This is a genomic window from Microbacterium flavum, assembly GCF_018717645.1.
Lineage (GTDB): Bacteria > Actinomycetota > Actinomycetes > Actinomycetales > Microbacteriaceae > Microbacterium > Microbacterium flavum.
The window spans coordinates 1-56,306 of sequence record NZ_JAFLHG010000015.1; the positions used below are offsets into that span (position 1 = coordinate 1).

Annotated in this window: 50 protein-coding genes, 4 tRNA genes and 1 pseudogene (1 of these 55 running past the window's edge); 19 read left to right on the forward strand and 36 right to left on the reverse strand. The window is 70.0% G+C overall.

What is annotated here, in order from left to right; genetic code table 11:
* The 7 genes and pseudogenes from J0P97_RS13935 to J0P97_RS13965 form a co-directional block, all read right to left on the reverse strand.
* Nucleotides 1-278: pseudogene (locus J0P97_RS13935) on the reverse strand (endolytic transglycosylase MltG); the annotation flags it as partial.
* Nucleotides 278-751, reverse strand: coding sequence for a Holliday junction resolvase RuvX (gene ruvX, locus J0P97_RS13940; protein ID WP_215488401.1), 474 nt, complete (start codon nucleotides 749-751; stop codon nucleotides 278-280). The pseudogene J0P97_RS13935 and the gene ruvX, both read right to left, overlap by 1 nt.
* A complete protein-coding gene (gene alaS / locus J0P97_RS13945; protein ID WP_215488402.1) occupies nucleotides 748-3,411 on the reverse strand; it encodes an alanine--tRNA ligase in 2,664 nt (887 codons plus the stop codon). The genes ruvX and alaS overlap by 4 nt, the downstream gene beginning before the upstream one ends.
* Nucleotides 3,412-3,473: 62 nt before the next feature.
* On the reverse strand, nucleotides 3,474-3,791 hold the full coding sequence (locus J0P97_RS13950; RefSeq protein ID WP_215488403.1) for an ATPase: 318 nt from the start codon (nucleotides 3,789-3,791) through the stop codon (nucleotides 3,474-3,476).
* Between the two features lie 95 nt (nucleotides 3,792-3,886).
* Nucleotides 3,887-4,516 carry a 30S ribosomal protein S4 gene (rpsD, locus tag J0P97_RS13955; RefSeq protein WP_215488404.1) on the reverse strand — a complete coding sequence of 210 codons (630 nt, stop codon included), beginning with the start codon at nucleotides 4,514-4,516 and terminating at the stop codon, nucleotides 3,887-3,889.
* Between the two features lie 157 nt (nucleotides 4,517-4,673).
* Nucleotides 4,674-5,561 carry a tetratricopeptide repeat protein gene (locus J0P97_RS13960; RefSeq protein ID WP_215488405.1) on the reverse strand — a complete coding sequence of 296 codons (888 nt, stop codon included), beginning with the start codon at nucleotides 5,559-5,561 and terminating at the stop codon, nucleotides 4,674-4,676.
* A 6-nt stretch (nucleotides 5,562-5,567) separates the two neighbouring features.
* Nucleotides 5,568-6,878, reverse strand: a complete 1,311-nt coding sequence (locus J0P97_RS13965; protein WP_215488406.1) for a replication-associated recombination protein A — start codon at nucleotides 6,876-6,878, stop codon at nucleotides 5,568-5,570.
* A 115-nt stretch (nucleotides 6,879-6,993) separates the two neighbouring features.
* Here J0P97_RS13965 and J0P97_RS13970 point away from each other — a divergent pair, with 115 nt between their 5' ends.
* The 3 genes from J0P97_RS13970 (at nucleotide 6,994) to J0P97_RS13980 (ending at nucleotide 9,701) form a co-directional block, all read left to right on the forward strand.
* Entirely contained in the window at nucleotides 6,994-7,326 is a 333-nt protein-coding gene (locus J0P97_RS13970; protein WP_246540570.1) for a superantigen-like protein SSL4, read from the forward strand.
* Between the two features lie 105 nt (nucleotides 7,327-7,431).
* Nucleotides 7,432-8,994, forward strand: coding sequence for a DUF349 domain-containing protein (locus J0P97_RS13975; protein ID WP_372449722.1), 1,563 nt, complete (start codon nucleotides 7,432-7,434; stop codon nucleotides 8,992-8,994).
* Nucleotides 8,995-9,119: 125 nt separating this feature from the next.
* Entirely contained in the window at nucleotides 9,120-9,701 is a 582-nt protein-coding gene (locus J0P97_RS13980) for a type IV toxin-antitoxin system AbiEi family antitoxin (RefSeq protein ID WP_215488408.1), read from the forward strand.
* Here the strand turns inward: J0P97_RS13980 and J0P97_RS13985 are convergent.
* The 11 genes from J0P97_RS13985 to pdxS form a co-directional block, all read right to left on the reverse strand.
* Nucleotides 9,680-11,956 carry a RelA/SpoT family protein gene (locus tag J0P97_RS13985; protein WP_215488409.1) on the reverse strand — a complete coding sequence of 759 codons (2,277 nt, stop codon included), beginning with the start codon at nucleotides 11,954-11,956 and terminating at the stop codon, nucleotides 9,680-9,682. The genes J0P97_RS13980 and J0P97_RS13985 overlap by 22 nt on opposite strands.
* A 57-nt stretch (nucleotides 11,957-12,013) precedes the next feature.
* Nucleotides 12,014-13,015, reverse strand: coding sequence for a protein translocase subunit SecF (secF, locus tag J0P97_RS13990; RefSeq protein WP_215488410.1), 1,002 nt, complete (start codon nucleotides 13,013-13,015; stop codon nucleotides 12,014-12,016).
* The gene (gene secD / locus J0P97_RS13995) at nucleotides 13,015-14,745 is read right to left on the reverse strand and encodes a protein translocase subunit SecD (protein WP_215488411.1); all 1,731 of its coding nucleotides are present in this window, start codon (nucleotides 14,743-14,745) and stop codon (nucleotides 13,015-13,017) included. The genes secF and secD overlap by 1 nt, the downstream gene beginning before the upstream one ends.
* Nucleotides 14,746-14,792: 47 nt before the next feature.
* Complete coding sequence (locus J0P97_RS14000; protein ID WP_215488412.1) at nucleotides 14,793-15,251, reverse strand: preprotein translocase subunit YajC; 459 nt, start codon at nucleotides 15,249-15,251, stop codon at nucleotides 14,793-14,795.
* 82 nt (nucleotides 15,252-15,333) lie between these two features.
* A complete protein-coding gene (ruvB, locus tag J0P97_RS14005) occupies nucleotides 15,334-16,467 on the reverse strand; it encodes a Holliday junction branch migration DNA helicase RuvB (protein WP_215488413.1) in 1,134 nt (377 codons plus the stop codon).
* The gene (ruvA, locus tag J0P97_RS14010) at nucleotides 16,460-17,086 is read right to left on the reverse strand and encodes a Holliday junction branch migration protein RuvA (RefSeq protein ID WP_215488414.1); all 627 of its coding nucleotides are present in this window, start codon (nucleotides 17,084-17,086) and stop codon (nucleotides 16,460-16,462) included. The genes ruvB and ruvA overlap by 8 nt, the downstream gene beginning before the upstream one ends.
* 67 nt (nucleotides 17,087-17,153) lie before the next feature.
* Nucleotides 17,154-17,744, reverse strand: coding sequence for a crossover junction endodeoxyribonuclease RuvC (gene ruvC / locus J0P97_RS14015; protein WP_215488415.1), 591 nt, complete (start codon nucleotides 17,742-17,744; stop codon nucleotides 17,154-17,156).
* 80 nt (nucleotides 17,745-17,824) lie between these two features.
* Nucleotides 17,825-18,583, reverse strand: a complete 759-nt coding sequence (locus tag J0P97_RS14020; protein WP_215488416.1) for a YebC/PmpR family DNA-binding transcriptional regulator — start codon at nucleotides 18,581-18,583, stop codon at nucleotides 17,825-17,827.
* Between the two features lie 10 nt (nucleotides 18,584-18,593).
* Nucleotides 18,594-19,136, reverse strand: a complete 543-nt coding sequence (locus J0P97_RS14025) for a DUF1697 domain-containing protein (RefSeq protein WP_215488417.1) — start codon at nucleotides 19,134-19,136, stop codon at nucleotides 18,594-18,596.
* Complete coding sequence (gene pdxT / locus J0P97_RS14030; RefSeq protein ID WP_372449723.1) at nucleotides 19,133-19,747, reverse strand: pyridoxal 5'-phosphate synthase glutaminase subunit PdxT; 615 nt, start codon at nucleotides 19,745-19,747, stop codon at nucleotides 19,133-19,135. The genes J0P97_RS14025 and pdxT overlap by 4 nt, the downstream gene beginning before the upstream one ends.
* A complete protein-coding gene (gene pdxS, locus J0P97_RS14035; protein WP_215488418.1) occupies nucleotides 19,744-20,634 on the reverse strand; it encodes a pyridoxal 5'-phosphate synthase lyase subunit PdxS in 891 nt (296 codons plus the stop codon). Before pdxS ends, pdxT begins: the two co-directional genes overlap by 4 nt.
* Nucleotides 20,635-20,772: 138 nt before the next feature.
* On the opposite strand from pdxS, the gene J0P97_RS14040 reads away from it, so the two are divergent.
* Nucleotides 20,773-22,101 (forward strand): GntR family transcriptional regulator, encoded by a 1,329-nt coding sequence (locus J0P97_RS14040; RefSeq protein ID WP_215488419.1) that lies wholly within the window; start codon nucleotides 20,773-20,775, stop codon nucleotides 22,099-22,101.
* Nucleotides 22,098-22,949, forward strand: coding sequence for a pyridoxal kinase PdxY (pdxY, locus tag J0P97_RS14045; RefSeq protein ID WP_215488420.1), 852 nt, complete (start codon nucleotides 22,098-22,100; stop codon nucleotides 22,947-22,949). Before J0P97_RS14040 ends, pdxY begins: the two co-directional genes overlap by 4 nt.
* 143 nt (nucleotides 22,950-23,092) lie before the next feature.
* Here pdxY and J0P97_RS14050 read toward each other — a convergent pair whose 3' ends face one another.
* Both J0P97_RS14050 and thrS read right to left on the reverse strand, forming a co-directional pair.
* A complete protein-coding gene (locus J0P97_RS14050; RefSeq protein ID WP_282837826.1) occupies nucleotides 23,093-23,728 on the reverse strand; it encodes an HIT family protein in 636 nt (211 codons plus the stop codon).
* Nucleotides 23,725-25,743 (reverse strand): threonine--tRNA ligase, encoded by a 2,019-nt coding sequence (gene thrS, locus J0P97_RS14055; RefSeq protein WP_215488421.1) that lies wholly within the window; start codon nucleotides 25,741-25,743, stop codon nucleotides 23,725-23,727. The genes J0P97_RS14050 and thrS overlap by 4 nt, the downstream gene beginning before the upstream one ends.
* Nucleotides 25,744-25,912: 169 nt before the next feature.
* On the opposite strand from thrS, the gene J0P97_RS14060 reads away from it, so the two are divergent.
* Nucleotides 25,913-27,073 carry an ArsB/NhaD family transporter gene (locus J0P97_RS14060; protein ID WP_215488456.1) on the forward strand — a complete coding sequence of 387 codons (1,161 nt, stop codon included), beginning with the start codon at nucleotides 25,913-25,915 and terminating at the stop codon, nucleotides 27,071-27,073.
* 29 nt (nucleotides 27,074-27,102) lie between these two features.
* Here J0P97_RS14060 and J0P97_RS14065 read toward each other — a convergent pair whose 3' ends face one another.
* From J0P97_RS14065 to J0P97_RS14080, 4 genes are all read right to left on the reverse strand, one after another.
* Nucleotides 27,103-27,642 (reverse strand): glycine cleavage system transcriptional repressor, encoded by a 540-nt coding sequence (locus tag J0P97_RS14065; RefSeq protein WP_215488422.1) that lies wholly within the window; start codon nucleotides 27,640-27,642, stop codon nucleotides 27,103-27,105.
* Nucleotides 27,643-27,794: 152 nt separating this feature from the next.
* Nucleotides 27,795-27,869, reverse strand: a tRNA-Val gene (locus J0P97_RS14070).
* Between the two features lie 27 nt (nucleotides 27,870-27,896).
* Nucleotides 27,897-27,967: transfer RNA gene (locus J0P97_RS14075), tRNA-Cys, on the reverse strand.
* 67 nt (nucleotides 27,968-28,034) lie between these two features.
* Nucleotides 28,035-28,107 (reverse strand) — tRNA-Gly (locus tag J0P97_RS14080).
* A gap of 151 nt (nucleotides 28,108-28,258) precedes the next feature.
* Between J0P97_RS14080 and J0P97_RS14085 the strand changes: the two genes are divergently transcribed.
* Together J0P97_RS14085 and J0P97_RS14090 are read left to right on the forward strand one after the other, a co-directional pair.
* Nucleotides 28,259-28,331 (forward strand) — tRNA-Val (locus J0P97_RS14085).
* Nucleotides 28,332-28,411: 80 nt separating this feature from the next.
* A complete protein-coding gene (locus tag J0P97_RS14090; protein WP_215488423.1) occupies nucleotides 28,412-28,759 on the forward strand; it encodes a YnfA family protein in 348 nt (115 codons plus the stop codon).
* 22 nt (nucleotides 28,760-28,781) lie between these two features.
* On the opposite strand, the gene J0P97_RS14095 is transcribed toward J0P97_RS14090, so the two are convergent.
* The 4 genes from J0P97_RS14095 to J0P97_RS14110 all read right to left on the reverse strand — a co-directional run bounded on the left by J0P97_RS14095 (nucleotide 28,782) and on the right by J0P97_RS14110 (nucleotide 33,144).
* Nucleotides 28,782-29,354: a type II toxin-antitoxin system PemK/MazF family toxin gene (locus J0P97_RS14095; RefSeq protein ID WP_215488424.1), complete on the reverse strand. Its 573-nt coding sequence runs from the start codon at nucleotides 29,352-29,354 to the stop codon at nucleotides 28,782-28,784.
* Between the two features lie 101 nt (nucleotides 29,355-29,455).
* Entirely contained in the window at nucleotides 29,456-30,682 is a 1,227-nt protein-coding gene (locus J0P97_RS14100) for an ammonium transporter (protein WP_215488425.1), read from the reverse strand.
* Between the two features lie 207 nt (nucleotides 30,683-30,889).
* Nucleotides 30,890-31,852: a cell division protein ZapE gene (gene zapE / locus J0P97_RS14105; protein ID WP_215488457.1), complete on the reverse strand. Its 963-nt coding sequence runs from the start codon at nucleotides 31,850-31,852 to the stop codon at nucleotides 30,890-30,892.
* A gap of 50 nt (nucleotides 31,853-31,902) precedes the next feature.
* Nucleotides 31,903-33,144 carry an alpha/beta hydrolase family protein gene (locus tag J0P97_RS14110; protein ID WP_215488426.1) on the reverse strand — a complete coding sequence of 414 codons (1,242 nt, stop codon included), beginning with the start codon at nucleotides 33,142-33,144 and terminating at the stop codon, nucleotides 31,903-31,905.
* 91 nt (nucleotides 33,145-33,235) lie between these two features.
* Here J0P97_RS14110 and J0P97_RS14115 point away from each other — a divergent pair, with 91 nt between their 5' ends.
* From J0P97_RS14115 to J0P97_RS14140, 6 genes are all read left to right on the forward strand, one after another.
* A complete protein-coding gene (locus J0P97_RS14115; RefSeq protein WP_215488458.1) occupies nucleotides 33,236-33,760 on the forward strand; it encodes a DUF3000 domain-containing protein in 525 nt (174 codons plus the stop codon).
* The gene (locus J0P97_RS14120) at nucleotides 33,753-34,949 is read left to right on the forward strand and encodes a ribonuclease D (RefSeq protein WP_215488427.1); all 1,197 of its coding nucleotides are present in this window, start codon (nucleotides 33,753-33,755) and stop codon (nucleotides 34,947-34,949) included. Before J0P97_RS14115 ends, J0P97_RS14120 begins: the two co-directional genes overlap by 8 nt.
* A 74-nt stretch (nucleotides 34,950-35,023) precedes the next feature.
* Complete coding sequence (locus J0P97_RS14125; RefSeq protein ID WP_215488428.1) at nucleotides 35,024-36,226, forward strand: thiolase family protein; 1,203 nt, start codon at nucleotides 35,024-35,026, stop codon at nucleotides 36,224-36,226.
* 5 nt (nucleotides 36,227-36,231) lie between these two features.
* Nucleotides 36,232-38,373, forward strand: a complete 2,142-nt coding sequence (locus tag J0P97_RS14130; protein WP_215488429.1) for a 3-hydroxyacyl-CoA dehydrogenase NAD-binding domain-containing protein — start codon at nucleotides 36,232-36,234, stop codon at nucleotides 38,371-38,373.
* 468 nt (nucleotides 38,374-38,841) lie between these two features.
* Entirely contained in the window at nucleotides 38,842-39,558 is a 717-nt protein-coding gene (locus J0P97_RS14135; RefSeq protein ID WP_282837454.1) for an SPFH domain-containing protein, read from the forward strand.
* A gap of 296 nt (nucleotides 39,559-39,854) precedes the next feature.
* Nucleotides 39,855-40,115 (forward strand): hypothetical protein, encoded by a 261-nt coding sequence (locus J0P97_RS14140; protein ID WP_215488430.1) that lies wholly within the window; start codon nucleotides 39,855-39,857, stop codon nucleotides 40,113-40,115.
* A gap of 12 nt (nucleotides 40,116-40,127) precedes the next feature.
* Here the strand turns inward: J0P97_RS14140 and pepN are convergent, their stop codons facing one another.
* A complete protein-coding gene (pepN, locus tag J0P97_RS14145) occupies nucleotides 40,128-42,659 on the reverse strand; it encodes an aminopeptidase N (RefSeq protein WP_215488431.1) in 2,532 nt (843 codons plus the stop codon).
* Nucleotides 42,660-42,700: 41 nt separating this feature from the next.
* Between pepN and J0P97_RS14150 the strand changes: the two genes are divergently transcribed.
* Complete coding sequence (locus J0P97_RS14150) at nucleotides 42,701-43,384, forward strand: TetR/AcrR family transcriptional regulator (protein WP_215488432.1); 684 nt, start codon at nucleotides 42,701-42,703, stop codon at nucleotides 43,382-43,384.
* 23 nt (nucleotides 43,385-43,407) lie between these two features.
* Nucleotides 43,408-43,893: a hypothetical protein gene (locus J0P97_RS14155; RefSeq protein WP_215488433.1), complete on the forward strand. Its 486-nt coding sequence runs from the start codon at nucleotides 43,408-43,410 to the stop codon at nucleotides 43,891-43,893.
* A 39-nt stretch (nucleotides 43,894-43,932) separates the two neighbouring features.
* Here J0P97_RS14155 and dxs read toward each other — a convergent pair whose 3' ends face one another.
* The 5 genes from dxs to dut all read right to left on the reverse strand — a co-directional run bounded on the left by dxs (nucleotide 43,933) and on the right by dut (nucleotide 50,939).
* Nucleotides 43,933-45,906 carry a 1-deoxy-D-xylulose-5-phosphate synthase gene (dxs, locus tag J0P97_RS14160; protein WP_215488434.1) on the reverse strand — a complete coding sequence of 658 codons (1,974 nt, stop codon included), beginning with the start codon at nucleotides 45,904-45,906 and terminating at the stop codon, nucleotides 43,933-43,935.
* A 249-nt stretch (nucleotides 45,907-46,155) separates the two neighbouring features.
* Nucleotides 46,156-48,993 carry an aconitate hydratase gene (locus J0P97_RS14165; protein ID WP_215488435.1) on the reverse strand — a complete coding sequence of 946 codons (2,838 nt, stop codon included), beginning with the start codon at nucleotides 48,991-48,993 and terminating at the stop codon, nucleotides 46,156-46,158.
* Nucleotides 48,994-49,147: 154 nt separating this feature from the next.
* Nucleotides 49,148-49,909, reverse strand: a complete 762-nt coding sequence (locus tag J0P97_RS14170; protein ID WP_215488436.1) for a DUF3159 domain-containing protein — start codon at nucleotides 49,907-49,909, stop codon at nucleotides 49,148-49,150.
* Nucleotides 49,906-50,493, reverse strand: a complete 588-nt coding sequence (locus tag J0P97_RS14175) for a DUF3710 domain-containing protein (RefSeq protein ID WP_215488437.1) — start codon at nucleotides 50,491-50,493, stop codon at nucleotides 49,906-49,908. Before J0P97_RS14175 ends, J0P97_RS14170 begins: the two co-directional genes overlap by 4 nt.
* On the reverse strand, nucleotides 50,490-50,939 hold the full coding sequence (dut, locus tag J0P97_RS14180; RefSeq protein WP_215488438.1) for a dUTP diphosphatase: 450 nt from the start codon (nucleotides 50,937-50,939) through the stop codon (nucleotides 50,490-50,492). The genes J0P97_RS14175 and dut overlap by 4 nt, the downstream gene beginning before the upstream one ends.
* 12 nt (nucleotides 50,940-50,951) lie before the next feature.
* Between dut and J0P97_RS14185 the strand changes: the two genes are divergently transcribed.
* Complete coding sequence (locus J0P97_RS14185; protein WP_215488439.1) at nucleotides 50,952-51,458, forward strand: DUF3093 domain-containing protein; 507 nt, start codon at nucleotides 50,952-50,954, stop codon at nucleotides 51,456-51,458.
* Between the two features lie 7 nt (nucleotides 51,459-51,465).
* Here the strand turns inward: J0P97_RS14185 and J0P97_RS14190 are convergent, their stop codons facing one another.
* Nucleotides 51,466-51,759, reverse strand: coding sequence for a DUF4193 domain-containing protein (locus J0P97_RS14190; protein WP_215488440.1), 294 nt, complete (start codon nucleotides 51,757-51,759; stop codon nucleotides 51,466-51,468).
* Between the two features lie 238 nt (nucleotides 51,760-51,997).
* On the opposite strand from J0P97_RS14190, the gene sepH reads away from it, so the two are divergent.
* On the forward strand, nucleotides 51,998-53,023 hold the full coding sequence (gene sepH, locus J0P97_RS14195; protein ID WP_215488441.1) for a septation protein SepH: 1,026 nt from the start codon (nucleotides 51,998-52,000) through the stop codon (nucleotides 53,021-53,023).
* A gap of 35 nt (nucleotides 53,024-53,058) precedes the next feature.
* Here sepH and J0P97_RS14200 read toward each other — a convergent pair whose 3' ends face one another.
* Complete coding sequence (locus J0P97_RS14200; protein ID WP_215488442.1) at nucleotides 53,059-54,192, reverse strand: alkaline phosphatase family protein; 1,134 nt, start codon at nucleotides 54,190-54,192, stop codon at nucleotides 53,059-53,061.
* Nucleotides 54,193-54,288: 96 nt separating this feature from the next.
* Between J0P97_RS14200 and J0P97_RS14205 the strand changes: the two genes are divergently transcribed.
* Nucleotides 54,289-56,306: the 5' portion of a DNA gyrase/topoisomerase IV subunit A gene (locus tag J0P97_RS14205; RefSeq protein ID WP_215488443.1), read on the forward strand. It continues 427 nt past the right edge of the window; 2,018 of the gene's 2,445 nt are visible here — the first part of the coding sequence; its start codon is at nucleotides 54,289-54,291; its stop codon lies beyond the right edge, outside the window.

Genomic DNA, 56,306 nt, shown 5'->3' on the forward strand with positions numbered 1-56,306 from the left:
GCTGCGACCGGTGCGGGAACGGGCTCCGGCGCGGCCTCTGCCTGCGCAGCGGCGCGCGCCGCGCGGCGGCTCGGCGGGGCTGCGTCCTGTGCCGGCGCGGACGGAACGGCGCCCGCTGCATCCGACGCCGCGGGCGTGGCCTGCTCCTCGGAGGGCGAGACGCTCGTGGCCGAACCGCTCGTCGTCGAGCGGGTCTCGCGAGCCGCACGGGACGCGGCGGTCGGGAGGTTTCGGAAGAGGTCCGCGAACGGGTCGTCGTTCGACGGGGTTTCGGGCATCAGGGGTTCTCCAGCGATCCGGGAAGCAGAGCTCCGGTCGGGGTGCCGGTGCTCTTCTCGACGTCGATGGCCTGCTGGAGCAGCACGACCGCGGCGACTTGGTCGACAATCCTACGAGAAGATTTCTGGGATCGCCCGGCTTCCCGCAATGCGGCATGGGCGGAGACCGTGCTGAGGCGCTCGTCGACGAGGCGGACCGGAAGGGCGGTGACCTCTGCCAGACCGGCCGCGAACGCGCGCGCGTCCGCCGTGGAGGCCGTCTCGCCACCGGACAGGCTCACGGGGAGACCGACGAGCACCTCGAACGCGTCGTGCTCGCGCGCGAGCGCGGCGATCCGGGTCAGGGACGCGTCGTCGCGGGGCACGGTCTCGACGGGAACGGCGAGGAGCCCGTCACGGTCGCACCGCGCGACACCGACGCGGGCCTTGCCCACATCGACGCCGAGTCGCACGCCACGGCGGAAACCGCTCACGCGACCGCCGACTCCAGCGCGCTCCGGACGGCGCCGAGCGCCGCCGGCAGCGCCGCGGCGTCCGTCCCGCCGCCCTGGGCGACGTCGTCGCGACCGCCTCCTCCGCCGCCGAGGGCGGCGGCGGCAGCCTTCGCGAGGGCGCCTGCCTTCGCACCGGCGGCGCGGGCGACCTCATCCGTCGCGACGATGACCACCGGCCGCCCGGACACCTCGGCGCCGAGAGCGACCACCGCGCCGGCTCCGACGCGCTCGCGTACCTGCAGAGCGAGCGAGCGGACGTCATCACCGGATGCCGCCGTCCCGATCGACTCGGCGACCACGCGGAACGCGCCCGAGGCGACAGCGGAGCCGGCCAGGGCGGGGATGCGCCCCTCGAGGGCCTTGGCCTCGAACTGCGCGATGCGCTTCTCGGCGGAGCGCAAGCTGGCGGAGAGCTCGGCGATCTTCGCCGCGAGCTGGTCCTTCGGCGTCTTCAGCGAGCTGGTGAGCTGAGAGACGATGGCGCGCTCGGCTGCGAGCTCACGGAACGCATCGAGGCCGACGAGCGCCTCGACGCGGCGGTTCGACGCGCCGACCGAAGACTCGCCCACGAGGTTGATGAGGCCCACCTCGGCGCTGGAGCCGACATGCGTCCCGCCGCAGAGCTCGCGCGACCACGGCCCGCCGATGTCGACCATCCGCACGGTCTCGCCGTACTTCTCGCCGAACAGCGCCATGGCGCCGGCCGCCTTCGCGTCGTCGAGCGACATCACCCGCGTCGTCACCTCGAGGTTGTCGCGCACGGCGTTGTTGGCGATCTCCTCGATCTCGGTCTTCGTGGCATCCGACAGCGCCTGGTTCCACGCGAAGTCGAACCGCAGGTATCCGGCGCGGTTCAGCGAGCCCGCCTGCGTGGCCGAACGACCGAGCGTGTCGCGGAGCGCGGCGTGCACGAGGTGGGTGGCGGAGTGGGCCTGCTGCGCGGAGCGACGGTTCTGCGCATCCACGACGCTCGTGGCCGGCTGGTCGACGCCCACCTCCCCGCTGGTCACCTCGACGGTGTGGCTGACGAGGCCCGGCACGGGGCGCTGCACATCGAGCACCTCCAGCTCGTATCCCGGGCCCACGATGATGCCCTTGTCGGCCACCTGCCCACCGCTCTCGGCGTACAGCGCCGTCTCGGCGAGGATGATCTCGACGATCTGACCGGCTCCGGCGCGCGGGACCGCGACACCGTCCGCGAGGATGCCGAGGACCGTGGACTCCGTCTCCAGGTCCGTGTAGCCGGTGAAGACGGTCTCACCCTTGGCGCGCAGGTCGCGGTACACGCTCGTGTCGGCGAGCTGGCGCTTGCGGGAGCGGGCGTCGGCCTTCGCGCGAGCGCGCTGCTCGTGCATGAGCGTGTCGAACGCGTCGCGGTCGACCGTCAGGCCCGCCTCCTCGACGATCTCCATCGTGAGATCGATCGGGAAGCCGTAGGTGTCGTGCAGGAGGAACGCCTCGGCGCCGCCGATCCGCTCGCCGCCCGCGGCCTTGGTCGCCGCGATCGACGCGTCGAGGTTCTCGGAGCCCGCCGCGAGCGTGCGCAGGAACGTCGCCTCCTCGGCGAGGGCGTACTGCGCGAGTCGCTCGTAGTCCTCGCCGACGATCGGATACGCGTCCTTCATCGCGTCGCGCGACGCGGCGAACAGCGCGGCGAACGTAGGACCGTCGACGCCGAGCAGGCGCATCGCGCGGATGACGCGACGCATGAGGCGGCGCAGGATGTAGCCGCGGCCCTCGTTGGAGGGGGTGACTCCATCGCTCAGAAGCATGAGCGAGGAGCGCACGTGGTCGGCGACGACGCGGAACCGGACGTCGTCCTCGTGATCCGCCCCGTAGGTCTTGCCGCTGAGGGCGACCGCGACATCGAGCACCGGACGAACCTGGTCGGTCTCGTACATGTTGTCGACGCCCTGCTTGATGAACGCGATCCGCTCGAGCCCCATGCCGGTGTCGATGTTCTTGTTCGGCAGCTCGCCGACGATGTCGAAGTCGTACTTCGAGGTGACGTTCGTGATCTCATACTGCATGAACACGAGGTTCCAGATCTCGACGTAACGGTCGTCGTCCGTCGCCGGTCCCCCGTCGATGCCGTAGGCGGGCCCGCGGTCGAAGAAGATCTCCGAGCAGGGACCGGCGGGGCCCGGGAGGCCGGTCGACCAGTAGTTCGTGTCCTTGCCGAGGCGCTGGATGCGCTCCTCGGGCAGGTCGGTGAGGCGCAGCCAGAGGTCGTGGGCCTCGTCGTCCTCCTCGTAGACGGTGACCCACAGGTCCTTCGCGTCGAAGCCGAGCCCACCGTCGGCCTCGGGGCTCGTCAGCAGATCCCACGCGTAGCGGATCGCGCCCTCTTTGAAGTAGTCGCCGAAGGACCAGTTGCCGAGCATCTGGAAGAAGGTGCCGTGGCGCGGCGTCTTGCCGACCTCTTCGATGTCGTTCGTGCGGATGCACTTCTGGTTGTCCGCGGCCCGCTTGTAGGGCGCAGGGACGTCGCCGGAGAGGTACGGGATGAAGGGGACCATGCCCGCGACGGTGAACAACAGGGCGGGGTCGTCGGTCACGAGCGAGGCGGACGGCACGATCGTGTGCCCGTTCTTCTCGAAGTAGTCCAGGTAGCGCTGGGCGATCTCTGCAGTCTTCATGCGTGGGTGTCCTCGGGCAGGAGCATGCGCCGCCCGGGACGGGCGGGAGCGTGCCGGATGGGTCAGTCGGCGATCTTCGCAGCGGTGTTCTTCACCGCGTCGACGGCATCGGATGCCGTGTCCTTCGCAGTGTCGACGGCGGCGGCTGCGGCATCCTTGGCCGCACCCAGGGCGCCTGCGGCGGCGTCCTTCACGTCCGCGGCGATGCCGTCGATCTTCGCCTCCTGCGCGCGGTAGGCGTCCCCGATGCGATCGGTGAACTCGCCGATGCGCGCGTCGACCTCGGCGAGCACCTCGTGCCCGCGGGGATCCTTGTTGACCAGGTGGGCGGCGACGAATCCACCGGCGAGACCCAGGACGAACCAGACGACGTTCTTCATGCGCTCCATGTTAGGCGCAAACGACGAAGGGCGCCGGGGATGACCCGGCGCCCTTCGTCCACCGCTGAGCGATGCCCCGCGGTGTGTACGCGGTATCAGCGAGCGGCGTAGTACTCGACGACGAGCTGCACATCACACGTGACGGGCACCTCTGCGCGCTTCGGGCGACGCGCGAGCTTCGCCTGGAGCTTGTCGAGCTCGACCTCGAGGTAGCCCGGAACCGGGGGCAGAACCTCGGCGTGACCACCGGCGGCCGCGACCTGGAAGGGCTCGAGGCCCTCGCTCTTGGCCTTGACGTGGATGGTCTGACCCGGCTTCACGCGGAAGGACGGGCGGTCGACGAGCTGGCCGTCGACGAGGATGTGACGGTGCACGACGAGCTGGCGCGCCTGCGCCGTGGTGCGGGCGAAGCCGGAGCGCACGACGAGCGCGTCGAGGCGCATCTCGAGCAGCTCGACGAGGTTCTCACCGGTCAGGCCGTCCTTGCGACGGGCCTCGTTGAAGGTGTTGCGCATCTGCTTCTCGCGGATGCCGTACTGCTCGCGCAGACGCTGCTTCTCGCGGAGGCGGACCGCGAAGTCGCTGTCCTGCTTGCGCTTGGTGCGGCCGTGCTCGCCGGGAGCGTAGGGACGCTTCTCGAGGTAGCGGGCGGCCTTGGGGGTGAGGGCGATGCCGAGTGCGCGCGAGAGGCGCACCTTCCGGCGGTCCTGGGACTTCGTTGCCACGAAGATCTCCTTCTGGTGACGCGGTCGTGTCTGTCACGACTCGCGGACGTATCTCCCACTCCACGCCCTGCTCGGACTGCACGCCGGGGCACGCCGAGAGGTCTTGATCAGAGGAAGGGGATGCCCGAAAACTCCTGTTTCGAGCCGGTCCAGCCTATCAGACGGCCAGTTCCAGGCATCCCACCGGGTAGAACGGTGCCGGGAGTGCGTCGAGCGGGTACCAGCCGACGGTCGTGTCAGAGTCCAGCACCGGCAGGCGCGCGTCGTGGGGCAGGTCCTCTAGAGCGGCGCAGCGGATGCCGTAGGCGTAGACGATCTCGTGCCCGCGCCGCCCCTGCGCGTCGAAGATGTTCTCGGTGACGCCCAGCAGATCCGCCTCGTCGAGAGTGACGCCGAGCTCCTCAGCGAATTCACGACGGATCGCCGCGTCGGCATGCTCACCGAACTCGACCCCGCCGCCGGGCGCCCGCAGGAAGCGGTGCGCGCCATCCGCACTGACGTATTCCTCCGCAAGCACCCAGCCGTCATGGACGAGAAGCCCCACGGCGATCACGCGAATGCGATGGGAGTTCTCGAGCTCGCCCGCGTACGCGCCGATCGCACGTTGGTACCGCGGCAGGTGAGGTGCGAGTGTCTGCAGGGCGGTGCGCAGCGCGGCGGCGGGTTTCGCGTCGCTGAAGAGCGCGAGCGCGAGGAAGGCGCGCGCCGATTCGGCGAGCGGATCCGTGCCCGGCACGCCCTGCAGCAGGGCGATGGCTCCCGAGGCATCCCCGACATTGCGCAGCGTGCTGGCGAGCTGAATCGTCGCCTGCGTGCGGAGTGAGTCGTCGAGCCCGTTCGCGAGCGCGTCGCGGTAGAGCGGGATCGCGTCGTGCTCTTCCCCGAGCGAGTCGTGCAACGACCCGCGTTCGTAGGAGGCACGCGCGTCGTCGCAGCCGCGCTCGCTGAGGATCGCCTCGAGATCGGCGTGCATCTGCGCGGGTTCGCGATCGTTCCACTGGTCCCAGTAGTCGTTCATGCGCGCATCGAAGTCGTCAGAGGTCACTGCCCGTCACTCCCCCAGGATCTTTCGGATCTTCTCCACCCGCGCCGCGATGTCGCGCTCGAGGCCCCGGCCGGTCGGCTCGTAGTATCGCCGACCGCGCAGCTCGTCGGGGAGGTATTGCTGCGTCGCCACGCCGACCTCGAGGTCGTGCGGGTAGACGTAACCCTTCCCATGGCCGAGGCGCTTCGCCCCGGGATAGTGCGCATCGCGTAAGTGGGTGGGCACCCGCCCGAAACCGCCGGCACGGACGTCGGAGATGGCCTTGTCGATCGCGAGGTAGGCGGCATTCGATTTCGCCGTCGACGCGAGGTAGGCGGTCGCCTCGGCGAGGGGGATCCGCCCTTCGGGCATCCCGATGAAGGCGACCGCGTCGGCGGCGGCGACCGCGATGACGAGCGCCTGCGGGTCGGCGAGGCCGATGTCCTCGGATGCGGAGATGACGAGCCGCCGCGCGATGAAACGGGGGTCCTCGCCCGCCTCGATCATGCGCGCGAGGTAGTGGATCGAGGCATCCACGTCCGACCCGCGGATCGACTTGATGAACGCGCTGATGACGTCGTAGTGCTCATCGCCCTGCCGGTCGTAGCGCAGGAGCGCCCGGTCGACCGCCTGCTCGACGTGTTCGGGAGTGACCGTGCCCGCTTCCCCGGCGACAGCGGCGGCAGCCTCGAGAGAGGTGAGCGCGCGCCGGGCATCTCCCGAGGCGAGCTGCACGAGCGCCGTGCGAGCCTCGGGTGAGAGCTCGACACTCCCGTCGAGCCCGCGCGGATCGCTCACGGCGCGGTCGATGAGGGCGCCGAGGTCCTCGTCGGTCAGCGGCTTCAGCGTCAGCAGCAGTGAGCGCGAGAGCAGCGGCGAGATCACCGAGAACGACGGGTTCTCCGTCGTCGCGGCGATGAGGATCACCCACCCGTTCTCGACGCCCGGCAGCAGGGCATCCTGCTGGGCCTTCGTGAAGCGGTGGATCTCGTCGAGGAAGAGGATCGTCGACGCGCCGTACAGATCGCGCTGGTTCAGCGCGTCCTGCATCACCTCCCGCACGTCCTTCACCCCCGCCGTCACGGCGGACAGCTCGACGAATCGACGGCCCGACGTCCGAGCGATCGCCTGCGCGAGGGTCGTCTTGCCCGTGCCGGGCGGACCCCACAGGATCACCGAGACGGCGCCGGGTGCGCTCTGGCCCGCATCGGCGAGGGCGACGAGCGGCGATCCCGGCCGCAGGAGGTGGCCCTGACCCGCCACCTCGTCCAGCGATGTGGGTCGCATCCGCACCGCCAGAGGGGTCTGACCCTGGAAGAGCGCGGATGCCGTGGACATCCGTCCAGGCTAGTCGCCGGTCCCGACACGACGGCCGTCCGCGCGCCGGGGCCGATCGCCTCACCGCGTTAGGATGCCTGAGGCCCGGCCCACCGGGAAGGCAAGGGAGGTCCCCGTGGCGACGGGTGCAGGAAAGAAGCAATCGCGCGAGGAGAAGGAGCGTGCGCGCGTCTACCAGGCGCGCCAGGAGTTCCACGACGGCCTGATCGCGCGGCGTCGACGCGACAACGTCATCGCGGGCGTCGCGGGCGGGCTCCTCATCCTCGCCATCGTGGGCGCGCAGGTCGCCTACGTCACCGTTGGGCCCGGCACCCCCGTGCCCTCCCCCACTGCGACATCCACCCCCACGCCGGAGGAGACCCTGCCGGGAGCTCCCCAGCCGACGGAGGCGCCTGCTCCGCAGGAGAGCGCCCCTGCCGCGACACCCGAGCCGACGACCGCTCCCTGATCCCGCCCACCCGGAGCCTGCCCACCTGTCCGCGGCGCGCGTGCCGTATAGGCTGTGAGCCGACCGAAACCCCCATGCGGCGTGCGCCGCGACGAGGTGCTACCCGTGACTGACGCCATCGAATCCTCGAACGACGAGACCCCCGAGGTCCCGACCGCCGAGGTCCCGACCGCCGAGACAGAGACCGCTGCGACGGAAGCCGAGGCCATCACGCCTCCTGCCGAGCCCCACGCGATCGACGAGACCGCCGCCACCGAGCCCGACGCCGCGGAGCCTGCCGACTCCGCCGCGGAGGCGACCCCCGCAGAAGGGGTCGCCGACGACGACGCGACGGACGCGACGCCGGCACCGGCTCCCGCGGCGCCTGTCCCCACCCCGTCGCGCATCCCGATGCCCCGCCCGCCGGCGGCGCGTCCGGCCACCGCGCCCGTGGCGGCCGCCCCCGCGGAATCGTTCGGCCGCGTCGAGGACGACGGCACCGTATCCGTCCGTGAGGGCGCCGAGTGGCGCGTCGTCGGCCAGTATCCCGATGGCACCCCCGCCGAGGCGCTGGCCTACTTCGAGCGCAAGTTCGCCGACCTCGCCGGCGAGGTCACCCTCCTCGAGACGCGTCACCGCAGCGGCGGCGCGTCGGCATCCGACCTCCGGTCCACCTCGGCGGCCGTGCGCGAGCGCGTCGTCGGCGCCGCCGCCGTCGGCGACCTCGCCGCCCTCGTCGCCCGCCTCGACGCGCTGGACGGCACGCTCAGCGAGGCATCCGCCGAGGAGGCGCAGGCACATCGCGAGGCGCTGGATGCCGCTGTCGCCGAGCGCACCGGACTGGTCGAGCGAATCGAGGCGATCGCGGCGCGCGACCCGAAGTCGATCCAGTGGAAGCAGACCTCGCAGGAGGTCACCGACCTGTTCGAGCAGTGGCAGAGCCACCAGTCCACCGGCCCTCGTCTGCCCAAGAACACCGGCCAGCAGCTCTGGAAGCGCTTCCGCGACGCACGTGCGACGCTCGACAAGCACCGCCGCGAGTTCTACGCGGGGCTCGACGAGCAGCACAAGTCCGCTCGCGACGCGAAGAGCCGGCTCGTCGAGCGGGCCGAGGCGCTCGTCGCCCGCGGCGAGGACGCGATCGGCGACTACCGAGCGCTGCTGGACCAGTGGAAGACCTCCGGGCGTGCGGGCAAGAAGGCCGACGACGCGCTGTGGGCTCGCTTCAAGGCCGCCGGCGACGCGCTCTACAGCGCACGGTCGGACCGCGAGCACGCCGATGCCGAGGCGTCGAAGGAGAAGATCGATGCCAAGCGCGCCCTCCTCACCGAGGCGGCCGCCGTGCCCAAGGAGAAGGACAACGGCAAGGCGCGTTCCCTGCTCACCGGCATCCAGCGTCGCTGGGACGAGATCGGGCGGATCTTCCCCCGCGAGGCCGAGCGCGCACTCGACGACGACCTGCGCAAGATCGAGCAGGGGCTGAAGTCGCGGGAGGACGCCGACTGGAAGTCGAACAACCCGGAGACCAAGGCGCGTCAGAACGACATGACGAGCCAGCTGCGGGATGCGATCGCGGGCCTGGAATCCGACTTGGAGAAGGCGAAGGCCTCGAAGGACAAGGCCGCCATCGCGAAGGCCACCGACGCCCTCGAGGCGCGGAAGGCGTGGCTCTCCGCCCTGGGCGGCTGAGCGCGCAGGCGTCCCCGCCGGCGGGGCGACGGATCGCGCCGTTCCCAAGGGCGCCTCGGGCCCGATCGTCCACAGATCGACCGAGGTGGCCTCTGGGCACCCACGGGTGATGTCACGATGCGGTCATGTCGTGGCCGTTCCTGTACTTCGCCGGCGATCGTCTGTCGATCGCCGAACTCTGCTCAGCGCGACTGGACGGCGACCTCGTCGAGATCGGCGATGCGTTCATGCCGACCGACGCGGTAGAGACGCGCGAGCTGCGGGCGGCCTCGTTTCGAGGCAGCGCCGCCATCGGCCTCGCGATCACGCGCGAGAGCGCCGCGTGGGTCCACGGGGCGCTTCCGCAGCCACCGCCCCGGCATTCCCTCCAACGCCGGTCGGGCGCGCGCGGGAGGCCGCTGGTCGACCTTCGGGTGCGCTACCGGGACCAGCCGATCGCATCGTGCGATCTCCTCGAGATCAGCGGGGTGTGGGTGACCACACCCGCGCGAACGCTCGCGGACCTCGTGCGCGCCCGGTACGAAGGCGAAGATGTCGCCGCGGCGGTGGACGCACTCCTCGCGTGGCGGCCGGCACTGGCGGCCGAGGCCCGCGACATCCTGTCCGCGCGCAGCGGCCTGCATTTCAAGCGCCCCGCGATGAGGGACCTGCGCAGGCTCATCGCCCCCGATCCCTCAGAAGGGGCTCAGGAGGAGGTGACGCGATAGACGTCGTAGACCGCATCGATCCTGCGCACGGCGTTCAGCACACGATCGAGGTGCACGATGTCACCCATCTCGAACACGTAACGGCTCAGCGCGAGGCGGTCATTCGTCGTCTGCACGGATGCCGAGAGGATATTGACGTGGTGCTCGCTGAGCACGCGTGTGATGTCGCTCAGAAGACCCGAACGGTCGAGCGCCTCGACCTGGATGTGCACGAGGAAGACGCTCTTCGTCGTCGGCGCCCACGAGACCTCGATCATCCTCTCCGGGTCGTCGAGGAGCGACTTCACATTGGTGCAGTCGGCGCGGTGCACGGACACTCCGCTCCCCCGCGTGACGAATCCGACGATGTCGTCTCCGGGGACCGGTGTGCAGCATTTCGCGAGCTTCACGAGGATGTCCGGCGCCCCACGCACGAGCACGCCTGAGTCGCCGCCGCGCGGCGCGCGGGAGCGCCCCACGTGCGGGATCTCGATCGGGCCGGTGGAGGTGTCCTCCTCGGAGCTGACGAGGGCGGTCACCTTCTCGATCACCGACTGGGTCGAGATGTGCCCCTCGCCGACCGCGGCGTAGAGCGCCGTCACATCCTCGTACCGGAGCTGGTGGGCGACGTCGGTGAACGAGTCCTGGTTCATGAGGCGCTGCAACGGCAGGTTCTGCCGGCGCATCGCACGGGCGATGGCATCCTTGCCCTGCTCGACGGCCTCCTCGCGGCGTTCCTTGGTGAACCATCCGCGGATCTTGCTGCGCGCACGGGTCGACTTGACGAACGTCAGCCAATCCTGGCTGGGGCCGGCGTCGGGGTTCTTCGAGGTGAAGACCTCGACGACGTCGCCCGAGTTGAGCGCGCTCTCCAGGGGCACGAGCCGCCCGTTGACCTTGGCGCCCATCGTGCGATGGCCGACCTCGGTGTGCACGGCATAGGCGAAGTCGACGGGGGTCGCGCCCGAGGGCAGTCCGATCACCCGCCCCTTCGGGGTGAAGACGTAGACCTCCTTCGCGCCGATCTCGAAGCGCAGGGAATCGAGGAACTCCCCCGGGTCGGCGGTCTCGGCCTGCCAGTCGGAGATGTGGGCGAGCCACGCCATGTCCGCGTCGACCGACTTGGCGTCGGGAGCACGCCCCGCCATCCGCTCCTTGTACTTCCAGTGCGCCGCGACGCCGTACTCGGCCTGCTGGTGCATCTCGTTGGTGCGGATCTGGATCTCGACCGTCCGTCCACCCGGGCCGATGACCGTGGTGTGCAGCGACTGGTAGAGATTGAACTTCGGCGTGGCGATGTAGTCCTTGAACCGGCCGGGGATGGGCGTCCAGCGCGCGTGGATCGAACCGAGCACGGCGTAGCAGTCGCGTACCGTCCCGACGAGGACGCGGATGCCGATGAGGTCGTAGATGTCGTCGAACTCCCGACCGCGGACGACCATCTTCTGGTACACGGAGTACAGCTGCTTCGGCCGGCCCATCACGCGTCCGCGGATGCGCAGGTCGCGCAGATCCGACTCGACCGCATCGATGACGGTGTGCACGTACTCCTCGCGCTGCGGGGTGCGCTGCTTGACGAGGCTCTCGATCTCCGCGTAGAGCTTCGGGTGCATCACCGCGAACGACAGGTCTTCCAGTTCGCTCTTGACCGCCTGGATGCCGAGGCGGTTCGCGAGAGGAGCGTAGATCTCGAGCGTCTCGGTGGCCTTCTTCGCCGCCTTCTCGGGCGGGACGAACCCCCACGTGCGGGCATTGTGGAGGCGGTCGGCGAGCTTGATGAGCAGCACCCGGATGTCCTTCGACATCGCGACGATCATCTTCCGGACCGTCTCGGCCTGCGCGGCATCGCCGTACTTGACCTTGTCGAGCTTCGTGACACCGTCGACGAGCATCGCGACTTCGTCGCCGAACTCCGCCGTCAGCTGGTCGAGGCTGTACTCGGTGTCCTCCACCGTGTCGTGCAGAAGAGCCGCGGCGATCGCGCGCGGTCCGAGCCCGAGGTCTGCCAGGATCTGGGCGACGGCGAGGGGGTGGGTGATGTACGGCTCACCGCTCTGCCGCTTCTGCGACGCGTGTGCGGCGGCAGCCACCTGGTAGGCGCGATCGATGATCGTGACGTCGCCCTTGGGATGGTGCGTGCGCACCGTCCGGATGAGCTGCTCGACCCCGTTGCGCGACGGCGCTCGCGAGAAGATGCGGGGAACGAGCCGCCGCAGAGAAGAACTCTGCGGCGGCGGGGCCGCTCCAGCGGCGGACGCGGGCGTCGTCTCCGTCACTCGCTCACCTCCGCCTGGAACAATCCCCTCATCCTATGCCCGGGAAAGAGGGGCTCGTCACGCCTCCACGGACGCGCGCTCGCGCGCCGCGAGGACCCGCGCATCGCGGGCCTTGATCTCCGTCTCGTTCTCGCGCAGCAGCGAGAACAGCGGCGCCGCGACGAAGAGAGTGGAGTAGGCGGCGACGATCGTCCCCACGAAGATCGACAGCGAGATGTCGGTCAGCGTCTGCGCGCCGAGCCAGAGAGCGCCGATGAAGAGGATCGCTCCGGTCGGGATCGCCGCGACGACCGTCGTGTTGATCGAGCGGATCAGCGTCTGGTTGACCGCGAGGTTCACGGACTCGCCGAACGTGCGGCCCGACCCCTCACCGTCCTCTCGCGTGTTCTCGCGCACCTTGTCGAACACGACGGTGGTGTCATACAGCGAATAGGAGAGGATCGTCAGGAAGCCGATGACCGCGGCGGGCGAGATCTCGAAGCCGAACAGCGCGTAGACACCGACGGTGATGACGAGCACGTCGACAAGACCGATGATCGCGGCGACGGACATCTTCCACGTACGGAAGTAGACCGCGAGGATGATGAACGTCAGCGCCAGGAAGATCGCGAGACCCCAGAGCGACTGACGCGTGACGTCCTGGCCCCAGCTGGGTCCGATGAACGACGAGCTCACCTCGTCCGTGGTCACCTGGTAGGCCTCGGCGAGGGCAGCAGAGACGGCGCGCGTCTCCGCATCCGTCATCTGGTCGGTCTGGACCCGGATCGACTGACCGCCGTCGGCGGCGCCGATCGTCGTGACCTTCGTCGTCGTGCCCGGGACCACCGAGTGCACCGCGGTCGTCGCGATCGTCTGGTCGGGCGACGTGACGCCGCTGACGGTGAACTGCGAGCCCCCGGTGAACTCGATCGAGAACTGCACGGGGCGGAACAGCGGCACGAGCGCGGCGCCGATCACGAGGACCGCTGCGATGATGAACCACAGCCGCCGCCGTCCGACGAACGGGAACGATGTCTTGCCCGTGTAGAGGTCGTTGCCGAGCTGATTCATGGAGCGCATCAGTCGTCCCCCTCCGTCGTCGAGCGGGTTCCGGAGAGCTCCGCCTGCTTGCGTTCAGCGATCGTCTGTCGACGCTCTGCTTCGCCACGCGACCGCTTGGTCCGTCGCGCGGCTCCGCCCTGCGCGGGCCCGGATGCCGCGGCGGGAACCCGGAACTGGGCGCGGCCGCGATACACGGCCCCGAGTGCCTCGGGATCGAGGCCCGACAGCGGATGCCCGCCACCGAAGAAGCGTGTCCGTGCCAGCAGCTGCATCACCGGGTGGGTGAACAGGATGAAGATCAGGATGTCGATCAGCGTCGTGAGCCCCAGCGTGAACGCGAAGCCCTTCACGGTGGCATCCGCGAGGATGTAGAGCACCACCGCGGCGAGGATGTTGATCGACTTGGAGATGTAGATCGTGCGCTTGGCTCTGCCCCAGCCGTCCTCGACGGCACCGGTGATCGACTTGCCGTCACGCAGCTCATCCCGGATGCGCTCGAAGTAGACGATGAACGAATCGGCGGTGAAGCCGATCGTGACGATGAGGCCCGCGACGCCGGCGAGGGACAGACGGAAGCCCATCCGCCACGCCAGGATGCACAGCGCGATGTAGGTCAGGATGCCCATGACCGCGAGCGAGGCGATGATGACGAAGCCGAGCGCCCGGTAGACGATGAGCGAGTAGAGAGCGACGAGGGCGAGGCCGATGAGGCCGGCGATGAGACCGATCTGCAGCTGCTGAGAGCCGAGCGTCGCGGAGATCGAGTTGGTGCTCTGCACCTCGAAGCTCAGCGGCAGCGCACCGTACTTGAGCTGGTCGGCGAGCGTCTTGGAGCTCTCCTGCGTGAACGAGCCGCTGATCTGCGGCTTCCCGTCGAGGATGACGCCGTTCATGGAGGGCGCGGAGAGGACGGCGCCGTCGAGCACGAAGGCGAACTGGTTCTGCGGAGTCTTTCCCGCCTGCGTGAACGCGTACAGCCGCTGGCTGACCTCGCCGAAGGTCTTCGCGCCGTCGGCGTCGAACACGACGTTGACGACCCACTGCCCGTTCTGCGTGTTCATACCCGCCGTGGCATCGGTGATCGCCGAGCCGTCGAGCTCCACCGGCCCGAGGATGTACTTCGCCGTTCCGCTGGGATCGCACGCGATGACCGGCTGATCCTTGGGCGCATTGGCCGGGTCGTTCGCGGAATCGTTGCAGTCGTAGGCGAGGAACTCCGCCTGAAGCGCCGGGGTCACCCAGTTGAGGTCGCTGCCGTCCGTCGGCGCGACCGTCGGCGTCGAAGGCAGGCCCGGGTCCGGGGTGGGGTACGGCGTCTGGTTGCCGTCCTCGCCGACGAACGACGTCGATGCCGCTGTGGTGTACAGGACAGCGCGCAGCTGCATCTGTGCGGAGGCGGCGATGCGGTCGCGCGTCTCGTCGTCGGCCGGCCCCGGGATCTGCACGACGATCTGATTGCCGGCCTGCGTCGTGATGTCGGTCTCGCCGACGCCGGACGCGTCCACGCGCTGGCGGATGATCGCCGCTGCCTGGTCCATCTGCTCAGACGTCGGCGTCGCACCGTCGGGGGTCTTGGCCGACAGGATGATCTGCGTGCCGCCCTGCAGGTCGAGGGCGAGCTCAGGCGTCCAGGAGCTCTTGCCGAAGGCGTAGACGCCGAGCGCGTTGACGCCGAACAGCACGACGACGATCGCGAGCAGGCCGGTCAGTGCGCGCCAGGCATGACGCACAGGGGTGGGTGTGGCCACGGAGGGTCAGCTTTCTTCGTCGTACCGCGCAGCGGTGCGGGCGTGGTTCAGGCCTGCGGCTTGTCGCCGGGCTCGATGCCGGTGGGCGCCGATCCGGCCGGCTTGTTCTCGGCCGCGGCGCGCGCGTTCTGCGCGTCATCGCTGATCGAGGTGATCTCGCCGTCGGCGACATCCGCCGTGTACTCGGCCTTCTCGGCCTCGGCCTCGATGAACTCGTCCTCGGTGAGGGTGCCCTCCTCCTCGTCCACGACGCGGAGGATCGCCTGGCTGTGCACCTCGACCTCGACGCCCGGCGCGAGCTCGACGCGTGCCGACTTGGAGAGGTCGACGCCGTCGTACTCGACGAGCGTGCCGTACAGGCCGCCCTGCAGGAGGACCTTGACGCCGGGGAGCATGGCCCGCGACTTCGCCTCCTGCTCCGACTTCATCCGGGCTGCGCGGCGACGCGAGCTCCAGAACATGAAGACGAGCAGCGCCGCCATCGCGACGAGCAGGATCCAATCCATGGGTACGACCTTTCGAGTGCGCGCCGATCGACGCGAAGAAGAGCGGCCGTCCTTCGACACGCTCCGGAGCGGCCTTCAGCGATTATAGGTCATCGAATCCGAGGACCTCCGCGGCGTCCCCGCGTACGGTCGCTCCGTGCGCAGGCACACGCAGATGGGCATAGGCCTCGGGGGTCGCGACCCGCCCGCGCGGCGTGCGGCCGAGGAAGCCGATGCGGACGAGGTAGGGCTCGACCACCGACTCGATCGTTTCGGCCTCCTCCCCCACGGTGACCGCGAGGGTGCTGAGACCGACCGGCCCACCGCGGAAGCGGCGCACGACGGCATCCAGCACGGCCCGGTCGAGCCGGTCGAGGCCGATCGCGTCGACATCGTAGAGCTCGAGAGCGGCCGCGACGTCCGCCTCGGTCGCCGTCCCCGCGCGCAGGGTCCGGCCCCCGGTCCCTGAGCCGCCCCCGGTCCCCGAGCCGCCCCCGGTCCCCGAGCTTGTCGAGGGGTCGCCGTGGACGATCACGTAATCCCGCACGCGCCGCAGCAGCCGGTTCGCGATCCGCGGTGTTCCGCGTGAGCGTCGCGAGATCTCCTCCCGCGCGGCGGGAGGAACCTCGACACCGAGGACGGCAGCCGACCGTGCGACGACACGCTCGAGCTCTTCCGGCTCGTAGTACTCCAGATGCGCGGTGAACCCGAACCGATCGCGCAGGGGGTTGGGCAGAAGCCCGGAGCGCGTCGTCGCACCGACGAGGGTGAAAGGGGCGAGGTCGAGGGGGATGCTGGTCGCACCGGCTCCCTTCCCGACCATGATGTCGATGCGGAAGTCCTCCATCGCGAGGTACAGCATCTCCTCGGCCGATCGGGCCATCCGGTGGATCTCATCGATGAAGAGCACTTCCCCCGGCACGAGGCTCGACAGAAGGGCCGCGAGGTCTCCGGCGTGCTGGATCGCGGGGCCGCTCGACATCCGCAGCGGACGCTCGCTCTCGTGCGCGACGATCATCGCGAGCGTCGTCTTGCCGAGGCCCGGAGGGCCCGAGAGGAGGATGTGGTCCGGCGGCCGCTGCTGGATCCGCGCGGCATCCAGCAGCAGCTGCAGCTGGCCTCGGACCTTGTGCTGGCCGACGAACTCGGCGAGCGACGAGGGTCGAAGGGCGCCTTCGACGGCGAGCTCGACGTCGTCCTCCGCGACGGCCGGGTCGACCGTGCCGTCGTCAGACATTCGCCCGCTCCGGACGGCTCGGGCCGAGCTGTGCGAGGGCCAGCTTCAGGAGCGCCGGAACGGATCCCCGCTCGGATGCCGCGGCGTCCCCCACGATCGCCTGGACCGCCTCCGCGCTCACCCGCTCGCTCCACCCGAGCGCGACGAGCGCAGCGACGACCTGGCCCGCGACGGCGGGCGCGGCACCCGGACCGCCGGCGGATCCAGGGCGCGGCACGGGCGCGTGGAGCTTGCCGGCGAGCTGGACGACGATGAGCTTCGCCGTCTTCGGACCGATGCCGGACACGCGGCGGAAGGGCGCGTCGTCCTCCGCCGCGACGGCGTCGGCGATCTGGGTGACCGTCAGCGCGGACAGGACCCCCAGCGCCGATTTCGGGCCGACGCCCGACACGCTCAGGAGCAGGATGAAGGTGTCGAGCTCCTCCCGCTCGGCGAAGCCGAAGAGCGAGAGCGCGTCCTCGCGGACCACGAGGTTCGTGTGCAGCACGGTCTCGTCGCCCGCATGAAGGGCGCGCGCCATCTGAGCCGTGACCGCGACGGCGAACCCGACGCCGCCGACCTCGACGATCACCGACTCGGCATCCGAATGCAGCACGACGCCGCGCAGAGAGGAGATCATGCGTCCACCCTACGGGCGGGTTCGGACGTTTGTTCGAGCGACACGCACGCGCGGGGCGCCGGAGGCCTCACCGTCGCGCAGCCGCCTTCTCCGCCTGCGCCCACGCACGCTGCGCCGGTGTCAGGCCGCCCGGGTCGCCCGCTCCGGCGCCGACCGTGCCTGTGCGGTCCGCGCCGCCGCGGCGCCACGCGTGGCAGAGCGCGATCGCGAGGGCATCCGCGGCATCCGCGGGCTGGGGCAGCACTTCGAGCCGCAGGACGCGCGCGACCATGCTCTGCACCTGTCGCTTGTCCGCCGCTCCGTAGCCGGTGATCGCCGCCTTCACCTCGGAGGGCGTGTGGGTGGCGGCGGGCAGGCCGTGTTCGGCGGCGAGCAGGAGCGCGATGCCGCTCGCCTGCGCCGTCCCCATGACCGTGCTGCGATTCTGCTGCGCGAAGACGCGCTCGACGGCGACCACGTCCGGGCGGTGCTCGGCGAGGACGATGCGCAGACCCGCCGCGATCACCGCCAGACGCTCGCCCACCGCGAGGTCGGGCGCGGAGCGGACGACCCCGACGTGGACGAGGGATGCCGAGCGGTCGGCCCGCACGTCGACCACCCCGACGCCGCAGCGGGTGAGGCCGGGGTCGATGCCGAGGACGCGGAGAGCGGATGCCACTCCCCCACGCTAACGGCGGGAGCGCGGCATCCGCTCTGCGAAACGCGGCCATCGCGGCGCCGCGACGGTGGCCGCCGAGATCACTCGTCCGCTTCGAGCTCCGCCTGCACGTCGGCCGTGAGGTCGAAGTTGCTGAAGACGTTCTGCACGTCGTCGCTGTCCTCGAGCGCATCGATGAGACGGAACACCTTCCGCGCCGTCTCGGCGTCGACCTCGACCTTGAGGTTCGGGACGAACTCCACGTCGGCCGATTCGTACTCGATGCCGGCATCGGCGAGGCCGGAACGGACCGCGACGAGGTCCGACGCCTCGGTGATGACCTCGAAGCCCTGCGCGTGGGGCTCGATCTCCTCGGCGCCCGCCTCGAGCGCAGCCATCATGACGTCGTCCTCGCTCGTGCCCTCGCTGGAGACGACGATGACGCCCTTGCGGGTGAAGTTGTAGGCGACCGAGCCCGGGTCGGCGAGGGTGCCGCCGTTGCGCGACAGCGCCGTGCGCACCTCGGCCGCGGCGCGGTTCTTGTTGTCGGTGAGACACTCGATCATGAGAGCGACGCCGTTCGGGCCGTAGCCCTCGTACATGATCGAGGTGTACTCGACCGATTCGCCGCCGATGCCCGCGCCGCGCTTGATGGCGCGGTCGATGTTGTCCTTCGGGACGGAGGTCTTCTTGGCCTTGAGGACCGCGTCGAACAGGGTCGGGTTGCCCTGGAGGTCCGCGCCGCCGAGCTTGGCGGCGACTTCGATGTTCTTGATGAGCTTCGCCCACGACTTGGCACGGCGGGAGTCGATGACCGCCTTCTTGTGCTTGGTCGTGGCCCATTTGGAGTGTCCGGACATGACGTCCAGTTTACGGGGAACCGCCCACGATCTTCGCGAGGGTCCGCAGGTTGCGCGTCGTCGTCGAGGTCCGGTACCGCGACTGGGCGAGCACCTTCGCGAGCGGGGTGTCCACGGTCCGCCCCTTCTCGGGGCTCCAGTAGAGCACGCCGAATCCGCTGCTCGCGGGATCCTCCGCAGGATCCAGGGATGCCGCGGCATCCGTCAGCGCCTCCAGCACCCCGCGGTCGCTGCAGAACACGACGTACGGCTGCCGGGACGGGTCCTCCGCGTCAAAGGGGAAGGCGTCGGCGGCGGCGCGGAGCTCGTCGAGGGTCACGAGCACGATCCAGGCGTCGTAGCCGAACCTGTCGCGCAAGCCCTGCTCGATGCGCGTCTTCAGGCCCTCGCGCTCATCGACCTCGACATCGGACGCGAAGCGCACGTTCCCGCTCGCGAGGACGGTCCTGACTCCGTCGAAACCCAGATCGCCGAACAGTGCGGCGAGGTCCGCGCTCTTCACGGTCACGCCGTTCACGTTGACGCCGCGAAGGAGCGCCACCCAGGTCGTCATGACCGCAGGGTATCGTCCCCCGCTTCCCGCACGAGGCTCAGGAAGAGCTCGTGGAAGCGCGTCTCACCCGACACCTCGGGATGGAACGCCGTGCCGAGCAGGTTCCCCTGCCGCACCGCGACGGTGCTCCCATCCGGGAGCGCCGTCAGTGGGCGCGCCTGTTCACCGACTTCGGTCACCCGCGGCGCGCGGATGAAGGCCGCGTGGACCGGCGCGTCGAACCCCTCGACGGCCAGATCGGTCTCGAACGACAGCGACTGCCCCCCGAAGGCGTTCCGGCGCACCGTGACGTCGAGGCCGCCGAAGCTCTCCTGCCCGTCGATGGGGTTCTCGATCCGGTCGGCGAGGAGGATCAGGCCCGCGCATGTGCCGTACATGGGCATCCCCGCGGCGATCGCGCGCCGGATCGGCTCCTGCATGCCGAACGCGCGCGCCAGCTTGTCGATGACGCTGGACTCCCCGCCCGGCAGGACGAGTCCCCCGACGGCGGCGAGGTCGTCTGGTCGTCGGACGAGCGCCACCTCGGCGCCGAGCCCCGACAGGACGCGCACATGCTCGCGGACATCGCCCTGAAGGGCGAGCACGCCGACGCGGGGTCGGGTCGGACTCACCAGCCGCGCTCGGCGAGGCGGTGGGGTGCGGGCAGATCGGGGACGTTGATGCCGACCATCGCCTCCCCGAGACCGCGGGAGACCTCCGCGATCACCGAGGCATCGTCGAAGAAGGTCGTCGCCTTCACGATCGCCGCCGCCCGCGCCGCCGGATTTCCGCTCTTGAAGATGCCCGAGCCCACGAAGACACCGTCCGCGCCGAGCTGCATCATCATCGCGGCGTCCGCCGGCGTGGCGACGCCACCCGCGACGAACAGCACGACGGGAAGCGTCCCCGTCTCGGCGATCTCGGCGACGAGGTCGTACGGCGCCTGGAGCTCCTTCGCGGCCACGAACAGCTCGTCCTTGGGAAGGGCGGCGAGAGCCGCGATCTCGCCGCGGATCTTGCGGATGTGCTTCATCGCCTCGGACACGTCCCCGGTGCCGGCCTCGCCCTTGGAGCGGATCATCGCCGCCCCCTCGGTGATCCGTCGGAGCGCCTCGCCGAGGTTCGTCGCGCCGCACACGAACGGCACCGTGAACTTCCACTTGTCGATGTGGTTCACGTAGTCGGCGGGCGAGAGCACCTCGGACTCGTCGATGTAGTCGACACCGAGCTCCTGCAGCACCTGCGCCTCGACGAAGTGTCCGATGCGGGCCTTGGCCATCACCGGGATCGACACCGCCTCGATGATCCCGTCGATCATGTCCGGGTCGCTCATGCGCGACACGCCGCCCTGGGCACGGATGTCGGCGGGGACGCGCTCGAGCGCCATGACGGCGACGGCACCGGCGTCCTCGGCGATCTTGGCCTGGTCGGGCGTGACGACGTCCATGATGACGCCGCCCTTCAGCATCTCGGCGAGGCCGCGCTTGACGCGCGAGGATCCGGTCGTGGGCGTGGACATCAGGCGGGCTCCTGCACGTTCGAGGGTCGGGTCGATTTGACCTAGGCCAAAAAATAGCATGTCCTGCCACACGGTGTTCGTTGACACGTCACAAGCCGCGCCGGGTCGATAGGATCGAGTGGACGGGGAGTGTGGACGATGCCCATCAGCGGACGGGCGGCGACGGATATCGCCGACAGCGTGCGCCAGCAGGTCGAGCGCGGCGAGCTCGTCCCCGGCGATGCGCTCCCCTCGGTGCGCGCCCTCGCCGACGACCTCGCCGTCAACCGCAACACGGTCGTCTCCGCCTACCGCCTGCTCACCCAGGCGGGCCTCGTCGAAGCACGAGGGCGCGCCGGCACCCGCGTCGCCCTCCGCGCGCCGATCGCCCAGGAGGGCTTCGCCCACGACACGGTGCTGCGCGATCTCGGGACGGGGAATCCCGATCCGGCGCTCATCCCCGACCCGACGGCGGCCCTCGCCAGGACAGCCGGCCGGCCCGTGCTCTACGGCGAACCGGTGATCGACACCGATCTCGAGACCTGGGCGACCACGTGGATGCGTGCGGCCGTCGGCCCGCGCCCCTTCCGGCTGACGGTCACCGGCGGCGCATCCGACGCGATCGAACGCCTCCTCGCCCAGACCCTCACCCGCGATGACGCGGTCGCTCTGGAAGATCCGTGCTTCCTCGCGAGCCTCAACACCGTGCGCCTCGGGGGGTACCGCCCGGTGGCCGTCCCGGTCGACGACGAGGGGATGACCGTCGCGGGCCTTCAGGCGGCGCTGGATGCCGGGGCGCGCGCCGTCGTCCTGACCCCGCGTGCACAGAACCCGACCGGCGCGAGCCTGTCGCAGGGCCGCGCCGCGGCACTTCGAGGGGTCCTCAGCACGCACCCCTACGTGCTCGTGATCGAGGACGATCACTTCTCGCTCCTGTCCGCGCGGCCGTACTTCTCGGTGATCCCCGAGGGCCACCACCGGTGGGCGCTCATCCGATCGGTCTCGAAGTTCCTGGGGCCGGACATGTGCCTCGCGGTCACGGCATCCGACCCGGATACCGCGGAGCGGCTCGCCCGTCGACTGAACCCCGGCTCGCAATGGGTCAGCCACCTGCTCCAGCGCCTCGGCCACGCGCTGCTCACCGACGCCGACGCGGTGGCCGCTGTGGCCCGCGCGGCGGAGCACTACGCCGGCCGGAACGCCGCCGCAGCGGCGGCGCTCACCGACGCCGGCGTGACGGTCACCCCCGGCGACGGCCTCAGCCTGTGGGTGCCGCTGCCGGTCGCCGCCCGCTCCGTCTCGGAGCAGCTAATGCGGCGCGGATGGCTCGCGCGACCCGGCGACGAGTTCGTCCTCGAGAGCGACGCGGCGGCGCGACACCTGCGCCTGACCGTCCACGATCTGTCCGACGCGGACCTCCGGCGTCTGGCATCCGACCTGGCGGAGGCCGTCGCCGCCGCCTCGACCACGAAAGCAGCGCGATCATGAAGATCCTCTCGATCCAGTCCGCCGTCGCCTACGGCCATGTGGGCAACTCCGCCGCCGTCTTCCCGCTGCAGCGCATCGGCGTGGAGGTTCTCCCGGTGTACACCGTGAACTTCTCCAACCACACGGGCTACGGGGCGTGGCGCGGACCACTGATCTCGCCCGACGACGTCCGCGATGTCATCCTCGGCATCGAGGAGCGCGGGGTCTTCGGCGAGATCGACGTGGTGCTCAGCGGCTATCAGGGCGGCGAGGGCATCGGCGACGTCATCCTCGATGCCGTCGCGCGCGTGAAGGCCGCGAACCCGGATGCCGTCTACGCGTGCGATCCCGTCATGGGCAACGCGAAGAGCGGCTGCTTCGTCGCCCCGGCGATCCCGATCCTGCTGCGGGAGCGGGTCGTCCCCGCGGCCGACATCATCACGCCGAACCAGTTCGAGCTGGGCTTTCTCACCGAGACGGACCCGCGTGATCTCGACTCCACGCTCGCGTCCGTCGACGCGGCGAGAGCGATGGGTCCCTCGACCGTGCTCGTCACCTCGGTCGAGCGCCCGGATCAGCCGCTCGACACGATCGAGATGCTCGCGGTCACGCCCGAGGGTGCCTGGATCGTGCAGACGCCGCGCATTCCGATGAAGGCGAACGGGTCGGGCGACGTGACGGCGGCCCTGTTCACCGCGCACTACCGGTCGACCGGTGACGCGGCGGACGCGCTGGCGAAGACCGTGTCGAGCGTGTTCGACCTGCTGACCCTGACGCACGAGTCGGGGCAGCGCGAGCTGCAGCTCGTCGAGGCGCAGGAGTTCTACGCGCACCCCCGCGCGCAGTTCCCGGTGACCCGCATCCGCTGACCCGCCGCACGCCTGGTCCCACCCGCGTCCGCGCATCCGACCCGCGAGACACCGGCCCTGCACCGAGGCGCCGGGTGTGCACCGGTGTCTCGGCGTGGAAACCGTGTCTCGCGGTCAGAGCGGACGAACGGGGCGGTCCAGGGTCACGCCATTGGCCAGGCGGATGCCACGGCCTCGCGCACGTCGCCGAGCAGCTGCGGCAGGGCTTTCGTGCGCGCGATGATCGGGAAGAAGTTCGCGTCCGATGCCCAGCGCGGCACGATGTGCTGGTGAAGGTGCTCGTCGACTCCCGCGCCCGCGACGGCGCCCTGGTTCATGCCGATGTTGAAGCCGTCGCAGCGCGACACCTCTCGGAGCACCCGCATGCCGGTCTGCGTGAGCGCTCCGATCTCGGCGACCTCCTCCGGCGTGGCCTGGTCGTAGGTCGCGATATGGCGATACGGGCATACGAGCATGTGCCCCGAGTTGTACGGGAAGAGATTCAGCAGCACGTAGGACGTCACGCCCCGGTGGACGATGAGGCCGTCGGCATCCGACTTCTGCGGCGCGGCGCAGAAGGGGCACCCGCTCCCCCGCAGCGCGTCCGCCCCGGTGGTGATGTAGGCCATGCGGTGCGGCGTCCAGAGCCGCTGAAAGGCGTCGGGAACGCCGGCGAACCCCTCGACAGGCTCGGGGACCGGACCAGGCTCCGGGACCGGGACAGGCTCCGGGACCGGGACAGGCTCGGAGACCGGGGCCGCGTCGCCGCCATCCGGTCCCTGAGCCTGTCGAAGGGTCACGCGAGATCCTCCGCGGAGTTCACGAGCGTCTTCGCGGCGATCGCCGTGAGGATCTTCTCGACCGCCTCGTCGACGGGGATGCCGTTGGTCTGCGACCCGTCGCGGAAGCGGAACGACACCGTGCTGCCCGCACGGTCCTGCTCACCCGCGATCAGCTGCAGCGGCACCTTCTGGGTGGTGTGGGTGCGGATCTTCTTCGGCATCCGATCGTCGGAGTGGTCGACCTCGGCACGCACGCCCGCGGCGCGCAACCGGGTCACGATCTCGTCGAGGTACGGCGCGTACTCCTCGGCGACCGGGATGCCGACGACCTGGACGGGCGCGAGCCAGACAGGGAACGCTCCGGCGTAGTGCTCGAGAAGGATCGCGAAGAACCGCTCGACCGAGCCGAACAGAGCGCGGTGGATCATCACCGGGCGGTGCTTCTCGCCGTCGGGGCCGGTGTACTCCAGCTCGAACCGCTCGGGCTGGTTGAAGTCGAGCTGGATGGTCGACATCTGCCAGGTGCGCCCGATGGCGTCCCGCGCCTGAACCGAGATCTTCGGGCCGTAGAACGCGGCTCCGCCCGGGTCGGGAACGAGGTCGAGCCCGGAGCCTTCGGCCACCTCGCGCAGGGTCTCGGTCGCCTCGGTCCATAGCTCGTCGGCGCCGAGGAACTTGGGGTTCCCGTCCTCCTTCGTGGACAGTTCGAGGTAGAAGTCGTTCAGCCCGTAGTCGCGCAGCGTCTGCAGCACGAAGTCGAGCGAGTGGGTGAGCTCGCTCTTGACCTGATCGGCCGTCACATAGATGTGGGTGTCGTCCTGGGTCATGCCGCGCACGCGGGTGAGGCCCGACAGGGTGCCGCTCTTCTCGTAGCGGTAGACGGACCCGAACTCGCTGAGCCGCAGCGGCAGCTCGCGGTACGAGCGCCCCCGCGAGCGGAAGATCAGGTTGTGGAACGGGCAGTTCATGGGCTTCAGGTAGTACTCCTGGCCCTCACGGCTCACATGGCCGTCGGAATCCACGACCTCATCCAGCACCATCGGGGGGTACATGCCGTCGGCGTACCACTGCAGGTGGCCGCTCGTCATGAACAGGTCGCCCTTGGTGATGTGCGGGGAGTTCACGACCTGGTAGCCGCTGGCGAGCAGGCGCTCGCGCATGTACCGCTCGATCTCGTAGCGGATGATGCCGCCCTTGGGGTGGAAGACCGAGAGACCCGGGCCGATCTCGTCGGGGAACGAGAAGAGGTCGAGGTCCTTGCCCAGCTTGCGGTGGTCGCGCTTGGCGGCCTCCTCGAGGCGCTGCTGGTACGCGCGCAGCTCGTCCTTGGTCGGCCAGGCGGTGCCGTAGATCCGCTGCAGCTGCGGGTTCTTCTCGCTGCCGCGCCAGTAGGCGCCGGCGACACGGGTGAGATCCCAGCCGTTCCCGACGTAGCGGGTCCCGGGGACGTGCGGGCCGCGGCAGAGGTCGCGCCACACGACCTCCCCCTCGCGGTCCACGTTCTCGTAGACGGTGAGCTCGGCGCCGCCGATCTCGGCAGAGGCGCCCTCGGCGGCGTTCGCGCCCGAGCCGGGTCCGCCCGCCAGGCCGATCAGCTCGAGCTTGAACGGCTCCCCCTCCATCAGCGCACGGGCCTCGGCCTCGTCGACGACCCGGCGGACGAAGCGCTGGTTCTCGCGGACGATGCGCTCCATCTCCTTCTTGATGGCTTTGAGGTCCTCCGGCGTGAAGGGGTCCACGTCGCCGAAGTCGAAGTAGAAGCCGTCGGTGATGGGCGGCCCGATCCCGAGCGTGGACTGCGGCTTGATCCGCTGCACGGCCTGGGCCATGACGTGCGCGGTGGAGTGGCGCAGGATCGCGAGGCCGTCCGCGCTGCTCGCGAGCACGGGCTCGACCTCGTCGCTCTCCGTGACGAGCGTCGCGAGGTCTTTCAGCTCGCCGCCCACGCGCAGGGCGACGACGGAGCGGTCGGGGAACAGGGTGAAGCCGTCGGCGGGATAGGTCACGTCCGCCGCGGGTGAGACATCAGTCAAGGGAGGGTCTCCAGAGGATGGATCGGATGGGATGCTCAGCTTCGGGCGCACCGCGCCCCGCCCGCTCAGGCCCAGATCGTTCGTGCACCGGGCGTTCGCGTGCCGGTCGCGAACGCGATGATCCGGCTCAGTTCCATATGTGCAGTCTATCGTCGCGGCAGGGTCCATGATGGATGCCGTGATGCTTGCCGTGATCGGAGCGGTGCTCCTGCTCCTCGGCGGCGTGGCCGTCGCCACGGGCGTGCTCCCGGCCGCGGATGCCCTCGCGATCGGCGACCGGGTGTGGCCGATCCTCCTCTTCGTCGTGGCGGTCACGATCGTCGCAGAGCTCGGCGCCCGGGCCGGTGTCTTTGATTCGGTGGCGGCCCGGCTCGCGCGGCTCTCGCGCGGCCGGGTGATCGTCCTCTGGCTCATGATCGTGGTCTTCGCGACCGTCGTCACGGCCTTCCTGTCGCTCGACACGACCGCGGTGCTCCTGACTCCGGTCGTCGTGGCCGTCGCGCGCGCGAACCGCCTCGCGCCGCTCCCGTTCGCCTTCGCCACGGTGTGGCTGGCGAACACGGCATCCCTCTTCCTCCCTGTCTCCAATCTGACCAACCTGCTGGCGGCGCATCGGCTCGGCGAGCTCGACGCGCTGGGGTTCCTGGCGCTCCTGGGCCCCTCCGCGGTGATCGCGACCCTCGTCACGGTGGCGTTCCTCTGGTGGACGAACCGGCGCGACCTGCGCGGGCGCTTCACCCCGGGACACCCGCCGCGCGTGCCCGACCCGACCCTGCTGCGGATCTCCGCGGCCGTCCTGGTCGTGATGATGCCGCTCCTGGTCATCGGCATCCCGCCGTGGATGCCGGCGCTCGGCGCCGCGATCGCCTTGACCGTCGTCTTCGCGTGGCGCTCCCCCCGCGCCCTGCGATGGGCCCTCGTCCCCTGGCAGCTCGTGGTCTTCGCTTCGGGTTTGTTCCTCGCCGTCGGCGCAGCCGAGTCGCTGGGTTCGGGCGCACTGCTCGCCGCCGCGACAGGCCGCGGCGAGGACCTGCTGTCCCTCTGGCAGGTCGCCGGCGTCGGCCTGCTCGGCGCGAACGTCGTGAACAACCTGCCCGCGTACCTGGCGCTCGAGTCGGCGGCCGGCTCTCCCGTGCGCCTCGCAGCGCTTCTCATCGGCGTCAACGCCGGACCGTTGATCACCCCGTGGGCCTCTCTCGCGACCCTGCTGTGGCACCAGCGCCTGCACGCGGTGGGGGTGGATGTCCCGTGGCGTCGGTACGTCCTGCTCGGGCTCGTCGTCGCTCCCGTGACGGTGGCACTCGCGGTGCTCCCCCTCGCCCTGCGCTGAGCAGGGCGAGGGGGAGCTCGTCCACGCGCTCAGGCGAGGGTGAGGTCGACCTGGATCTCGCCCGCGAGGGCCTCGAGGGCGCGCGTGATCTCGTCGGCATCCCCCGTGGGCGGCACGCTGACCGTGACCACGGCCTCGAAGAGCGTTCCGCCGGCCATCGGCGCGTCGAGGGTGCGACTGCGGAAAGTATCGATCGATACCGCGTGCGCGGCGATCGCCGCGGTGACGTCGCGCACGATGCCGGGGCGGTCGTTGCCGAGCACGGTGAACGAGAGCGTGCGGCGCGCGGCATCAGCGGCTCCGGATGCCGGGGCTCCGCCCCCACCCGCTCCCGGCGCGCCGCTGTGCACCGCCACCGTCAGCAGACCGTCGAGGTCCTCGAGCGACGCCGTCAGCGCGGCGACACCGTCATCGGGCACGGTCACCAGGACGATCCCCGCGAAGGCTCCGGCGAGCTCGGCCAGTTCGCTCCGCTCCCAGTTGCCCCCGCCCTCGGAGATCCTGCGGGCGAGCGCGTTGACGAGTCCGGCGCGGTCCTCGCCGACGACGGTGAGCACGAGATGGGCCATGCCCGGAGCCTATCGGGAGGCCGCGACGGCTGTCACGGCCTCCCGCTCGGGGAGCCGTCAGACGGGAGCCTGACCCGATGAATGCGCTGATCGCTCAGATCGCGATCGCCGGCCGAGAAAGCGAAAACCCCCGGTGAACCGGGGGTTTCAGGTGGTGCGCGATACTGGGATCGAACCAGTGACCTCTTCCGTGTCAGGGAAGCGCGCTACCGCTGCGCCAATCGCGCCTGTACAGGCTTGTTCAGTTATGAGCGAGGTGGCGACGGGATTCGAACCCGTGTAAACGGCTTTGCAGGCCGGTGCCTAGCCGCTCGGCCACGCCACCGTGTGGATTAACCGTGTGGTTTGACCCCACGTGCCGTGATCACTTCGAAAAGTGATCCCTGCACTCGAGCGGATGACGAGACTCGAACTCGCGACCCTAACCTTGGCAAGGTTATGCGCTACCAACTGCGCTACATCCGCATTTCGCACCCTGGTTGCCCCGGGCACTTGATCGACTTTAGCCGACGAACGCGCGAGCGCCAAACCGATGCACCTCCGCGCGTGTCACACGTTCCGATTCGTCGCGAGCCCCGGCATCCGGTAGCATCGGTTCTCGGTCCTTCGGGATCACGGGCGATTGGCGCAGTTGGTAGCGCGCTTCCTTCACACGGAAGAGGTCATCAGTTCGAGTCTGGTATCGCCCACCGCACGCCCCCGTCGCCCGGGGGCGTTTTCGTTTCCGCCGGGCATCCGTTCGACACGTGCACGCGCCAGACTGTGGGACATGACCCTCGCGCGCATCGTCGTCCTGTTCGCCCTGGCCGCGGTCGCCGAGATCGGCGGCGCCTGGCTCATCTGGCAGTCGGTGCGGGAGGATCGTGGCTGGCTGTTCGCGCTCCTCGGGGTCGTCGCGCTGGGCGGGTACGGCTTCATCGCCGCGCTGCAGCCCGACGTCCACTTCGGTCGGGTGCTGGCCGCCTACGGAGGGGTCTTCGTGGCGGGATCGCTCGCCTGGGGCATCGTCGTCGACGGCTTCCGCCCTTCCGTCTGGGACTACGTCGGGTCGGGCGTGGCGCTCCTCGGCGCAGCGATCATCATCCTCGCCCCGCACAGCGCATCCGCGGAGGGATGACCCGCGACGCCCGCTGCAGCCCCTACTCCCCCACGGACCAGCCGTAGCGCGCGCTGAGAGCCTGCGCGACGATCGCGAACCGCTTCAGGTCGAGCGCGGATGCCTCGCGGCGCATGCCCTTCCGATGCACGGAGTACAGCTGCTCGATGTCGACCCACGAGGGCCGCCCCTGACCGTCCCATTCCCCCGTGCCGATCGGGAGGAAGTCGCGGTCGCGGTCGTGCGCCTTGCTCGTCAGCCGGACGGCGTAGACGCGGTCCGCACTCTGCCGACCGATGACGAGCACCGGCCTGTCTTTGCCCCGCCCGTCGTTCTCCTCGTAGGGAACCCACGTCCAGACGACCTCGCCCGCATCGGGGTCGCCGTCGCGCTCCGGCGCGTAGGTGATGCGAAGGCCCGAACCCCGCGGCGGTTCGATCTCCGTCGTCGCGGTGGCGCCGTGCTGACCCGCCGCGGGTGCGGATGTCCCGGTCCGCCCGGAGGGCGCCGTCGGGCGCGCAGGCGACGCGTGTCCGATTCTTCGGCGGTCTCCCGTGAACGCGGAGACGATGCCGTTCAGAAGTGCCGAGAGGATGCCGCCCTGGGTGCCTGCCATGGCATCCACAGTAACGATGCCGCGCGCCCGCTCGGACCCTCCCTCATCACAGGCAGAAGGGCGCCGGACCGGAGTCCGACGCCCTTCAGCGTGAATGCGTGTCAGTCGACGAGCGCGTAACCCTCTTCACCGTGCACGACCGTGTCGATGCCGGCGATCTCGTCCTCGTTCTTCACACGGAACCCGATCGTCTTCTCGATGGCGAGGCCGAGCAGGTAGGCGACCACGAAGGAGAAGACCAGCACGGAGAACGCCGCGATGAACTGGACGACCAGCTGCTGCGGGCCACCGCCGAGGAACAGGCCGGTGTCGGTGGCGAAGAAGCCCAGGTAGAGCGTTCCGATGACACCGCCGACGAGGTGGACGCCGACCACGTCGAGCGAGTCGTCGTAGCCGAGCTTCCACTTCAGCTCGATCGACAGGGCGCAGACGGCACCGGCGATGAGGCCGAGGAGGAGCGCCCATCCGGGTGCGAGGTTGGCGCAGGACGGCGTGATCGCGACGAGACCGGCGACCGCACCGGAGGCGGCGCCGACGGAGGTCGACTTGCCGTCCTTGAGCTTCTCCACGAGGACCCAGCCGATGATCGCGGCGGCCGTGGCGCCCAGCGTGTTGATGATGATGAGGCCGACGTGCGAGTCCTCGGTGCCCAGGAGCCCGAAGGTGCCCTCGGCACCCGCGTTGAAGCCGAACCAGCCGAACCAGAGGATCGCGGCGCCGAGCATGACCAGCGGCACGTTGTGGGGCTTGTGGATGCCCTTCTGGAAGCCGACGCGCTTGCCGAGGACCAGTGCCAGGGCGAGTGCTGCGGCACCGGCGTTGATGTGCACAGCGGTACCACCGGCGTAGTCGATGACGGCGATCCCGTCGAATCCGAGGGACTCGCCGAGCGTCATGATCCAGCCGCCGCCCCAGACCCATGCGGCGACCGGGAAGTAGACGACCGTCGCCCAGATGCCGGCGAAGATCATCCACGAGCCGAACTTCGCCCGGTCGGCGATCGCGCCGGAGATGAGCGCGACCGTGATGATCGCGAAGGTCGCGCCGTACGTCGCGCCGACCAGGGTGTCGCTGTTCGCGTTCGCCAGGCCGAAGTCGGAGAAGGGGTTGCCCGCCAGGAAGGAGGGGCTGTCACCGATCGCCGACATGTTGAATCCGTACAGGATCCAGAGCACGCCGACCAGGCCCATCGCGCCGAAGCTCAGCATCATCATGCTGACGACGCTCTTGGCCTTGACGAGCCCGCCGTAGAAGAACGCCACGCCGGGCGTCATGAAAAGTACGAGGGCTGTCGCCGCGACAGACCACGCGAGGTTTCCGCTGTCCATGAGATCCTCACTCGGGGTTGTCTAACTCGATGCCCCTCCCAGATGCGATTCGGGACGCCGGGTCGAGGCGAGTCCCAGTGTGGCGAGGCGGCGTTTCCTGCGGCGTGCAGGTCGTGTTTCCGAATGGTTACGAGAGCACCCCGGGTGTGAACATCACGTTTCCGGCGGCGGAGAACGGGTCGCAATCCCCGCGTCAGCCGGCGTTCCTCACGAGTGGGTGAGCGCGTTGAGCCGCGAAATGGCGCGGAGGTACTTCTTCCGGTAGCCGCCGGTCAGCATCTCCGGAGCGAACACCTCGTCGAGGGGGCGACCGGTGGCCCGGACGGGCAGCTGCGCGTCGTACGCGCGGTCGACGAAGGCGACGAAGCGGAGCGCCGCGGACTGGTCCTCGAGCTGGACGACCTCACGCAGGCCGATCTCCGAGATCCCGTCGATCAGCCGGATGTAGCGCGACGGGTGCACCGAGGCCAGGTGGGAGACGAGCGCCCCGAAATCGTCGTCCGAGACCGTCCCGGCGGCGCCGGCATCCGCCAGCGCCTGCGCGTACGCGGCGTCGTCGAGCGCGATCGCGTGCCCGTCGATCGCGCGCTGCCGGTAGTCGGTGCCGTCGATCCGGAGGGTCTCGAAGTTCGACGCCATCGCGTGGATCTCGCGGAGGAAGTCCTGGGCGGCGAAGCGCCCCTCTCCCAGCGCGCCGGGCGGGGTGTTGGATGTCGCGGCGAGCTTCGTCCCCGTCGGCACGAGCTCGGCCAGCAGCCGCGTCATGACCATCGTGTCGCCCGGATCGTCGAGCTCGAACTCGTCGATGCACAGGAGGTCGGCGCCCCGGAACAGCTCCACCGTCTTCTGGTACCCGAGCGCTCCGACGAGCGCCGTGTACTCGATGAAGGACCCGAAGTACTTCCGCCGGGCGGGCATGGCGTGGTAGACGGATGCCAGCAGGTGGGTCTTGCCGACGCCGAAGCCGCCGTCCAAGTAGACACCGGGCTTCATCTCCGGCGCCTTCTTCGCGCGGCGGAACAAGCCGCCGCGCTCGGCGGGCGCCCCTCCCGTGCTGAAGACGGTGAGCAGATCCTTCGTCCCCTGCTGCGACGGGTACGCCGGATCGGCGCGGTAGGTGTCGAAGGTCGCGTCGTCGAACTGCGGCGGCGGGACGAGCGCGGCGACCATCTCGGCGCCGGAGACCTGCGGAGATCGGTCGATCAGATGCACGGGCGACGTCACGACGCACTCTCCTCGGCGAAGGTCGGATCGTGCCGGCGCAGCCAGCTCTCGATCGCATCGGTCCAGCGCTGCTGGTCGTAATTCCACAGCTTCGTATGCCGTGCCGTGGTGAAGGTCTGCATCTCGACGAGGTCGGGACGCGCGTCGGCCAGGGCGTGCGACGCGCTCGAAGGCACGAAGCCGTCATCGTCACTGTGCAGGATGAGGGCGGGGTGGCGAAGCTCGTCGGCTCGCGCGACGATGTCCAGGCGGTCGAACGGGATGCCGCCCTCCGCGCGGGTCGCGGGCGCCGCCCAGTCGGCGCCGAGGGTCCCGATCGCGAGGCCTGTCACCGCCGTCGGGATGCGGAGCTCGTGCCCTTGATAGGTGAGGACGGTGCGCCAGTCGACGACCGGGGAGTCGAGGATGACCCCGACGATGGACTCCCGGTGCGCCGACCCGAGGGAGACCTGCAGCGCGATCGCCCCGCCCATCGACCACCCCATCAGAATGATGCGGCGCGCGCCGCGGCGCAGCGCCCAGGTGATCGCGGCGTCGACGTCGCGCCATTCGGTCGCTCCGAGCGCATAGGTTCCGCTGCGTGTCCGGGGGGCGTCCCCGTCGTTGCGATACGAGACCACCAGCGACGTGATGCCCAAGGAGTGGAAGACGGGGACGGCGCGGAGGCACTCCGATCGAGTCGTTCCGCGCCCGTGGATCTGGATGACCCAGCTCTCCCCGGTCTCCCCGTCGTCCCCGCCGGGGAACAGCCATGCGGGGCACGGGCCGAGCGCGGTCGGGACGTACTCGTGCGTGAAGGGGAGGTGCAGCTCCTCCGGCTGGCGGAAGTACCAGCCGCTGAACGCGGCCTCCGGGGCGAGGTGCATGTCGCCGTCGACCTCGGTCAGGAGCTTGCGCTTCACCGTCGCGGCATCGCTGGAGAGGATCGAGCCGACCTTGAGATAGTCGGCGGCGCCGGTCGTGAACAGTCCGTAACGCCCGGGAAGGGCGGTGTCCGGCGTGCGCTTCAGGGTGATCGTCTGCGCGGCCACGTCGACATCGAGGATGCGGGTGTCCGCCGCGCGGGCTGCCGGCATGACGACACGACGCGCGACGCGCACGGCGACGAAGGCGAACGCCGCCGAGGCGGCGAGGAATGCGGATGCGAGACCGACCGCGGTCGCTCCCAGCACCGTGCGGAGCGTGTCCGCTCGGCCGGCTCGTGCGTCGTGGGCGACGGCGCGCCTGGATGCCTTCATCGTCTCCCCATTCTAGTCTGACTGCGTGGATGAACCCCGTCCGACGCCTGGGCAGACGCCGCTCCACGTCGTTCGCGACGCGGTGCGCGCGATGCCCTTCCGCGCCGACTTCTCGGTCCGCGAGATCCCCGCTCCCGAGAGCATCGCCCCCGAGGCGTTCGCGATCGCGGGTGACGTGCGTCCCGATGAGGAAGGCGTCGATTCGATCTACGGCACGGGGCGTCTCATCCTGCTCCACGATCCGGACGAACCGGACGCCTGGGGCGGCCCCTGGCGCGTCGTCTGCTTCGCCCAGGCACCCCTCGAACCCGAAATCGGCACCGACCCGCTTCTGGCCGACGTAGCCTGGTCCTGGCTCATCGACGCTCTCGAGGCGCGCGGCGCGGGATTCCACTCGGCATCCGGCACCGCGACCAAGACTCTGTCGAAGGGCTTCGGCACCCTCGCGGACGAGGGCGACGGGGCTCAGATCGAGTTGCGCGCGTCATGGTCGCCCACCGGCGACCCGACCGCGCACGTCGACGCCTGGGCCGAATTGGTTTGCATGCTGGCGGGGCTTCCGCCGGGGTCGGAGGGAATCGCCGTGTTCGGATCGCACAGGATGCCGCGTGCCTGAGTATCACGTGATCTCCGAGCCCGCGGAGTTGGAGGCCGCCGTGCGCGCCCTCGCCGCGGGTGAGGGTCCGGTCGCCGTCGATGTCGAGCGCGCGTCCGGTTTCCGGTATTCGCAGCGCGCCTACCTCGTGCAGGTGTTCCGCCGGGGTGCCGGCGCATTCCTCTTCGACCCGCCCGCCCTCGGCGACATGACCGCTCTGCAGGATGCCATCGGCCAGGAGGTGTGGATCCTCCACGCTGCCAGCCAGGATCTCCCCTCCTTGCGGGAGCTGCACCTGGATCCGCCGTCGATCTTCGACACCGAGCTCGCCGCGCGCCTGCTCGGCCACGAACGGGTGGGCCTCGGCGCGGTGGTCGAGGACACCCTCGGGATCACGCTGGCCAAGGCGCACTCCGCCGCCGACTGGTCCACCCGTCCGCTGCCCCAGCCGTGGCTCGAGTACGCCGAGCTCGACGTCCTCCACCTCGTCGACGTGTACGAGGTGCTCCGGGACGAACTGACGGCGCAGAACAAGACGGAGATCGCCGCCCAGGAGTTCGAGGCGGTGCGCACCCGTCCGGACAAGCCACCCCGCGAGGAGCCGTGGCGCCGCCTCAGCGGTCTGCACACCGTGCGCGGCCGGCGGGCACTCGCGGTGGCGCGCGCCCTGTGGCAGGCGCGCGAGGACTTCGCCCGCGCGCAGGACACCGCCCCCGGGCGGCTCGTCCCCGACCGCTCGATCATCGCCGCCGTCGTCGCCGATCCGAAGAGCAAGCAGGATCTGTCCCGCGTGCGGGATTTCACCGGCCGCGCGAGCCGCGCCCAACTGGACCGGTGGTGGGCCGCCATCGAGGCGGGTCGCGCTGAGCCGGTCCTTCCGCTGGAGCGTGTGCCGGGCGAGGGCCTGCCCCCCGTGCGCGCCTGGCCGGATCGCAATCCCGAAGCGGATGCGCGCCTCAAGGTGGCAAAGCCCCGCATCGAGCAGCTGGCGGCGGATCTCGGGATGCCGGTCGAGAACCTCCTCACGCCCGAGACCCTCCGGCGCATCGCCTGGGCGCCTCCCGCCGACGGCGGCGAGGATGCCATCGGCGTCGCGCTCGCCGAGCACGGCGCACGCCCGTGGCAGGTGGCGGCGACCGCTCCGATCATCGCCGCGGCCTTTGTCGAGTCCGTTCAGCCGACCGACGACGCCTCCTCCGCTGTCTCGTAGAATCGAACCAATCGATTTCGCGAGACTGAGTGTCACGTTAGGCTGTACTCAATCTCACTTAGCTTGGAGGCAGTGTGGCCGAGATCTCTGACGTCTTCTTCGTCGACGGCGTGCGGACCCCGTTCGGGCGCGCCGGCGAGAAGGGCATGTACTGGAACACCCGCGCCGATGACCTCGCCGTCAAGGCGACCATCGGCCTCATGGAGCGCAACGGCGCCGTCCCGGCGGCCCGCGTCGACGACGTGGCGATCGCCGCGACGAGCCAGACCGGCGAGCAGGGCCTGACCCTCGGTCGCTCCGTCGCGATCCTCGCCGGCCTCCCGCAGACCGTCCCCGGCTTCGCGATCGACCGGATGTGCGCCGGCGCCATGACGAGCGTCGCCATGATGGGCGCCTCGATCGGCTCGGGCATGTACGACGTCGCCCTCGCCGGCGGCGTCGAGCACATGGGGCACTACCCCATCGGCGGCAACACCGACCCGAACCCGCGCTTCGTCGCGGAGAAGATGGTCGATCCCGGCGCCCTCAACATGGGGGTGACCGCCGAGCGCATCTTCGACCGCTTCCCGCAGTTGACCAAGGAGCGCTCCGACCGCTTCGGCATGCTGAGCCAGCACAAGGCGCAGGCTGCCTACGAGGCGGGCAAGTTCCAGCCCGACCTCGTCTCCGTCGCGATCAAGGATGCCGAGGGCAGCTGGGGCCTCGCGACCGAGGATGAGGGGCGCCGCCCGCAGACCACCATGGAAGACCTCGCCGCGCTGAAGACCCCGTTCCGCCCGCATGGACGCGTGACGGCCGGCACCTCGTCGCCCCTGACGGATGGCGCGACCATGTCGCTGCTGGCCGGCGGCGGCGCCGTCAAGGAGCTGGGCCTGAAGCCGAAGATGCGGATGGTCTCCTTCGCATTCGCGGGCGTCCAGCCCGAGATCATGGGCATCGGTCCCATCCCTTCGACGGAGAAGGCGCTCAAGAAGGCCGGGCTGTCGATCTCCGACATCGGCCTGTTCGAGCTGAATGAGGCGTTCGCCGTCCAGGTCATCTCGCTCCTCGACCACTTCGGCATCGCCGACGACGACCCCCGCGTCAACCAGTGGGGCGGGGCGATCGCGCTCGGGCATCCGCTCGCGGCCTCCGGCGTGCGCCTCATGATCCAGCTCGCGGCGCAGTTCGCCGAGCGTCCCGACGTCCGCTACGGCCTCACCGCCATGTGCGTGGGCCTCGGGCAGGGCGGCTCGGTCATCTGGGAGAACCCCCACTACAACGGAAAGAAGCGCTGACCGTCATGACGAACTACGACGAGATCGACTTCTCCCCGCTCACCGCGCTCACCGACGGCGAGGTCGTCACCCACTCGCGGGTGCGCGACATCCGCCTCGCCTCCGGCAAGGTGCTGGCGCTCATCACGCTCGACAACGGTCGCGATCACACCCGGCCGAACACGCTGGGGCCCGCGACCATGACAGCGCTCGGCGAGACGCTCGACGCCCTCTCCGCGCGGGGCGCCGCCGGCGAGATCGACGCGGTGGGCGTCACCGGCAAGCAGTACATCCTCGCCGCCGGCGCGGATCTCTCCGACATCACCAAGGTCGGTTCGAAGGCGAACGCGAAGCTCGTCGCGCAGCTGGGCCACAAGGTGTTCGGCAAGCTCGAGACGCTCGGCGTGCCGACCTTCGCGTTCGTCAACGGCCTCGCTCTGGGCGGTGGACTGGAGATCGCGCTCAACTCGCACTACCGCACGGTGGATGCCTCGGCCGCGGCCATCGCCCTGCCCGAGGTCTTCCTCGGGATCATCCCCGGCTGGGGCGGCGCGTACCTGCTGCCGAACCTCATCGGCATCGAGAACGCGCTCGAGGTCGTCATCTCGAACCCGCTCAAGCAGAACCGGATGCTCAAGCCGCAGCAGGCGTTCGACCTCGGCATCATGGACGCGATCTTCCCGGCATCGACGTTCCTCGAGAGCTCGCTCGCGTGGGCCGACGGCGTGCTGACCGGCACCACCAAGGTCGAGCGGAAGAACCAGCCCGGCAAGATCGAGCGCGCCGTCAAATGGCCGGTCGCGATCAAGATGGCGCGCGGGATGCTCGAGTCGAAGATCGGCACCGTGCCGCGCTCTCCGTACGTCGCTCTCGACCTCCTCGAGAAGGCGCGCTCGGGCACGAAGGCCGAGGGCTTCGCGCGCGAGGACGACGCGCTGGCCGATCTCGTCACGGGCGACCAGTTCGCGGCATCCATGTATGCGTTCGACCTCGTGCAGAAGCGCGCGAAGCGCCCCGTCGGTGCCCCTGACAAGGCGCTGGCGAAGAAGGTCACGAAAGTCGGGATCATCGGCGCCGGCCTCATGGCGAGCCAGTTCGCACTGCTGTTCGTGCGGCGGCTGCGGGTCCCGGTGCTCATCACCGACCTCGACCAGGCACGCGTCGACAAGGGCGTCGCCTACATCCACGACGAGATCGGGAAGCTCGAGGCCAAGGGGCGCCTCGACGCCGATACGGCCAACCAGCTGCGCGCTCTCGTGACGGGAACGACCGACAAGAGCCTGTACGCCGACTGCGACTTCGTGATCGAGGCGGTCTTCGAAGAGGTCGGCGTCAAGCAGCAGGTCTTCGGCGAGATCGAGAAGATCGTCGCCGAGGATGCCATCCTCGCCACCAACACGTCGTCCCTGTCAGTGGAGGAGATCGGGTCGAAGCTCGCGCACCCCGAGCGCCTCGTCGGCTTCCACTTCTTCAACCCGGTCGCGGTCATGCCGCTGATCGAGATCGTGAAGACGGATGCCACGACCGACTCGGCCCTCTCGACCGCGTTCGTCGTCGCCAAGGGGCTGGGCAAGAACGCCGTGCTCACCGCCGACGCGCCGGGGTTCGTCGTCAATCGCCTCCTCGCGAAGGTCATGGGCGAAGCCGCCCGCGCCGTCTACGAGGGCACCCCCGTCGCCGACGTCGAGAAGGCGTTCGCACCGCTGGGGCTGCCGATGGGCCCGTTCCAGCTGATCGACCTGGTCGGGTGGAAGGTCGCCGCGCACGTGCAGGACACGATGGTGCACGCGTTCCCCGACCGGTTCTACGCCAACGAGAACTTCCATGCGCTCGCGGAGCTCCCGGACGTCGTCGAGAAGGACAAGGGCGGTCGCGTCACGGGCTTCACGAAGGCCGCGCAGAAGGCGCTCGCGGGGGTCGGCTCATCTCCGTCATCCGCCGACACCATTCTCCGGCGCGTGCAGGACGGTCTGGCGACGGAGATCAAGCTGATGCTCGACGAGGGCGTCGTGCCCGAGGTCGAGGACATCGATCTGTGCCTCATCCTCGGCGCCGGTTGGCCGTTCATCGACGGCGGCGCCTCGCCGTACCTCGACCGGGAGGGCGCATCCGAGCGCACCTTCGGCGACACCTTCCACCACCCGCCGATTCGCGGGATCGGCGCCTGAGCCGACGCCTGCCGATTCGCAGGATCGGATGACGACAACAGAATCGGATGCTGCGGGCTGCGGCATCCGATTCTGTTGTCGACTTCCGGATCTGGTGCGGCCGGAGAACACCGCATGACGTCAGTGGGAATGCTCGATGCGCAGGGTCGGGAGGAGGCTTCGCCCTTCCCGCGATGGCCCCCGGTGTCAGTCTGAGGGCGGCGTCGTGCGGTTGGTCGATGTGAGACGCGCACCTCGCGGCCCCGCCCGGACCGCGGCTACCCGAGCGACCACCGCGACGACTGCCGTGATCCACTCCGGGATCGATGCGTTCCCCACGCCACTCAGCGCACGGACGAACACGAGCGGCGGAGCTCTGTCGCTACGTGAGTAGCCGGGGAAGGAACGCCGGGTGTCCATCGTCGAAACTCCTCGACGAGAAAGGCATTCCGCAGGCTCGGGGCGGGATCCGCACGGCATCCTGGGCGTGTGATCGAGACCATCACCTCACTGTTCGGGTCCGGCGGGATGAACTCCCTCATCAAGACCGGCGGCGCCGTACTCACGGTGCTGCTGGTGGTGCCGGCGCTGTTCAAACTGCTGGTGGTCACGATCGACGAGGGCGAAGCCGCGATCCGCACGCGGAACGGGCGCCCGATCATCCGCCGCCGCGCCCGGGGCGATCACGAGGCCGGCGACGTCGTGGTGCTCCGCCCCGGGTCGCACCCGGTGTTCCCGATCCTCGCCTGGTATCGCCGCGTGGACACGCGCGTGCGCTCGACCGATCTCCCGGCGCGCCAACTGACCTCCGGCGGCGCGCGGCAGCACCTCGTGCACGCCTCCTTCGATTGGCGGCCCGTCGTCACCGGATCGGACTTGCGCGTCTTCGAGCTCGAGGTCGTCCACGTGACGGAGCGCACGGGGAACATCGTGGGAGCAGCACTGCGCGATCTGGTCGCCTCCTACGACCGGCCGGACCTTCCGCGGAACGCCGAACTGTCGGAAGCCGTGCTCACCGCCTGCGCCGACCGCGTGCGAGAAGCGTGCGGCATCGAACTGCTGTCGGTCGTGATCACCGGCGACGCGTTGACCGACGGCTACCTGCTCGCAGACGCGATCGCGGGGCGCTCGACGGCGGGCGACGAGTTGACCGCGCTGCCTGCGGACTGGGGCGCCGCGGTGTCGCGCGTCCGTGCGGCGTCATAACCACCCGCACCACCCGAACCGCCCTGCAAGCCCTGCCCGCGGCTCGGTGCACCCCCTCGCGCGGCGATCGCCTGCTTCGCAGTCTGAGCGGACGGCCGGGCGGCAGGACGATACGAGAGCCCGGAAGGCTGCCATGGCCGCCTCCGACACCACGACGCTCGATCAGGTCGCCCAGGCGCCCGAGCGCCGAGCGGGCGCCGCACGGGTGGCAGCGGCTCGAGATCTCCGTATCGATCGTTGGGAAGGTGATCACGGGGGGCCTCGAGGCCACCCTGAGTTCCGGGGAGAAGGTGCCGATGAGCCCGGACCAGAAGATCATCGATGTCCTGCGTGAACTCAAGAAGGTCGAGTGGACGGCCGAGCGGGGGACGTGGTTGTGGGTCGGCGCGCTGTTCTCCGGGCCACCCGCCCGCGTCGAGACGGTGCGGTTCGACGCGGATGACGAGCCGAAGGGCGTCGACAAGGCTGCGGCCATCGACTGGTCGAAGGAGCTGGAGTGGTTCCCCCGGGCGGCGGTGCCCGCGTGGTGGCAGGCGAAGCTCACCGAGGCGAGCTGAACGCCGGCATCCTCAGTCCGCGGGCTGCGCCGCGCGCACCCGAAGGTCGCGGGCGAGGCCGTCGCGCTGCTCGATGACCAGCCGGCGCAGGGCGCCCGGAGCGTCCTCATTGCCCTCCAGCCAGGTGTCGGCGGCGTCCAGCGCGTCGGATGCCGGGAACAGCCCGGTCACGAGACGACGTGCGAGCTCGATGCTCCGCGTCCGCCACGTCGGCAGGATGCGCGCGAAGTACTCGGCGTCGAAGGGCGCGAGGAAGCGGCGGCTCTCCCCCGCCCGCACACCCGCGATGGTCGCGGACAGGTGCTCGTTCGTGAGCGTCTCGTCCTCCCAGGCATCGTGCCAGGCCGCCGCGCGCACGGCGGCGTCGGGCCGCGCGGCGAGGACCGTGCGGTAGGCGACCAGGCCCTGGGATGAGGGGTCGGCGGCGAGTTGCGCGTCGGCATCGGCGACCGTCGCGTAGCCGGTGGCGGTGAGCGCCGTGAGCCAGGACCAGCGCAACTCGGGATCGAGGGGCAGTCCGATGGGGGGCGGCGTCGCTCCCCCGAGGATCGCGGCGATCTCGCTCGCCCGCGCGTCGGAGCGTCGGGCTGCGACCCCCACCGCCCGCGCCCACGCCAGCTGGGCGTCGGACCCCGGCTCCGCCGCCCCGAGGGAGTGCCAGCAGGTGTCCAGCCAGCTCGAGGCGAACCGGGCGTGTGCGTCACCGTCCGTATAGTGGCCGACGGCGTGGTCCGCGTGCGCGAGCGCGTCGGCCAGAAGGGCCGCGTTCGTCTCGGCGGGCGCATGCCGCGCGACGACCTCGAGGTAGCGCGCGACGGGCAGTTCGCCGTCGCGCGTGGCATCCCAGAGCGCCGCCCAGATCACCGCCCGAGCGAGGGCGTCCTCGATCGTCGAGAGGCCGAACGCCGCGGCATCCGTCGACCGCTCGTCGAGCCGCACCTTCGCGTAGGTGCGGTCGTCGACGTTCGGGACGATCAGCGCGGCGTCCGCCGCCGTGTCGCCCGGGATCGAGACACCGGGGACCACCGTACGAGGCGCCGAGATGTCCACCTCGACGGGTCTCCGCGGAACGAGCCGATCGCCGACACGGTCGTAGCCGCCGATCGTGACCCGGTGCGGGCGGGGAGGCGACTGCACGAGGAGGAGGGATCCGTCTGCCTCCCGCCGCACCTCGACGCGGGAGATCCCCGACGTCTCCAGCCAGGCCGCGCTCCACGCTCGAAGGTCACGGCCCGATTCCGCCACGAGCGCGTCGAGAAGATCCGGCAGCGTGGTGTTGGCGTAGGCGTGCTCAGCGAAGTAGCGGCGTGCGCCGGCGAAGAAGGCATCCTCGCCGACGAAGGCGACGAGCTGCTTGAGAACGGACGCGCCCTTCGCGTAGGTGATGCCGTCGAAGTTCAGCTTCGCCGCCTCGAGGTCCGGGATGTCGGCGACGATCGGATGCGTCGTCGGCAGCTGGTCCTGCGCGTACGCCCAGCCCTTGCGGCGACTCGCGAAGGTGACCCAGGCGTCGGGGAACCCGCCCGCAGCGACCGCCGCGTGGGCGCCCATGAAGTCGGCGAACGACTCCTTCAGCCAGAGGTCGTCCCACCAGCGCATCGTCGTGAGGTCGCCGAACCACATGTGAGCCATCTCGTGGAGGATCGTGTTCGCGCGACCCTCGTGCTGGGCGGCCGTGGATGCTCCGCGGAACACGTAGGCCTCGGTGAAGGTCACGAGCCCCGGATTCTCCATGGCGCCGAGGTTGTACTCGGGGACGAAGATCTGGTCGTACTTCCCCCACGGATACTCGATGCCGAAGGCGTCCCCGAAGAAGGTCAGCCCGCGCCGGGTGATCTCGAGGATCTCCTCGGCGTCGCCGCTGTCGACCAGATAGGGCGCGAGCGAACGGCGGCACAGCACGCCGAGCGCGACCGCTCCGGCCTCCCCCTGCCACGTCCCCGCGACGCGGTGGTAGGGGCCCGCCGCCACTGCGGTGATGTAGCTCGACAGCGGCAGCGTCTCGGCGAAGGAGACGCGCACCCCGCCCTCGACCCGCTCGCGCGCGGTCTCGGCGCCGTTCGAGAGCACCTCCCATGCCTCGGGCGCAGCCACGGTGAACGACCACCGTGCCTTGAGGTCGGGCTGCTCGAAGCAGGGATAGACGCGGCGGCAGTCGGCGGGTTCGTACTGGGTGTAGAGGTAGACCTCGTCGTCGACCGGATCGCGGAAGCGGTGCAGACCCTCTCCGGAGGTGCTGTAGCGCGCCTGGCCGCGCACGGTCACGACGTTGTGCGCGCCGAGGCCGGCAACCCGCACCCGCGCGCCGTCCCAGTCGATGTCCCGCACGGCGCCGTTGACGACGACCTCGTCGACGGACGCACCGATGAAGTCGATCCACGTGACGTCGGTGTCGGCGGCGAAGGTGAGGGTGGATGCCGTGGCGAAAGTGGCGACGATGTCCTCGCGCGCGCCGCGCAGATCGATCTCGACGGCGACGGTCTCGAGGCGGATGACGGAGGCGCGCGCGGCCGTCTCGTCGCGGGTGAGGTTCGCAGAAGTCATCCCCCATGGTTTCACGGCGGCGGCGATGATAGGTTCTGAACATGTTCAGTTCTCCTACGGATGCCGCGCAGAGCAAGAGCGACCGGACGCGGGCCGCACTTCGTGAGATCGCCCTCACGTCGTTCCGCGAACGCGGATACGACGCGACGACCATGCGCCTGATCGCCCAGGAGGCGGGTGTGTCGGTGGGCAACGCCTACTACCACTTCGCGACGAAGAACGATCTCGTCCAAGAGCTCTACCTCGACGTGCAGGAGCGTCATCGCGCCGCCGCCGCCCCCGCCCTCGCGGGCGAGACGGACCTCATCGAGCGCATCGCCATCGTGTACCGGACCGGCCTCGACCGGCTGACGCCGTATCACCCGCACGCGGCGGAGTTCCTGTCGGCGGCGATGTCGCCGCGGTCCGAGATCAATCCCCTCTCCCCGGCCTCGACCGCCTCCCGCGACATCACGGAGGGCCTGTTCCGCGATGCGGTGAGCGGGGCGCGCAGGAGCGGGCTCCCGAGCGATCTCGCCCGTGCGCTGCCGGCGGCGCTCTTCCTCTCGCACCTTCTGCTCGCCCTCTTCTGGGTGTACGACCGCTCCCCCGGCCAGGAGCGGACGCGGCGCCTGCTGGACCGGGGCCTCCGCCTCCTCCGCGCCGCGCTGCCGCTGGTGCGGCTGCCGATCGCGCGAGGGCTCGTCCGCGAGGTGCTCGAGCTCGTCGCCGAGGTCGGGCGGTGAACGCGACGACCGGGAGGAGCGCGATGACCGGGCCGATGGCCTTCACGATCAGGGAGTTCGTCCGCGGCGCGTTGAGCGCCTGGGGGATCTACCTCGGCCTGTCGACACTGTGCTTCGGGGTGATCTTCCCGCTCTACGGGTTCTTCTACGCGCCGCTGTGGTCGGTGCCGTGGTCCGCCGCGGCGCTGGTGGTGTTCGCGGTCCCCGCGTACGTTCTCGGGTGGCTGCTGAGGAATCAGCCGCGCGCCACTCCGCACATCTGGTCGTTCGCTCTCTTCGGTGCGCTCGTCGGGGCGGTCACCACCCTCGCAGCGGACTCGGCCATGGCATCCACAGGCTTCGGGGGCATGCGCACGGTCCTCCTTGCCGTCAACGTCGGGACCGGAGCCCTCGCCGTCGTTCTCGGCTGGCGCCGCGCTGCCCATCACCTCCTGCCGACGAAGGTTCGACGGGGAGTGCGACGCTCGGTCGATGGGCCGGTCGAGGAGGATGTCATCGACCGGTGGTGATCCGGTCGCCGGGCCGCCGCCTTCGGGGGGCGCCGCCCGTCACCGCTCGTGCGGCTCGCTGTCCTGCGCCTGCGCCTGCGAATCGCCGACCGTCCAGATTGCGCCGGTGTCGGCACTCGGACGGGCGACAGGGATGCGCGTCCCGAGCACCTGAGCCACGACGTCGTGGGCGATCTTGGCGGCCGTCAGCCCGGCATCCTCGAGGATCTGCTCGCGCGTGGCGTGGTCGATGAAGGCGTCCGGCAGGCCGAGTTCGTCCACCGCCGTGTCGACGCCGGCTTCGCGCAGCACCTGCCGCACGCGGGTGCCGATGCCGCCGACGCGGATACCGTCCTCGATGGTGATCACGAGCCGGTGGGATGCCGCGAGTTCGACGACGCTCGGCTGCACGGGAACGACCCAGCGCGGATCGATCACGGTCGCTCCGATGCCCTGTGCGCGCAGACGCCCGGCGACATCGATCGCGAGGTGCGCCATCGGCCCGATCCCGATCAGCAGCACGTCGTCGTCGCCGTGCCGCCACAGCACATCGGTCCCATCGTCACGACGCTCCAGCGCAGGGAGCTCCCTGCCGACCGCGCCTTTGGGGAAGCGGACGACCGTGGGGGCGTCCTCGACGGCGATCGCCTCGTCGAACTCCTCGCGCAACCGCTCCGCGTCGCGCGGCGCGGCGATGCGGATGCCCGGCACGAGCTGGAGCATGGCGAGGTCCCACACGCCGTGGTGGCTGGGGCCGTCCGGTCCGGTCACTCCGGAGCGGTCGAGGACGAAGGTGACGCCGGCCTTGTGCAGCGCGACGTCCATCATCACCTGGTCGAACGCGCGGTTCATGAACGTGGCGTAGATCGCGACGACGGGGTGCAGCCCCCCGAAGGCGAGTCCGGCCGCGGAAGCGACGGCGTGCTGCTCGGCGATGCCCACGTCGTAGACCCGATCCGGGAAGCGCTGCGCGAACGGCTGGAGCCCCGTGGGTCGGAGCATCGCCGCGGTGATCGCGATGATGTCCTCGCGGCGCTCGCCCGCTGCGACCAGCGCTTCGGAGAAGACGTCCGACCACGCGACCGCATCGGAAGCCCCCAGCGGTTCACCGGTCGCCGGGTCGATCTTGCCGACCGCATGGAACTGGTCGGCTTCGTCGTTGCGCGCGGGCTCGTAGCCGCGGCCCTTCTCGGTGATCACGTGCACGATCACGGGAGCCCCGTACGCCTTGGCCAGACGGAGCGTCTCATCGAGGGCGTTGAGATCGTGCCCGTCGATCGGCCCGAGGTACTTGATGTCGAGGTTGGAGTAGAGCGCCTCGTTGTTGCTGAAGCGGGAGAGGAAACCGTGGGTGCCGCCGCGAACGCCGCGGTAGAGCGCGCGGCCGGCCGGTCCGAGCCGCCGGAAGAAGGAGTCCGAGCCGCGGCGGAGGTTCTCGTAGCTCTCCGTGGTCCGCACGCGGTTGAGGTAGCGCGCCATCCCGCCGATCGTCGGCGCGTACGAGCGGCCGTTGTCGTTGACGACGATCACCAGGTTGCGCTCGTTGTCGTCGGAGATGTTGTTGAGCGCCTCCCACGTCATCCCGCCCGTGAGCGAGCCGTCGCCTACGACGGCGACGACGTGCCGGTCCTTTCGGCCGGTGCGGGTCAGTGCTCGGGAGATCCCGTCGGCCCAGCTCAGCGAGCTCGACGCGTGCGACGATTCGACGACGTCGTGCGGGCTCTCGGATCGCTGGGGGTAGCCGGCGAGGCCGCCGCGCGAGCGCAGGGCGCTGAAGTCCTGACGTCCGGTGAGGAGCTTGTGGACGTAAGACTGGTGTCCGGTGTCGAACACGAAGGGGTCGTTCGGCGAGTCGAAGACGCGGTGCAGGGCGATCGTGAGTTCGACGACGCCGAGGTTCGGCCCCAGGTGGCCACCGGTGCGCGAGACGTTCTCCACCAGGAAGTCACGGACCTCCTGCGCGAGCTGTTCGAGCTGTTCCGATGACAAGCCGTCCAGATCGCGCGGACCCGTGATCGATGCGAGCAGACTCATCCCCTGAGTCTACGTCTCCCCCCTCCGGTCGGCTGGGAGCGGACGGTGGCCTTGACGCGGCGCTCCGAGGATGTCATGACCCTCGCGGTGCGTGCCGAGTGTCCAGGACACGCGGAGCGCGGGTGCCCCGCGTCCGCGTGTCCTGGACGCTCGGCGAGGCGGGCGGGCGGGCGGGCAGGGCAGAGGACGGGCGGAACGCACCAGCGCCCGTTCCGGTGATCCGGAGCGGGCGCTGGTGGGGTGCCGGGCTCAGACGAGCGAGCGCAGCACGTACTGCAGGATGCCGCCGTTGCGGTAGTAGTCGGCCTCACCGGGTGTGTCGATCCGGACCTTCGCCTCGAAGACGACCGTCTCCTTGCCCTCGGGCGAGAACTCGCTCGGGGCGGCGGTGACTGTGACGGTCTTCGGCGTGGTGCCCTCGTTGAGCTGCTCGAGGCCCGTGATCGAGACGATCTCGGTGCCGTCGAGACCCAGCGTCTTCCACGACTGGCCGTCCGGGAACTGCAGCGGGACGACGCCCATGCCGATGAGGTTCGAGCGGTGGATGCGCTCGAAGCTCTCGGTGATGACCGCCTTGACGCCCAGGAGCGAGGTGCCCTTGGCCGCCCAGTCGCGCGAAGAGCCGGAGCCGTACTCCTTGCCGCCGAACACGACGAGCGGGGTGCCATGCTCCTGGTAGTTCTGGCTCGCGTCGTAGATGTACGACTGCGGACCGCCCGGCTGCGTGAAGTCGCGGGTGTACCCGCCCTCGACCACCTGTCCGTCGTTGACCGCCGCGACGAGCTCGTTCTTCAGGCGGATGTTCGCGAACGTGCCGCGGATCATGATCTCGTGGTTGCCGCGACGCGAGCCGTAGGAGTTGAAGTCCTTCTGCGCGACGCCGTGCTCGGTGAGGTACTGCGCGGCCGGGGTGCCGGCCTTGATGTTGCCCGCGGGCGAGATGTGGTCGGTGGTGACCGAGTCGCCCAGGGTCGCCATGACGCGCGCGCCCGAGATGTCGCTGACCGGGGTCAGCTCCATCGACATGCCCTCGAAGTAGGGCGCCTTACGCACGTAGGTGGAGTCGGCATCCCATTCGAAGATCGGGCCCTCGGGCGTCGGCAGGCTCTTCCAGCGCTCGTCGCCGTCGAAGACTGTCGCGTACTGGGTGATGAACTGCTCGCGCGAGATCGAGGTGTCGATGATGTCCTGCACCTCGTCCGGCGCGGGCCAGATGTCCTTGAGGAAGACGTCGTTGCCGTCCTGGTCCTTGCCGAGCGGGTCGGTCTCGAAGTCGAAGTTCATCGACCCGGCGAGGGCGTAGGCGACGACGAGCGGCGGGGATGCCAGGTAGTTCATCTTCACGTCGGGGCTGATGCGACCCTCGAAGTTGCGGTTGCCGGAGAGGACGGCCGTCACAGCGAGGTCGTGCTCGTTGACCGCGGCGGAGACCTCTTCGATGAGCGGTCCCGAGTTGCCGATGCAGATCGTGCAGCCGTAGCCGACCGTGTAGAAGCCGAGGCCCTCGAGGTCCTTGTCGAGGCCGGACTTCTCGTAGTAGTCGGTGACGACCTTGGAACCCGGGCCGAGCGTCGTCTTGACCCACGGCTTCTGCTTCAGGCCCTTGTCGCGCGCCTTGCGCGCCAGGAGGCCCGCAGCGATCATGACCGACGGGTTCGACGTGTTCGTGCACGAGGTGATCGCGGCGAGCGTCACGGCGCCGTTGTCGAGCAGGTACGAGTCACCCTCGGGCGAGGTCACCGGAACGGGGTTGGACGCCGAAGCCGGCGCACCGCTGGAGATGTGCACCTCGCGGGTCTCGGGCTCTTCGTCGCCGGGCGCGCCACCCGGGTCGGACGCGGGGAAGGAGTGCTTCGACTCGAGATCGACGACGTCGTTCGAGATCGACGGCGACGCGTAGTTGAGGATGTCCTTCTCGAACTGCTCCTTCGCCTCGCTGAGCAGGATGCGGTCCTGCGGGCGCTTGGGGCCGGAGATCGACGGCACGACAGTGCTGAGGTCGAGTTCCATGTACTCGCTGAACACGGGCTCGACATCGGCGTCGTGCCAGAGCTTCTGCTCCTTGGCGTACGCCTCGACGAGCGCGACGGTCTGCTCGTCGCGACCGGTCAGCCGCAGGTAGTCGAGGGTGACGTCGTCGATCGGGAACATCGCGGCGGTCGAGCCGAACTCGGGGCTCATGTTGCCGATCGTGGCGCGGTTGGCCAGGGGAACGGATGCCACGCCCTTGCCGTAGAACTCCACGAACTTCCCGACCACGCCGTGCTTGCGCAGCATGTCGGTGATCGTCAGCACGACGTCGGTCGCGGTGACGCCGGCGGGGATCGCACCGGTCAGCTTGAAGCCGACGACGCGCGGGATGAGCATCGAGACAGGCTGGCCGAGCATCGCGGCCTCGGCCTCGATGCCGCCGACGCCCCAGCCGAGCACGCCCAGGCCGTTGACCATGGTGGTGTGCGAGTCGGTGCCGACACAGGTGTCGGGGTACGCGCGCAGGACGCCGTCACGTCCCGTGCGGTCGTAGATGACCTTGGCCAGGTGCTCGATGTTGACCTGGTGGACGATGCCGGTGCCCGGGGGCACGACCTTGAAGTCCTGGAAGGCGGTCTGGCCCCAGCGGAGGAACTGGTAGCGCTCGCCATTGCGCTCGTACTCGATCTCGACGTTGCGCTCGAGGGCGTTCTCCGAGCCGAAGAGGTCTGCGATGACCGAGTGGTCGATAACCATCTCGGCGGGCGAGAGCGGGTTGATCTTGTCGGGGTCGCCGCCGAGCGCGGTGACGGCCTCGCGCATCGTGGCGAGGTCGACGATGCAGGGGACGCCGGTGAAGTCCTGCATCACGACGCGCGCCGGGGTGAACTGGATCTCCGTGTCGGGCTCCGCATCGGCATCCCAGCTGCCGAGAGCCTCGATCTGGGACTTCGTGACGTTCGCGCCGTCCTCGGTGCGCAGGAGGTTCTCGAGCAGCACCTTGAGGCTGAACGGGAGCTTCTCGTAGCCCGCGACGGTGTCGATCCGGTAGATCTCGTAGTCGGTTCCGCCGACCGTGAGGGTGCTCTTGGCACCGAAGCTGTCAACAGTGGACATGTTGCTCTCCTTCGTCGGGGCGCAGGCGGTCGCGTGCGATCCGCGGCCTGTCTCTCCATCTTCCCCGGCCGCGTCGCGTGCGGCTAGTGAGGGGAGCCTTACCGACTCGCGCCCCACGGCGGGAAGAATTTATCTTGATATCAAGATAAATCTATCATGCCTGGGGCGCGTCCTCCTGCTTCGACGAGGCGGGGTAGACGGCCCGGACCGCGAGCCAGGTCACGGCGATGAGCGGAGCGAACAGCGGCAGACCCATGACGAGCTTGAGGGTGCCCAGCATGGTCGTCGCCTCGTCGGTGCCGGCGAGGTACAGCGGCAGCTGGACGGCGAGGCGAACGAAGAACAGCGTCGCCCACGCGATCGCGAGCCAGAAGAAGACGCGGCGCTTGCGGGAGTCCGCGCGCCAGGCCGTCCCCTCGTTCATCAGGAAGCCGACCGCCAGGCCGATGAGCGACCAGCCGACGAGCGCCGACACGAGGAACGCCGTCCCGTAGGCCGCGTTCGTGATGAGCCCCGGGACGAAGTTGTCCTGCGCGCGCCCGGTCCACAGCGCGAGGGCCGCAGCCACTCCTGCCGCGATGAGGCCGCCGAGCGCCGCCCCGATCGGCGAACGCTGCACCAGCCGCACGATCGTGAAGATCACTGCGATCCCCACCGAGACGACCAGAGACGGCGCGAGGTCGCGCGTCAGGGTGAACAGGAGGACGAACGCGAGGCCCGGCAGGACCGATTCGAGGATGCCGCGCCAGCCGCCCATCGCGGCCCAGACGACGTGACCGGTGTGGGCTTCCTTCGCGGGGTCCATTCCGGCGCGGCGCGCCGCTCCGCCGAGAGCCTGCCCGAAGATCTCGGACGCCGTCGGCTGGGGCGCATCTCCCGCGTCGCGACCGTCCGGCTTCTCGTCGGACGAGCTCATGCCGTGCCGGGTGCCGCGGGCATCTTCAGAGGGATGAGGTCACGAGGAGGCATGGGCGTGCCGCCGCGGACCACGACGAGGGAGCGGAAGAGATCCTCGACCTGCGCCGCGGCATCCACATCGCTCGTCGCTGCACCGCCGATCACGCCGCGCAGGAACCAGCGCGGCCCGTCGACGCCGACGAAGCGCGCCAGGCGCTTGCCCGGGGCCGCGTCGGGGCCCGCCGCGACAGGGACCTCCGCGAGCAGCTCGGGGCCGAGCGGCCCCTCCCGCTCTTCGACGCGCCCGCCCTGCTGGCGGATCTGCTGACGGATCTGGTCGCGCGTCTCGTCCCACAGCCCGCTCGACCGCGGGGCGGCGAACGGCTGCACCTGGAGGGTCGACCCGGCGTAGTCCAGACCGACCGCGACGATGCGCTTGGTCTGCTCCTCGACTTCGAGACGCAGGTTCAGGCCTTCGCGGGGCAGCACCTTGATGCCGCCGAGGTCGATGTAGGGGCGGACGGGGTTCGCCTCCGCGTCGTCGAACGGACCAGCGGTCGCGCGGTCCTCGGGCGCGGCCTTGTCCGGGTTCTCGTCGCTCATGCGCGTTCTCCTGTCTGATATCCGGTAGAGCCGAAGCCGCCCTCGCCGCGGGCGGATGCCGGCAGCTCGTCCACCGGGATGAAACGTGCGCGCGACACCGGCATGACGATGAGCTGGGCGATCCGGTCGCCCACGGCGACGTCGTAGCCGTGCGTGGCATCGGTGTTCAGCAGCGACACCTTGATCTCGCCCCGGTAGCCGGCATCGACCGTCCCCGGGGCATTGACGATGGTGATCCCGTGCTTCGCGGCCAGACCGCTGCGCGGGACGACGAACGCGACGTAGCCGTCCGGCAGAGCGATGCTGACGCCCGTGCCGACGAGCGCGCGTTCCCCGGGCGCGAGGGTCAGGGCCTCCGTCGACACGAGGTCGGCTCCGGCGTCGCCCGGGTGCGCGTACGCGGGGACGTGCGACGCGATAATGGGAACGTCCACGGAATCGATCACCCCACGAGGCTAATGCACCCCCCGACGAATGCCGACACGACCTCCGGCGCCCCGGCCGCTGACCACGACGGGCGCGCGGTCATCTATCGCGAGCGGCTGAGCCCGTCTCTCTGGACGCTCCTCAGCGCCGCCGTCGCCGCGCCGATGGTGTCGCTCGTCTTCGTTCCGTTGGATGCGACCGTGGCCCTCGTCGCGGGGCTCGTCGCCGCCGCGGCCATCCTCGTGTCCCTCGTCCTGCTCTCCCCCGTGGTGGAGGTGCGCGACGGCGAGCTCCGCGTGGGGCGCGCGCACATCCCGGTGGCCCTCCTGGGTGACCCGGAGGCGTTCACCGGCGATGAGGCGCGCCACCTCCGCGGACCGGGCCTCTCGGGCACGGCGTGGCACATGCTCCGCGGGGGGATCGACGGAGTGGTCGTCGTTCCGGTACGGGACGAGCGCGATCCGGTGACCGTGTGGGTGTTCTCGACCCGCACGCCTGATCGCGTGGTCTATGCGATCGGGCGCGCTCGGCGAGGCTGACGGTCGATCAGGCGGCGCACTCGATGCACACGGCGCCGGCGGCGCCCTCGTGGTCGATCTGGGTGCGGTGCTTCACGAGGAAGCACTCGATGCAGGTGAACTCGTCCTCCTGCGGGGGAAGGACGACGACGTCGAGCTCGAGGTCGGACAGATCCGCCCCGGGCAGCTCGAAGCCGGTGGGGTTGTCGGCGTCTTCATCGCCGACCGTGCCGGAGAGCTTGTCCGGCACGCGCTCCTTGAGGGCCTCGATCGACTCGCTGTCGTCTTCGGTCTTGCGGGGGGCGTCGTAGTCGGTCGCCATGCTCTCTCTTCCAAATTCTGCTGTGTGCCGGCACGCCTCGTGGGCGAGTGGCGGCGTTAGTTTGCACGAGTGCACAGGAATACGCAAATGGGGGTGATCCGCACTCCCTCATCCTGTGGGTGCGTCGACGAGAACTCGCGGCACGCCCGCGATATTCCCGCCGCCCGGTCGGGGGCGTGTCACGATGGCCGCGGCACTGTTGTCGGTGCCGTCGCAGGGATCTGGAGGCGCGTCTCGCATGGAGCAGCTCAAAGTCATCGGAATCGAGGAGGGTGTGCTCGTCGTGGCCACCGACACCGGTGAGCGCTTCGCGCTGCCCGTCGACGAGACCCTCCACTCGCAGCTCCGTCGCGCACAGCGCGACGCGGAGCCGCGCACCGTCCGCGTGAGCCCGAAGGAGATCCAGTCGCACATCCGCGCCGGCATGTCCGCGCAGGATGTCGCCGACCTGCTCGGCGCGCGACTGTCCGATGTCCAGCGCTATGAGCGTCCCGTACTCGCGGAGCGCGAGCACATCGTCGACCAGGCTCTCGCCGTCCCGGTCCTCATCGCGGGGGAACTCGAGCCCGGGGCGCAGCCTACGTTCGGTGTCGCGGTGCGCAGCAAGCTGGCGGACGCGAAGGCGGTCGGCGAGCGGTGGACGAGCTGGCGCGAGGAGGCGGGCTGGATCGTCAAGCTCGAGTTCACCGCGAGCGACGTCGACCACGACGCGCGCTGGGGCTTCGACCCGCGGCGATCCACCCTGTCCCCGCTGAACTCCGACGCGACGCAGCTGTCGCGCCAGGGATCCCTGCCCGAGGGGCTCATTCCCCGGCTGCGGGCGCTGGATGCCTCGCCCCTCAAGGACTCGTCGCGCTTCGACTCCGGGGCCTTCGGGCCACGGCGACTGGAGAACGACGCGGACATCGTCACCCGCGACGTGCGCCCGACCGTGACGGCGGCGGTCCAGGAAGCGGCGATCAAGCGGGCGCCGGAGGCATCCGTCACCTCCGCGGAGACGGCCGACCTCCTGGAGGCGCTGCGTCGTCGTCGGGGCCAGCGGGAGCCGATGCCCGAGGCGGAGGCGGCGCCCGAGCGCGATCAGAGCCCCGTGGCACTCTTCGACGCACTCGAGCCCGGCTATGACGTGGCGGGCGACGAAGACGACGCGGACGACCCGATCGACGACACCGTCGTCTCCGACAGCTCCCGCCGCAAGGGCCGCACCTCGATGCCCTCCTGGGACGAGATCGTCTTCGGTGCACGCACGGAGGACGGTTCCTGATCTCGTCGCAGGACGGCTTCTGACACCGGACCGCCCTATCGGGCGAACGCCCCGAGACCGATGAGCGGGACGACGCGCTCCTGGTCGGTCAGCGATCCGTGCTGGCCGATCATCCGCTGTGCCTTCTTGTCGGCCAGGCGATCGTCGTAGTACGCCACCCCGGCGCGCGCCGCGACGAGGATGTCGCCGATCCGCGGCAGCACCTCGGCATCCACGCGCGGCCCGTAGAGTCCCGCGGCGACCGCCTCGTCGCGCGTGAGGATCCAGGACCGCCCCCCCTCCGCCTCGCGCCAGCGCGCCGCCACCCGGTCGGTCGCGCCGTCGGACGTGTACAGCTGCAGCATCCGCGGCTCTCCTGCGACGAGGTCGACCTCGTCGACGAGCTCATCGTCCTCGCGGAGCAGCACATGACGATGCACGGGGACATCCACCATGCCGTGGTCGGCGGTGACCACCACCCCCACATCGGCGCCGGCGCGCTCGTGCAGCGTGCGCAGCGCGCCGTCGATGGATTCGAGCCCCACCGTCCACTCGTCGCTCTCCCACCCGCGGGCGTGGCCGATCGAGTCCAGTTCGGGGAGGTAGACGTAGACGAGCGCACCCGGATGATCCGCGGCGAGATCCCCCGCCGTCTGCAGACGTTCGGCGGGCGTCCCCGCCGGTACGAAGACGGCACCGCGCTGGATGGCGCGCGTGAACCCCGATCCGGCGTAGACGCCCTTGCTGACGACGAAGCAGGGACGCCCGGCGGCGGCCTCCCGCTCGAGGATCGGCTGCGCCCGCTGCCATGTGAGCGGATCGAGTCCGTCGGTCTCCCAGCCGCGCAGCTGGTTCGGCGCGTCGAGAGTCCCCGGGATCCGCGCGCGATAGCCCACGATGCCGTGCACCCCGGCATCCGCAGCGGTCAGGAGGCTTGTGAGCGCGGTCGCCGTCGTCGTGGGGAAGACCGTACGTGCGGCATCCTTCTTCCCCATCCGCGACGCGAGAAAGCGGGCATGGCCGCTGCGCGCGCCGAGGTTGGCCCGACCCAGGCCGTCGACGAGGACGAGCACCGCGGAGCGGGCGGGAGCGAACCAGTCCGGAGACCCCGTCAGAGAGGCGAGGAGCTGGGGCACGACACCGGTGAGGCTCCGGGCGCCGGGCGAGACCGCGGGTAGGCTGAGGGACATCGGGGCCAGTCTCCCACACCCTGTCTTCGACACCGGGGGCGTGCGCCTCGAGCCCCGTCCCGCCCTCCGCACCCGACCCGAGGTCCACTTCGTTCCATGGCAGCTTCGCGCATCGAGTCCGTCCCAGAAGACCACGGCCGGATCGAGGACGTCGACGTCTCATCCGAGATGCAGGACTCGTTCCTCGAGTACGCCTACTCGGTGATCTACTCGCGCGCGCTCCCCGACGCGCGCGACGGGCTGAAGCCCGTCCAGCGACGCATCCTGTTCCAGATGGCGGAGATGGGGCTGCGCCCCGACCGGGGCCATGTGAAGAGTGCTCGCGTCGTCGGCGAGGTGATGGGAAAGCTCCACCCGCACGGAGACTCGGCCATCTACGACGCCCTCGTGCGCCTCTCGCAGTCATTCGCCCTGCGCGTGCCCCTGGTGGACGGTCACGGCAACTTCGGCTCGCTGGATGACGGCCCGGCCGCGGCGCGCTACACGGAGGCACGGCTGGCGCCGGCGGCGCTCGCCCTCACGGAGAACCTCGACGAGGACGTCGTCGACTTCATCCCGAACTACGACGGGCAATTCCAGCAGCCCGAGGTCCTCCCCGCCGCGTTCCCCAACCTGCTCGTCAACGGAGCGACGGGCATCGCCGTCGGCATGGCGACGAACATGGCGCCGCACAATCTCATCGAGGTCATCGCCGCCGCGATCCACCTCCTCGAGAATCCCGACGCCACGACGGCGGAGCTGATGGAGTTCGTGCCCGGCCCCGACCTGCCCGGCGGCGGCATCATCGTCGGGCTCGACGGCATCACCGAGGCCTACGAGAGCGGACGCGGCACCTTCCGCACGCGCGCGAAAGTCTCGGTCGAGTCGCTCGGACCGCGCCGCACGGGCATCATCGTCACCGAGCTGCCGTACATGGTCGGCGCCGAGCGGGTGATCGAGAAGCTCAAGGATGCGGTGAACGCGAAGAAGCTCACCGGCATCGCCGACGTCAACGACCTCACCGACCGCACCCACGGCCTGCGCCTCGTCATCGGCATCAAGACGGGCTTCGATCCGAACGCCGTCCTCGAGCAGCTCTACCGGCTGACTCCGCTCGAGGACTCCTTCGGCATCAACAACGTCGCGCTCGTCGACGGGCAGCCTCAGACACTCGGTCTGAAGGCGCTTCTCCGGGTCTACCTCGACCACCGGATCCGCGTCGTCACGCGCCGCAGCGCCTTCCGGCTCGCCCGGAAGAAGGATCGCCTCCACCTCGTCGAGGGCCTCCTCATCGCGATCCTCGACATCGACGAGGTCATCCAGGTCATCCGCGCGTCCGATGACGGCGAGCAGGCCCGCGCGCGGCTGATGAGCGTGTTCGATCTCTCGCAGCTGCAGGCCGAGTACATCCTCGAACTGCGCCTGCGACGGCTCACCAAGTTCTCCCGCATCGAGCTCGAGACGGAGCGGGACGCGTTGAAGGCGGAGATCGCGGAGCTGGAGGCGCTGCTGGCCAGCGACACCCTCCTGCGGGCCCAGGTCGCGCGCGAGCTGGATGCCGCCGCGGAGACGTTCGGGACCCCCCGGCGGACGCTCCTGCTCAACGGAGGACCGGTCGCCCCGCGCTCCCGCTCGGCCGCGCCCGCAGATCTGCAGATCGCGGACGAGCCGTGCCGCGTCTACCTCTCCGCGACGGGGCGCATGGTTCGCGCCGTACTGTCGTCGGAGGGCGGGATCGTCGCCCCGTCACGGAGAGCCAAGCACGACGCGATCCGCTCGGCCGTCGACACCACGACACGCGGCGAGCTCGGAGCGGTGACGACGGCCGGCCGCCTGGTCCGCTTCTCCCCCGTCGACCTGCCCTCGGTACCGGCGAACGCCGTGCAGCTCGCGGCCGGCACGCGTGCCGACCAGTACCTGGGCCTCGGCTCGGGCGAGCACCTGGTGGCCGTCGTGCCCCTGGGCGAGGAGATCATCGCCCTCGGGACCCGCCAGGGCACCGTCAAGAGGGTCGCCGCCGCGGAGCTGCCCCTCGGCAAGCACGACGTCGAGATCATCGCCCTGAAGCCCGGAGACAGCGTCGTGGGCGCCGGGACGGCGACCGACGATGCGGAACTGGTGTTCGTGACCTCCGA

What these genes read in the sequence shown, in the direction of transcription:
- J0P97_RS13950 (WP_215488403.1), bottom strand. Translation starts at nt 3,791, where the DNA reads ATGAAGAACGTCGTCTGGTTCGTCCTGGGTCTCGCCGGTGGATTCGTC.
- J0P97_RS14175 (WP_215488437.1), bottom strand. Translation starts at nt 50,493, where the DNA reads ATGAGCGACGAGAACCCGGACAAGGCCGCGCCCGAGGACCGCGCGACC.
- J0P97_RS14060 (WP_215488456.1), top strand. Translation starts at nt 25,913, where the DNA reads ATGGATGCCGTGATGCTTGCCGTGATCGGAGCGGTGCTCCTGCTCCTC.
- J0P97_RS14140 (WP_215488430.1), top strand. Translation starts at nt 39,855, where the DNA reads ATGAGCCCGGACCAGAAGATCATCGATGTCCTGCGTGAACTCAAGAAG.
- sepH (WP_215488441.1), top strand. Translation starts at nt 51,998, where the DNA reads ATGGAGCAGCTCAAAGTCATCGGAATCGAGGAGGGTGTGCTCGTCGTG.
- J0P97_RS14130 (WP_215488429.1), top strand. Translation starts at nt 36,232, where the DNA reads ATGACGAACTACGACGAGATCGACTTCTCCCCGCTCACCGCGCTCACC.
- J0P97_RS14110 (WP_215488426.1), bottom strand. Translation starts at nt 33,144, where the DNA reads ATGAAGGCATCCAGGCGCGCCGTCGCCCACGACGCACGAGCCGGCCGA.
- J0P97_RS14000 (WP_215488412.1), bottom strand. Translation starts at nt 15,251, where the DNA reads ATGGATTGGATCCTGCTCGTCGCGATGGCGGCGCTGCTCGTCTTCATG.
- pdxS (WP_215488418.1), bottom strand. Translation starts at nt 20,634, where the DNA reads ATGTCCACGCCCACGACCGGATCCTCGCGCGTCAAGCGCGGCCTCGCC.
- J0P97_RS14095 (WP_215488424.1), bottom strand. Translation starts at nt 29,354, where the DNA reads ATGGCAGGCACCCAGGGCGGCATCCTCTCGGCACTTCTGAACGGCATC.
- J0P97_RS14200 (WP_215488442.1), bottom strand. Translation starts at nt 54,192, where the DNA reads ATGTCCCTCAGCCTACCCGCGGTCTCGCCCGGCGCCCGGAGCCTCACC.
- J0P97_RS14090 (WP_215488423.1), top strand. Translation starts at nt 28,412, where the DNA reads ATGACCCTCGCGCGCATCGTCGTCCTGTTCGCCCTGGCCGCGGTCGCC.
- ruvA (WP_215488414.1), bottom strand. Translation starts at nt 17,086, where the DNA reads ATGATCTCCTCTCTGCGCGGCGTCGTGCTGCATTCGGATGCCGAGTCG.
- alaS (WP_215488402.1), bottom strand. Translation starts at nt 3,411, where the DNA reads ATGAAGACTGCAGAGATCGCCCAGCGCTACCTGGACTACTTCGAGAAG.
- ruvB (WP_215488413.1), bottom strand. Translation starts at nt 16,467, where the DNA reads ATGTCTGACGACGGCACGGTCGACCCGGCCGTCGCGGAGGACGACGTC.
- J0P97_RS14065 (WP_215488422.1), bottom strand. Translation starts at nt 27,642, where the DNA reads ATGGCCCATCTCGTGCTCACCGTCGTCGGCGAGGACCGCGCCGGACTC.
- pepN (WP_215488431.1), bottom strand. Translation starts at nt 42,659, where the DNA reads ATGACTTCTGCGAACCTCACCCGCGACGAGACGGCCGCGCGCGCCTCC.
- J0P97_RS13965 (WP_215488406.1), bottom strand. Translation starts at nt 6,878, where the DNA reads ATGTCCACGGCATCCGCGCTCTTCCAGGGTCAGACCCCTCTGGCGGTG.
- J0P97_RS14115 (WP_215488458.1), top strand. Translation starts at nt 33,236, where the DNA reads ATGCCCTTCCGCGCCGACTTCTCGGTCCGCGAGATCCCCGCTCCCGAG.
- J0P97_RS14020 (WP_215488416.1), bottom strand. Translation starts at nt 18,583, where the DNA reads ATGTCCGGACACTCCAAATGGGCCACGACCAAGCACAAGAAGGCGGTC.
- J0P97_RS14040 (WP_215488419.1), top strand. Translation starts at nt 20,773, where the DNA reads ATGCCCATCAGCGGACGGGCGGCGACGGATATCGCCGACAGCGTGCGC.
- J0P97_RS14185 (WP_215488439.1), top strand. Translation starts at nt 50,952, where the DNA reads ATGCACCCCCCGACGAATGCCGACACGACCTCCGGCGCCCCGGCCGCT.
- J0P97_RS14170 (WP_215488436.1), bottom strand. Translation starts at nt 49,909, where the DNA reads ATGAGCTCGTCCGACGAGAAGCCGGACGGTCGCGACGCGGGAGATGCG.
- secF (WP_215488410.1), bottom strand. Translation starts at nt 13,015, where the DNA reads ATGCGCTCCATGAATCAGCTCGGCAACGACCTCTACACGGGCAAGACA.
- J0P97_RS14150 (WP_215488432.1), top strand. Translation starts at nt 42,701, where the DNA reads ATGTTCAGTTCTCCTACGGATGCCGCGCAGAGCAAGAGCGACCGGACG.
- J0P97_RS14100 (WP_215488425.1), bottom strand. Translation starts at nt 30,682, where the DNA reads ATGGACAGCGGAAACCTCGCGTGGTCTGTCGCGGCGACAGCCCTCGTA.
- zapE (WP_215488457.1), bottom strand. Translation starts at nt 31,852, where the DNA reads ATGGTCGCCGCGCTCGTCCCGCCGCCGCAGTTCGACGACGCGACCTTC.
- J0P97_RS14025 (WP_215488417.1), bottom strand. Translation starts at nt 19,136, where the DNA reads ATGACGACCTGGGTGGCGCTCCTTCGCGGCGTCAACGTGAACGGCGTG.
- J0P97_RS14155 (WP_215488433.1), top strand. Translation starts at nt 43,408, where the DNA reads ATGACCGGGCCGATGGCCTTCACGATCAGGGAGTTCGTCCGCGGCGCG.
- J0P97_RS13980 (WP_215488408.1), top strand. Translation starts at nt 9,120, where the DNA reads ATGTCGTGGCCGTTCCTGTACTTCGCCGGCGATCGTCTGTCGATCGCC.
- dxs (WP_215488434.1), bottom strand. Translation starts at nt 45,906, where the DNA reads ATGAGTCTGCTCGCATCGATCACGGGTCCGCGCGATCTGGACGGCTTG.
- pdxY (WP_215488420.1), top strand. Translation starts at nt 22,098, where the DNA reads ATGAAGATCCTCTCGATCCAGTCCGCCGTCGCCTACGGCCATGTGGGC.
- J0P97_RS14190 (WP_215488440.1), bottom strand. Translation starts at nt 51,759, where the DNA reads ATGGCGACCGACTACGACGCCCCCCGCAAGACCGAAGACGACAGCGAG.
- J0P97_RS14165 (WP_215488435.1), bottom strand. Translation starts at nt 48,993, where the DNA reads ATGTCCACTGTTGACAGCTTCGGTGCCAAGAGCACCCTCACGGTCGGC.